38 protein-coding genes and 1 riboswitch are annotated in these 51,371 nt (G+C 34.2%); of the genes, 15 read left to right on the top strand and 23 right to left on the bottom strand.

What is annotated here, in order from left to right:
• Nucleotides 1–35 precede the first annotated feature (35 nt).
• The 3 genes from B371_RS0119500 to B371_RS0119490 form a co-directional block, all read right to left on the bottom strand.
• Complete coding sequence (locus tag B371_RS0119500) at nt 36–833, bottom strand: hypothetical protein (RefSeq protein ID WP_019416009.1); 798 nt, start codon at nt 831–833, stop codon at nt 36–38.
• A 466-nt stretch (nt 834–1,299) separates the two neighbouring features.
• A complete protein-coding gene (locus B371_RS0119495; RefSeq protein WP_019416008.1) occupies nt 1,300–5,058 on the bottom strand; it encodes an AAA domain-containing protein in 3,759 nt (1,252 codons plus the stop codon).
• Between the two features lie 250 nt (nt 5,059–5,308).
• Complete coding sequence (locus B371_RS0119490; protein WP_019416007.1) at nt 5,309–6,028, bottom strand: hypothetical protein; 720 nt, start codon at nt 6,026–6,028, stop codon at nt 5,309–5,311.
• Between the two features lie 1,029 nt (nt 6,029–7,057).
• Between B371_RS0119490 and B371_RS23845 the strand changes: the two genes are divergently transcribed.
• Nucleotides 7,058–7,261: a hypothetical protein gene (locus B371_RS23845; protein ID WP_192811917.1), complete on the top strand. Its 204-nt coding sequence runs from the start codon at nt 7,058–7,060 to the stop codon at nt 7,259–7,261.
• Nucleotides 7,206–7,508, top strand: a complete 303-nt coding sequence (locus B371_RS0119485) for a hypothetical protein (RefSeq protein ID WP_019416006.1) — start codon at nt 7,206–7,208, stop codon at nt 7,506–7,508. Before B371_RS23845 ends, B371_RS0119485 begins: the two co-directional genes overlap by 56 nt.
• Nucleotides 7,509–8,145: 637 nt before the next feature.
• Here the strand turns inward: B371_RS0119485 and B371_RS0119480 are convergent.
• The 10 genes from B371_RS0119480 to B371_RS0119435 form a co-directional block, all read right to left on the bottom strand.
• On the bottom strand, nt 8,146–8,373 hold the full coding sequence (locus B371_RS0119480) for a YdbC family protein (RefSeq protein ID WP_019416005.1): 228 nt from the start codon (nt 8,371–8,373) through the stop codon (nt 8,146–8,148).
• A 133-nt stretch (nt 8,374–8,506) separates the two neighbouring features.
• Nucleotides 8,507–10,732 (bottom strand): Z1 domain-containing protein, encoded by a 2,226-nt coding sequence (locus B371_RS0119475; protein WP_026023143.1) that lies wholly within the window; start codon nt 10,730–10,732, stop codon nt 8,507–8,509.
• A gap of 66 nt (nt 10,733–10,798) precedes the next feature.
• Nucleotides 10,799–13,990 carry a DEAD/DEAH box helicase gene (locus B371_RS0119470; protein WP_019416003.1) on the bottom strand — a complete coding sequence of 1,064 codons (3,192 nt, stop codon included), beginning with the start codon at nt 13,988–13,990 and terminating at the stop codon, nt 10,799–10,801.
• Nucleotides 13,991–14,015: 25 nt separating this feature from the next.
• Nucleotides 14,016–14,744 carry a hypothetical protein gene (locus B371_RS0119465; RefSeq protein WP_019416002.1) on the bottom strand — a complete coding sequence of 243 codons (729 nt, stop codon included), beginning with the start codon at nt 14,742–14,744 and terminating at the stop codon, nt 14,016–14,018.
• Nucleotides 14,745–14,761: 17 nt separating this feature from the next.
• Nucleotides 14,762–16,669, bottom strand: coding sequence for a BREX-3 system phosphatase PglZ (gene pglZ / locus B371_RS0119460; RefSeq protein ID WP_019416001.1), 1,908 nt, complete (start codon nt 16,667–16,669; stop codon nt 14,762–14,764).
• A gap of 19 nt (nt 16,670–16,688) precedes the next feature.
• Nucleotides 16,689–19,427, bottom strand: a complete 2,739-nt coding sequence (locus B371_RS0119455) for a DNA methyltransferase (RefSeq protein WP_019416000.1) — start codon at nt 19,425–19,427, stop codon at nt 16,689–16,691.
• Nucleotides 19,428–19,442: 15 nt separating this feature from the next.
• Nucleotides 19,443–23,144: a DUF6079 family protein gene (locus B371_RS0119450; protein ID WP_019415999.1), complete on the bottom strand. Its 3,702-nt coding sequence runs from the start codon at nt 23,142–23,144 to the stop codon at nt 19,443–19,445.
• A 15-nt stretch (nt 23,145–23,159) separates the two neighbouring features.
• Nucleotides 23,160–23,612, bottom strand: a complete 453-nt coding sequence (gene brxF, locus B371_RS0119445) for a BREX-3 system P-loop-containing protein BrxF (protein WP_019415998.1) — start codon at nt 23,610–23,612, stop codon at nt 23,160–23,162.
• Nucleotides 23,613–23,654: 42 nt separating this feature from the next.
• Nucleotides 23,655–23,930: a toxin-antitoxin system HicB family antitoxin gene (locus B371_RS0119440; RefSeq protein ID WP_019415997.1), complete on the bottom strand. Its 276-nt coding sequence runs from the start codon at nt 23,928–23,930 to the stop codon at nt 23,655–23,657.
• A 350-nt stretch (nt 23,931–24,280) separates the two neighbouring features.
• On the bottom strand, nt 24,281–25,186 hold the full coding sequence (locus B371_RS0119435) for a tyrosine-type recombinase/integrase (protein WP_369751128.1): 906 nt from the start codon (nt 25,184–25,186) through the stop codon (nt 24,281–24,283).
• 228 nt (nt 25,187–25,414) lie between these two features.
• On the opposite strand from B371_RS0119435, the gene B371_RS0119430 reads away from it, so the two are divergent.
• The 3 genes from B371_RS0119430 to B371_RS0119420 all read left to right on the top strand — a co-directional run bounded on the left by B371_RS0119430 (nt 25,415) and on the right by B371_RS0119420 (nt 29,240).
• On the top strand, nt 25,415–25,741 hold the full coding sequence (locus B371_RS0119430; protein WP_019415995.1) for a nucleoside triphosphate pyrophosphohydrolase: 327 nt from the start codon (nt 25,415–25,417) through the stop codon (nt 25,739–25,741).
• Nucleotides 25,734–28,160 carry a DEAD/DEAH box helicase family protein gene (locus B371_RS0119425; protein WP_026023142.1) on the top strand — a complete coding sequence of 809 codons (2,427 nt, stop codon included), beginning with the start codon at nt 25,734–25,736 and terminating at the stop codon, nt 28,158–28,160. The genes B371_RS0119430 and B371_RS0119425 overlap by 8 nt, the downstream gene beginning before the upstream one ends.
• 267 nt (nt 28,161–28,427) lie before the next feature.
• Complete coding sequence (locus tag B371_RS0119420) at nt 28,428–29,240, top strand: hypothetical protein (RefSeq protein WP_019415993.1); 813 nt, start codon at nt 28,428–28,430, stop codon at nt 29,238–29,240.
• Between the two features lie 136 nt (nt 29,241–29,376).
• On the opposite strand, the gene B371_RS0119415 is transcribed toward B371_RS0119420, so the two are convergent.
• The 4 genes from B371_RS0119415 to B371_RS0119400 all read right to left on the bottom strand — a co-directional run bounded on the left by B371_RS0119415 (nt 29,377) and on the right by B371_RS0119400 (nt 33,005).
• Nucleotides 29,377–30,378 carry a tetratricopeptide repeat protein gene (locus tag B371_RS0119415; RefSeq protein ID WP_019415992.1) on the bottom strand — a complete coding sequence of 334 codons (1,002 nt, stop codon included), beginning with the start codon at nt 30,376–30,378 and terminating at the stop codon, nt 29,377–29,379.
• Nucleotides 30,379–30,428: 50 nt separating this feature from the next.
• Nucleotides 30,429–30,566 (bottom strand): hypothetical protein, encoded by a 138-nt coding sequence (locus tag B371_RS23650; RefSeq protein WP_019415991.1) that lies wholly within the window; start codon nt 30,564–30,566, stop codon nt 30,429–30,431.
• Complete coding sequence (locus tag B371_RS22575) at nt 30,566–30,931, bottom strand: type II toxin-antitoxin system RelE/ParE family toxin (protein WP_019415990.1); 366 nt, start codon at nt 30,929–30,931, stop codon at nt 30,566–30,568. The genes B371_RS23650 and B371_RS22575 overlap by 1 nt, the downstream gene beginning before the upstream one ends.
• A 121-nt stretch (nt 30,932–31,052) precedes the next feature.
• A complete protein-coding gene (locus B371_RS0119400; protein WP_019415989.1) occupies nt 31,053–33,005 on the bottom strand; it encodes a hypothetical protein in 1,953 nt (650 codons plus the stop codon).
• A gap of 402 nt (nt 33,006–33,407) precedes the next feature.
• Here B371_RS0119400 and B371_RS22570 point away from each other — a divergent pair, with 402 nt between their 5' ends.
• The 4 genes from B371_RS22570 to B371_RS23645 all read left to right on the top strand — a co-directional run bounded on the left by B371_RS22570 (nt 33,408) and on the right by B371_RS23645 (nt 37,706).
• Nucleotides 33,408–34,304, top strand: a complete 897-nt coding sequence (locus B371_RS22570) for an HNH endonuclease (RefSeq protein WP_019415988.1) — start codon at nt 33,408–33,410, stop codon at nt 34,302–34,304.
• Between the two features lie 299 nt (nt 34,305–34,603).
• On the top strand, nt 34,604–35,719 hold the full coding sequence (gene ytvI, locus B371_RS0119390; protein ID WP_019415987.1) for a sporulation integral membrane protein YtvI: 1,116 nt from the start codon (nt 34,604–34,606) through the stop codon (nt 35,717–35,719).
• A gap of 118 nt (nt 35,720–35,837) precedes the next feature.
• Entirely contained in the window at nt 35,838–37,487 is a 1,650-nt protein-coding gene (locus tag B371_RS22175) for an RNA-binding domain-containing protein (protein ID WP_019415986.1), read from the top strand.
• Nucleotides 37,488–37,544: 57 nt separating this feature from the next.
• The gene (locus tag B371_RS23645) at nt 37,545–37,706 is read left to right on the top strand and encodes a hypothetical protein (RefSeq protein ID WP_019415985.1); all 162 of its coding nucleotides are present in this window, start codon (nt 37,545–37,547) and stop codon (nt 37,704–37,706) included.
• A 110-nt stretch (nt 37,707–37,816) separates the two neighbouring features.
• On the opposite strand, the gene B371_RS0119375 is transcribed toward B371_RS23645, so the two are convergent.
• Nucleotides 37,817–39,166 (bottom strand): M20/M25/M40 family metallo-hydrolase, encoded by a 1,350-nt coding sequence (locus B371_RS0119375; RefSeq protein ID WP_019415984.1) that lies wholly within the window; start codon nt 39,164–39,166, stop codon nt 37,817–37,819.
• A 142-nt stretch (nt 39,167–39,308) separates the two neighbouring features.
• Nucleotides 39,309–40,313, bottom strand: a complete 1,005-nt coding sequence (locus tag B371_RS0119370; protein WP_019415983.1) for a tetratricopeptide repeat protein — start codon at nt 40,311–40,313, stop codon at nt 39,309–39,311.
• 502 nt (nt 40,314–40,815) lie between these two features.
• On the opposite strand from B371_RS0119370, the gene B371_RS0119365 reads away from it, so the two are divergent.
• Nucleotides 40,816–41,727: an acetamidase/formamidase family protein gene (locus B371_RS0119365; protein WP_019415982.1), complete on the top strand. Its 912-nt coding sequence runs from the start codon at nt 40,816–40,818 to the stop codon at nt 41,725–41,727.
• Nucleotides 41,728–41,751: 24 nt separating this feature from the next.
• Nucleotides 41,752–43,089, top strand: a complete 1,338-nt coding sequence (locus tag B371_RS0119360; RefSeq protein ID WP_019415981.1) for an APC family permease — start codon at nt 41,752–41,754, stop codon at nt 43,087–43,089.
• Between the two features lie 1,794 nt (nt 43,090–44,883).
• Here the strand turns inward: B371_RS0119360 and B371_RS0119355 are convergent.
• A complete protein-coding gene (locus tag B371_RS0119355) occupies nt 44,884–45,204 on the bottom strand; it encodes a hypothetical protein (RefSeq protein ID WP_019415980.1) in 321 nt (106 codons plus the stop codon).
• A gap of 214 nt (nt 45,205–45,418) precedes the next feature.
• Between B371_RS0119355 and B371_RS0119350 the strand changes: the two genes are divergently transcribed.
• On the top strand, nt 45,419–45,709 hold the full coding sequence (locus B371_RS0119350) for an iron-containing alcohol dehydrogenase (protein ID WP_019415979.1): 291 nt from the start codon (nt 45,419–45,421) through the stop codon (nt 45,707–45,709).
• Nucleotides 45,710–46,143: 434 nt separating this feature from the next.
• Nucleotides 46,144–47,178 carry an acyltransferase gene (locus B371_RS0119345; protein ID WP_019415978.1) on the top strand — a complete coding sequence of 345 codons (1,035 nt, stop codon included), beginning with the start codon at nt 46,144–46,146 and terminating at the stop codon, nt 47,176–47,178.
• A gap of 314 nt (nt 47,179–47,492) precedes the next feature.
• On the opposite strand, the gene B371_RS0119340 is transcribed toward B371_RS0119345, so the two are convergent.
• From B371_RS0119340 to sfnG, 3 genes are all read right to left on the bottom strand, one after another.
• Entirely contained in the window at nt 47,493–47,945 is a 453-nt protein-coding gene (locus B371_RS0119340; protein WP_019415977.1) for an OsmC family protein, read from the bottom strand.
• Nucleotides 47,946–48,169: 224 nt separating this feature from the next.
• On the bottom strand, nt 48,170–48,754 hold the full coding sequence (locus tag B371_RS0119335) for an NADPH-dependent FMN reductase (RefSeq protein WP_019415976.1): 585 nt from the start codon (nt 48,752–48,754) through the stop codon (nt 48,170–48,172).
• A complete protein-coding gene (sfnG, locus tag B371_RS0119330; protein WP_019415975.1) occupies nt 48,751–49,839 on the bottom strand; it encodes a dimethylsulfone monooxygenase SfnG in 1,089 nt (362 codons plus the stop codon). Before sfnG ends, B371_RS0119335 begins: the two co-directional genes overlap by 4 nt.
• Before the next feature lie 303 nt (nt 49,840–50,142).
• Nucleotides 50,143–50,252, bottom strand: a riboswitch (SAM riboswitch).
• A 338-nt stretch (nt 50,253–50,590) separates the two neighbouring features.
• On the opposite strand from sfnG, the gene B371_RS0119325 reads away from it, so the two are divergent.
• Entirely contained in the window at nt 50,591–50,785 is a 195-nt protein-coding gene (locus tag B371_RS0119325; protein ID WP_019415974.1) for a hypothetical protein, read from the top strand.
• A 9-nt stretch (nt 50,786–50,794) separates the two neighbouring features.
• Nucleotides 50,795–51,277, top strand: coding sequence for a DUF5694 domain-containing protein (locus B371_RS0119320; RefSeq protein ID WP_019415973.1), 483 nt, complete (start codon nt 50,795–50,797; stop codon nt 51,275–51,277).
• Nucleotides 51,278–51,371: the final 94 nt, after the last annotated feature.

Raw genomic sequence — 51,371 nt, 5'->3', positions numbered from 1 at the left:
GGCTTTTTGAACACGCTCTTAAACTTCATTTTCACTCAAATATTTATTTCAATCCTTCTACTCAAATTATTATCTTTTTCTATAACTATTTCAGTAATATTTATAAGATCAACTACCAAGGTAATAACGTCCTCTTCCTCAAACCAAATTGCCAAAGATTGAGCATGTGCTAAATCATCTCTAAATTTCTTTATCTTAGAGAAAAATTGATCCGCTTTTGTTTTACTCATTTTATTGAAATCGTATAATAGTCCCTTATCCTTCAAGATAATATCTGTCTTATCACTAAATTGCGTACAATTGATTAAGTTAATCTCTTGATTTTTCTTAATTAACTCACTGTATGTATTCATCGCTTTTTCTATTCTATTATTTGTCAAATGTTGCTTCCACTCATCATTTGGATACATTTCATGAATAAGATTTCCAATCTTACTTTCAAAAAATGTTACTGCTCCAAAAAATAACATTCGAACGGCCGGTTTTTGTATATCAGAAATAGTAACAATTGATTCTATTTGAGATTTATTAATTACAAACAAATGATTTTTTGTTTTAAGAAGTCTTAAACAATCCATTAAATTGGTGTTTTTAGTTATTAAATCCGATATATCAAATTTAGTCATTGATGCTGCAGGATTTGTGAAATCTACCATATTAACATCAAGGAATCCGAAAACTCTACCGTTTTCTTTAAATCCAATTACATCATAATGATTTTTATTAAAATACTCCTTCATTTTTTCAATTTCATTACTAGTAACTGATACGAGTGGTTCCGCAATATCTTCTGCCGTAAATAAATGTTTTAACGAAGTTTCTCTTCCTATCATTGAAAAGCCACCTTTCCTTATGGGCAATCTGTATTTTTACTTGATTCTTTGAATTCGCTTCACCTAATTGCTAAATAATCTTCTACAGCGCTCCTCTGGACATTTTTTTGTCCTTTTCCACTTCTTTCCCTTTCATAAAGAGCAGCTGAAATTCCTAATTTCTATCATATTCCCGTTACTGTCAATGGTAACATATTACATATGGTATATGTTTTACTTTTCAGATTATATAAAGAGGGAGTAATTCATGAATTATCAAACTTTGTAAAAATAACCACTATCCCTATGACAGAAACAAACGTGAATGTTTAAACTTTCATAATTTTTTTTGGCCCAGGGTATATATAACAATGGGCACTTTGGATGAGAAAAATAGGACGTCTTCCGTGAAATCAATTTATATGATTTCACGTTAGACGTCCTCTAAGGTCTGTATAACATTTATTTTAATTGAACTGTACTACATCTATATTTGCTTCTCTAAAATTTCAACGTTCAACTTCCGTTTTACCTCATCTTGTTTCATAATTTTCTTAATGGCTTGATCGATTTTTTCTATTTCTACTGTTGGGTTCTTCCACCAATTACGACTCCAAATCCGTTCAATGGTCCATCCCCTGCTCTCTAAGAATTTCTGACGATAAATGTCCCGCTCTTTAGCATTCTTTGAGCTATGATACATTGCACCGTCACATTCAATACCCAAGATGAATTGGGATGAATCAGTTGGATGAACAATTGCCAAGTCAATTCTATAGCCTGACATACCTACTTGCGTTTGTACTTTATAACCGAGGGCTTTGAGTTTTTCATAAACTTCAACTTCAAAAGAAGAATCGAAGTGTAAGGGTTCTTGTAACACTTTTTTATTTGCTAATTCATTCACTTCTAAAATAACTTCTTGCACTGTTTCTATTTGGCCATTAGAAACAGCCCTTGCATATTTGAGATAGTTTTTAAACAGTCGAGGCCCGTTACTACTTGAATTTGCTACGTCAAGTTCTTCTGGCTCAATACTACTTACAACAATAGTTTCTTCTTTCGCTCGTGTAACTGCTACATTTAAGCGGTTTTCTCCACCTTCTTGATTTAGTGAACCAAAACGATTATACACTCTACCTTCTTCATTTTTTCCATAACCAACTGAAAATAGAATAATATCCCTTTCATCACCTTGAACATTTTCAATATTTTTCACAAAGATTCGCTCATCCATATCATTGCTCATCACTTTCCCATAAATCGCACCAAATTCAAGGTCTTTTAATGTTTCCTCTTCAATAACATCTTGGATTTTTGTTTGTTGAGTACTATTAAAAGTAATAATCCCAATAGACTTGTCTTGTTTCTTCATTAGGAGGTCTTTTAATATGCCAACCACTTCTTTAGCCTCTACCTCGTTGTTTCGATTAATCCAGCGTCCATTGTTTACTTTCACCCATTGCATAGCAGGTGGGTTTTTATAAGGTTGGACATTCGGAGAAATTTGAACAGTTCCATTGTAAAATGCATGATTCGAAAAGTTTATTAACTCTTCGTATTTAGATCTATAGTGCCACTGGAGCGTTTTCTCATCAAATCTTCTTTTTGCAAGGTTCAGCAAACTGGGAGAATCATTTGATGAAAAATCTTCTTGCTCCTCGTCTCCATCTATAGTTGATTCAAACATATTCGATGGAGGAAGTTGCATTTCATCCCCTGCAACAATCACTTGTTTCGCACGGTAAATAGATGGCAGCCCATTACCGACTGTACATTGTGATGCTTCATCAAAAATCACTAAATCAAACAGTCCATCTGTTAACGGAAAAATGGATGAAACTATTTCTGGTGACGCTAACCAAACTGGCGATACGTCCATCAAACCTGTATCAGCAAATTGGTTCACAAGTTTTCGCACTGGCCAAACCTGCCTCTTTTTCCCTGTTTGATGTTTCAAATCTTTTAAAGGTGTTTTCGACTCTTCTTGAGTGTTATATAAAGAATACTTCAGCTCATTAATTAAATGCAATCGGGCAAGCTCTTTCTTGTTTATTACCAGCTCTTCAAACAATGCACGAATTCTGTTGTACTCCGAAGTCGACACTTTTTTTACAGCAGGAAACTTCTTCTCCGCTGTATCGATCCAATATAAATACACTGACTCACGAACAATTTCTGTCCACTTATCTGGTAAGTTTACAAAGTCGATTTGGTTTGATTTTTTAATCAAAGTCTTTATTACTTTTTTAACATCATCACTGCATTCTTCCCCAAATTGATCCATATCCTGAAGATCCTCAAAATCAGAGTAAATATGCTCAAGAATTTGTTCTAATTCTATTAGTGGAAGCGCACCTTCAGCCACCATTTCTTTCAATTTCTCTACCTTTGACGGTTGAATAAACCGTCTCAAAATATCTAACTCAACATTCATTTCAGTTGTTATTTTGGCTAGATCATTCATAATCAAAAGACTTTTTTTAATTTTAATCCACTCACGGGATTTTACACCCGAAAATTTAACACCCTTATTTAAATCTTCCACGATTTGTTTACCAGTAAAGGAAGTCCAGAACCATAGACGAAGATCTTGAAGTGTTCGAGTATGCTCATCACCAAGATCAGATTGTATTTTTATTAGTTTTTCTTGAATCAACCAAGTATATGCAGGAGTGATTTCTTTATCATCTAAGCGTGACAGATACTCTTCAGCTATCTTTGTTTGTTGGATTAAGTAATTCATCTTGCTAATAAGATCAGCCTTGTCTTTCATTCCTAATTTCGAAAATGAAAGTCGCTCTTTTAAAGGATAGATTTCTCTACCAAAACGTTCATACCATTCACCATATGTATAGATTCGTGAGAGCAACTCTTGTAGCCCTTCCACATTAATAGTATCTGCAAAAAATTCCACATCAATATAGATGAAAGAGTCTTGAGTACTCTTTGCTTTGCTATATAATTCGAACAATGTCATTCCAAACTGATGTTTCGTATGAATTCCTTGAGCTATACTATTTAACATATGCTCTTGTTCTTCCAACTTTTTAGACGCGGCCATGAGTGTTTCATTTGCATCCTGTAAAACAGCCGAAGACCAAGCCAAGGTATCATGAATTTTTGCATACAGAGCCTTGCGATCATGATTTTCATCATGAACAAGGGCAGTAAATCTCTCTAAATTAAGACTTTGTAACCTTTGATAAACTACATCTAAAGCTGCGCGCTTTTGACAAACAACAAGCACTCGTTTTCCTTGATTAAGTGCATCAGTAATTAAATTAACGATTACTTGAGACTTTCCTGTTCCTGGCGGACCATGTATAGCCATCCCTTTTTTATATCTCGCCTCTTTTAAAATCTCTTCTTGGGAACCATCTGTGTCTAGTAAATATAAGCGATCAAATTCTTGAATTTCTTTTTGTTCAGTATCTTGTTTATCCCAATCGCTCTCCCCAACTTCTCTATCTTGTGGATTCAACATATCCCCTACAAGAGATAAATTACTTACTTCACTTAATTCAATTAGTTGATCATAATCTCTTACTAGGGAGGAACTTCCTTGTGGAAAATGGCCAATGACTGCATTTGGCACCAGTGATAGTGAAGAGATTGGTGGGATTTCTTCTTTTTTAAATTCCTTAAGAGACGTATAGTCACTGTGTGAAGGGTTAACTCGTATACCCATTTCCGACAAGTAAGTAATGATTTCATCTTCACCTAGTAAAGCTATTTCAGATGCCCGTTCCATCCAGTCTTCAGTAACTTGTATTTGGTTAATTTTCTTAAACGCCAAAAAAAGAGTTCGATTGAGGATAGGCTCCCCTTCGTCTTTTTGCAATACCCACTGTTGGCGATTGACTTTCCCTTTTTCCAGACGAACTGGATAAAGAAACAAGGGTGCTTGAAAAAATGTTCCATCAGAAAATGTTCCAGATATAAATGGTGTCCCTAAATAAAAATCATAAATTCCTGTCTCATCTTCAATGGCTTTCATATTGCGATATAGGGTGGTTAGTTTTCTGCTAATTGAAGCATTTTTATCATCGTCATTTTTTTTCAATAGTGAGAACGATTTTGTTGATTTCTTTTTCATTTCTAAAACAACTGTTTCGACTATTTCATTTGAAGTTTCAGTCAAATCATAACTCCACTTGTCATATAGCTTTAATAATCTAATTGAACGGTTCCGTTTACTTATATTATTTAATTTATCACGCATTTGTACTAATTCTTGTTTCATTTTGTCACCTCATAATTACTATCCAATACGATTTATTTACATATTTAATATTACCTTACATTGTTAATATAAGACAGGGATTATGGAATGGTGTAGAAATATAGCAGATGATTGTCTTCTCATCTGGCTCTTCTCTAGAAATCTCTCCAACTATTATCGGAAGTTCTGTGATTGGTACTTCCTATAACCTGAAAACAATGATTTTTTCTTTTTCCTTCTATCTATTTAACATAATAGGTCCCTTTTAATTTCATAACTCAAAATTATTTTCAATCCAATTCATTACACGTAAAACTTGGCTTGAATCTATAGAATACCCACTATTAACAAAACTATATAATGTTGTTTTTTCATCAGTAACTACTTCCGACTCCTCATCATAAACATGCTCATTATCACTATACATACCTGTATCAGTTAATTGGTGAAGACTCCATAAATCGCTGCTTGAATCATACATTTTCCACGCTTGAACATATTTATCTTCTCTGACATAGAAGAAAAATAGGACATTCATTATATCATTTCCTACTTCATCTCTTATTGCTTTTAGGAAGTTTCTTCTCATCTTATTACTTTCCTGATATAAACAATCAATTAACCCTTCTTTTAATTCATTTTCAAATATTATCCCATCACAAAATATTTCCTCGAAATTAGAAATAGTCAGACTATCAAATTTCTCTTCTTCTAGATATTCCTTAATCATTTCTAAAGAAACCTTTAAATTATATGTACGAGCTATTTGAATCCAATGTTCTTTTTCAAACCATTGGTCATTTAGTGCCGTCATCAAATCAATATCACAAATTTCATCACAAGCTATTTCACAGAATTCTAAAAAAATCATGTTTAATGTTGCTTTCCATAAGGGTTCGTGCTCATCATTCCAATAACCATGATTGATAAGAATATCTTGTGCTTTTTCGTACCAATCAAATTCCGATTCTCCATCAAAAACATAATACATTTTTCTCCCCCCAGGATCATCTATTAAGATAATTCACCTTCAATACTTAAATTCATTAAGATTTGACAACTAGTATACATAAGAATCAATGTTCAATATCCCTAGAATCAACATCAGGATCATTTGTATGTTGAACAATGAATCCAACTGACACTTCATTTGGAAATAATATTGGTTAAACGTTCTACCAGGAGTACCTGGAAGTGACGGTGGGTGACAAAGAATGCATATATGTATTCGATCAATACTAATAGGTAAGGGTCTGAATTTATCGCTCCCTTTTTCCCTCGTTCATACCGTACGTGCGACTTTCACAATATATTCCCGTTATATTGTATGAATTCCATAGCTAATTAATGTTAATAATTATATGATTGAATTGATTTCATAATACGTACTCTTTAAAAGTCATAGAAGAACAGGATCTTGGATAATGGCCGGTTAGTTAGCATTAAGCTCAAGCTGCTACAGTTGGGAGATAAGTAAGTCAATCAATTGTTAGTTTGGAAGCATTGTAAGAAATATGAACCAAATCAACATGGAATTTGACTTTCTTACCCGTATGAGATTCTCTTGTTAATCCGAAGGTTAAAAACCTTCAATAAACAAATGTTCTCTTGTGAGTAAAGCGCGATGGAGCGAATTACCGAATTGACCTAGTAATACAAGGAGAAAAGTCAAAAACTTGCTGTAGAATGCGATGGAGATCGTTGGCATACATCTGTTGAAGATAAAGAACGTGATTTTCTATGTGAACGTGTATTACAAAGAGTTGGGTAAACATTCTAGCGTGTTCTCGGAAGTACTTATTACAATAATCCCCAAAAAGCACTGTATATATTATTGGGAAAAATAAAATAAATAAGCATTCATCCGAACTTGAGTGGGCAAACCTGGACTCTAGTTCTCCTGAGGCTATTAGTATATCTAATCCAGAAGAATTATCTAATGAATATCTAGCGTCTTTTAATAGTAGAAGATGTCATACCAGAAGAACCAGAAGATTATTTATTTTAAGAGCAAACGGATTTGGAAAATTTAGATTTGAAAGGACTGTCAACAATTTCTCGTGCAGGATTTAACTGCCCAACTGTAAAAGCAATGAATACTCACGAATATATTTCAGACCACAATGTTTCAGCTCAACAGATGAAAGTGGAGTTAGAGGATTTCTCTAATGCACTATCTGATATCCAAACAAATCCTTTCACGAATCTACAATATTCAATATGAACGTTATAAACAAATTCTAAGAAAAGAAGGATTTGAGGCACTTCAAGATCAACCGCATTCTGAAACGCAATATGTAGTAGGAACTGAACATTTAAGACAAAAATTGGAATATATCGCTCCAATGAATAACTTTTTTACTTTCCATAAAAACGGAACCAGCTTTTCCAACGGGGAACCAGTGTCGGCAATTTCGTTTGATACAATATCCCATGCTGTTTCTAGCCCTTCACTGAAAAAAGAAGAATAAAGCATAACAACGGAGTCTTCAACTATTAAACAAATTTAGTAACTAAACTTAGTTCCTATAAAACACATCACTTAGTGTTCAGCTTTATGGAAAAAGGAAATAAAACCACTAAATTCAGCGGCATGGTTTGCAAAAACTAAGTAGGAAAAGAGCAGTGATATGCTGCTCTTTTCTTACCCATTATTCTCTCATACTATTTGACCGGAACAAGGATGAATTTTGCATGAGTTGAAATTCATTAACGGCTGTAGACTCAATCTCAGCCAATAAAAAAAAGCAACCTGTTTGTTACTGGTCCTGTTACTTATGTGAATGCTTTTTTACCTATTAATAAGAGTCTCTATAATTAACTTTTTCAGCTCGCTTGAATCAAGAACAAATTTAATCATTGCTTGTAAGTATCATTCTTTATCAAATTTTTCGTATAAACATTCAAACCCATTAGATTTTGCGAACTCATTTAAAAAGATACTAATTGTTCGTCGTTACCTTCTCGTAAAAGGATGTAGCATATTTATTTCAGCTTTATAATAAACCAATTGTTCAGAAACATGTGATAAATTTCTAAATCAACCAGCTTGGATTGCTAAAACAAAAAGATAACAGGAGCTACCTTTATGCGTAGCCCCTGTTTTTCTTATTCTAGTTCATGCAATTCATTCAATGCATCTTTCAATGCCTGTAGTTCCTTAAGGGTAAAAGTAATGCCTTTCCCCATTTTTCCTTGATCCTCTGACCAATCTCTAATATCATATTTTGGATCTCGATCATTCCAACTTATTAAATTCAACTGCCTTTTCCATCCCTTGTTACTTTCAGATAAGACAGCCATCGTTTCTATGATTTCAAATTTTATTTCAGCCAATATAATACTCTCCTTTAAATTCTTTTGGTCATTTGGGAATACAAATTAAGCCTAGCAATAAAAATTCCTGTAGAAATCCATTGACAGTATAAGTTATAGAATTAAACATTGTTATATGGAAAGTCATTTAATACTACTTAATATGTTTATTTGCAAAAACAGTTGGAATTGTATTTGCGGGAGCAACTAAGATTGGCCAATAAAATGGTGTATTATGTTTCCACCCAAATTCACCGGTAGTTTCTCCTAATTGGCGCGTCAGAATAATAGCCGGACAAAATACAGCAACTTTTTTAGCTATTTTATATTCATTTAACTTGCTGCTAGAAGTATCTGGCGCATCCTCAAATCTTCTTGAGGATTTACGGATCCTTGCAATATTTCGATTGTGACGAAGAATCAACCATACTTTTTCATGATTTTCACTTTCATATTCTTTTGCCAGATAGTTCAGCAAAGTATTGTAAGCTTCTAAATCCCATTCATACCCTTCTTCCATTACAAGGGTTTCATGGATCATTTCTACCAGTATTAAAGCGTCATTAAGCTTGATTAAATAACATTGTTTATCTTCAGGGCTAATCTCAAGCGCAGTATCAATAAGTTGTTCAATATAATTATCTATTTTTTTTATTTTAGGAATCATTTTGGATTTTGGTAATGTATCAAATCCAATAGGTAAGAAACGTTTGGATGGCTTAATCATATTGATACTTGAAAGCATAATCTTATTAGGACTACATGGTAATATTTGATTTTGCAAATCGCGTTGAATAAAAACTACTTCCCCATTATTTGCACCAGATTCAAATGCTTTTCTGAGTTCCGAGTCAAATTCATGCATTCTTTCCATTACATCATATATTTTTTGTGTAGTGTAAAATCTTGTAACAGCTATATCCTCCATTGGACGTGCTCCATACATACGAGAATGTTGTAAAACTGTATCTTGTTGGAACTTTTTAGGGTTACGACCATAGTAAAATCCTATTAGGTTTCCTATTGTAATTCCGCGATCTAAAATCTGACCACCGATAAAGATATTTAATGGAGTTCTAAGTTTTAATTGTCCTGATTTATCTAATAATTGATTTACATCTTTTTCAGAGTTGACAATGGAGATAAGTAGTTCTTGATTCACAAGTGATTCGCACACTTTACTATATACATCCTTGAAGGTTGGAAAATAGCAGTTCTCTATTTTAGATCTAGCCAAGTCATGGTATGCTTCCTTAATTAATTCATTAAAAATTGGTTCGGATGTTTTATATGACTCTACTAATTTTTCTTCAATTTCCAGGACTAAATCTTCCTGCCATTGATGGGCAATTTTAGACGTCATAGTATGGATTATAAATGCAAACTTACTAGGTTTTTCTCCATTAATTTTATTTTGTAAATTACGAATACTTCCTCCGACAATAAAGTTTACTAATGCATTCCTAATTCCACTAAATTTTGAATTTGTAAGTAATGTATCCGATTTAACACGTCTCCGATCACTTTTTTTCAATATTCCAAGTTCATTTTCATCGATTTCGTGATATAAATAGCTACCTATATCCCCTTCTATCTTAGAACGTTCGAAGTACATCTCTCCGCCAATATATTTATCATGTACAGGAACCAGTTCGGTGAAAGCTGGACGTTTTGGTTGATATACTTTATGTTCGTTTACAGTCATATCTTCAGGTTGTAAATACAATGAATAAGGGGTAGCCGTTACTTGTAAATAAGATGTTTCTTGCAGGTTCGATCTTAACTTATCTATTTGTCCTGCAATTACCTTTAATTCGATTATGTTTCGTTCTTTATTATTTTCATACGCTACAGATGCAAAATCTGCCTCATCATCAATAAACAATATTCTTCGCTCACTTAAAGACGGATATGTTTCAAATAAAGCCTTTTGGAGACGCTCCATATTTTTCTTTTCTTTCTTTAGTACTATAGCCATTTTCTTTTTCAATTCGTAATTCCTTAAGTTTTCTGGCATCGACATGATATCAAAAACTGCCATCTCATCTTCTTGAATTAAATTCTCAAACTCGTTCTCTAGTCTTTCAAATGTTTGCTTAGTTAACGCATTAGAATTCTTTGTTAGTATAATTACTAAATCATATCCATTATCATATGCAAGTCCCATAATTCCTATAAATGTTCTTGTTTTACCAGATTGAATCTTTCCTAATAACATTCCTGGTTTGTTTGAACTTGTTGAAACTTCCTTTAGATTACGTACAGTTTGTTCAATAACTTTTTGACTTGCAAAATCATAATTATTTTTATTTTTAAGCGTACAAAAAAAATTTCCAGAAGATATTAAAGATTCTAAAAGATTAATATTCAAATTTTTCATTCCTCTATAAGATTTATTTTTATTACACCCTTTACTTCTAGCTATGCGCATAGAAATTAGCCATGTTTAAAATTTAATGCTAGATTTCAATCTTATTTCTGTTACTTCTTTATCTTTTATTATATAAATATATACCTTATCTGAAATTTTATTCAAATCCTCGATATGCGCTTCACTCAACATGAAATCGGGTTTATTTGTAAGAATAATAAATCGTTCTTCTCCATTAAATCGTTCGCTATAAAAATCGACTAATCCAAGATTGTCATACATGTTTACAAGTTTTCGCCCGTTTACTTTTTCATAGGCTGCAACCATCTCATAGTAATCTGATGCAATCATGCGATATGAGCTACCGTTTGGGATGAGTTCAAATTGCGCAATTTTTTTTGGTGGTTGTAGTGTGATCGTACGCTGTTTGTTGATTGTATCAAGACGTTTTTTCTTTTGTTCTTCGATATCGATTAGTTGCGCGTTCATTAGGTTAATCAAAGCTGAGTTTTTGTTGTCCTCATTTTCAGTTTGATACTGTATTAATCTTTCATATACTTCGTTGTATTGCATACTGAATGTATCAATTAAATAATCATGCATCCGATTTAAATGGCTAGTACGTTTTTGTTCAATATGACTCTTTTCAGTAATGGCTAGTTTTAAAATATGTTTTTGTAATGTAGGCTGTTCTACTAATAGAAGTTCTGATATTGCCTCTGAAAAGTGCCCAATAGAAAGCCAATATGGATTCAATTCAATTAGTGATTGGTCTGCACGTTTCGCTATAAAAATCAGTTTGTTTTTAAGTTCTTTGCCGATACCATCTTTTAATACAATACGGTACATATCAACTTCCAAATGTTCTGGTACATCGTAAGTGAATAAATAGCGCTTAAATGCAACTTGGTCACTTGTTCTTGCCAAAAGTGTTTTCGACAACTGATAGATAGGGTGTGTTTTTGTAACGTATTGGACGTCTGAATTACTATGTTCGATAAATCCAGTAAAGCGATAGGAATCATCGAGCTTTGTCATTTTCGAAAATTGATCACGAATGAGTTTAGGGAAGCGCTCAATTCGTTTCACTTTCCCTTCTTGACTATCAATCACTTTGACTTTAGATTCTTTTAATGCATAATCAATTAGCTCTACGTACACGCGATTTGGGGTTTTATTAATTTCTACATCATATTGTGATTTTTTCATCGCTTGTATATCAAGTGCTTCTGTATCAAATTGCATTTTCTCCATTGTTTGCAATAGCAATTTGTGTTCTTCACTTAAGATCTTATCCATTTGAGCAACCACATCATCTAAGTTTTCGCGTGATAAAATGGCTTCTTTCATTAAATCGGCTAAATTAATATCATCTTCTAGCAATTCCCCCATGAAGTTGTATACTAGGTCATTTCCTAAATCATCTTTCATTATTTCCAGCTTAGCGAATAATCTTGCCATAACATAACCTTCACGCGTATTTTGAGCAACAAGATTAAAAATAAACACTTCATTTTTTTGTCCGATTCGATGGATTCGCCCCATTCTTTGCTCCAATTTATTTGGGTTCCATGGAATATCATAGTTAATCATTTGATTACAGAATTGCAAGTTAATCGATTCCCCACCTGCATCTGTTGCCAGCATGACTTGAGCAGTTTCTCGGAATAACTCAACTTGTTTTCTACGTTCATCCATTGAAAAGCTACCCATAATTTTTGCTATTTGAGTGACTCGATCTGACAGCCGTTCTGCTAAGTATTTAAGTGTATCTACTGACTCAGTGAAAATTAAAACTTTCTCACCTGTATAAATTAGACCATCGACACCGAATAGCATTTCTTCGAGCTCTAGATACTTTCTCTCTGAACCATACTTTCTTAGAGAAGTTGTTTTAATGAGCAACTTCTTTAATTCTGCAATTTCTTCTCGAAGTGCATTTATGTCGATGTTATCCACTGCCAGCTCTAACTTTTTCTCTAGAACATCTTGTGTATCTGTAACTTCTTCTTCCAGATCATTATTATATAATTTTTCTAACTGTTGCGAAAACTTCTTTCGCTCAGCATCTGTCTTATCCAATAAAGCTGACATTTTTTTATAACGACGTAAAAGTGAACGATGGATTGCTTCAATAGACGAGCTCAGACGGCGCTGCAAAAGCATCATCGCAAATGCTGTACTATTATTACCGGTATTCATTGCGCGATTAAAATGTGTTTTTACGTACTCTGTTACGGCATCATATAATTCTAGTTCTGGTTCAGTAAGCTCATATAGAATCGTTTTTGTTGTTCGTTTCGGGAAAATCGGTGTACTGTCGAAATTTACCATAGATTCTTTTAGTCGACGGATAACGAAAGGATTACTTTTTTCACGCAAACTTTCACTCGCAGATACATGATTAAATAAATCCGGTTCAATAAGTTTCATTAACAAACGGTAGTTTTCAGCGTCACCTTTATGTGGTGTTGCTGTTAATAGTAAGCAATGCTCTGTCTTTGCTAATAATTTTTCTCCTAAACGATATAGCCTGGTTTTAGTCGTCGTCTTTTTAATTTTCCCGTAAGAATAAGCAGCCATTTTATGTGCCTCATCGACAATGACTAAGTCAAACTGTGCCTCTAAAATTAACTCTTTGATTTCATCACGTGTAGACCAATAAATTGATGCTATACAACAATCATTTTCAATGAATGGATTTTTACTACCATACTCATTTAACACAGACCGATTAATGATTTTAAAAGACTCTTGAAACTTTTGATCCATTTCTTCTTGCCATTGGCGTAATACTAATGGAGGCACCAACACTAAAATTCGTTCAATACTTTCACGTGCTTTCAGCTCTTTAATAAGCATGCCTGCCATAATTGTTTTACCCGCACCTGGATCATCAGCTAGTAAAAATCGCACATTTGACGATTGGAGCATTCGACTATAAACAGCTTCTATTTGATGTGGCATTGGAATGACTTGTTGGTTTCCTAATGCGCGTGTTTTAGAATACTTGTCCTCGATTTCTAACGTTAAATGGAATAGCCTTTGCTGAATATCTTGCCCAGTGAATGCCATTTTAGTTTCAGTAGATGTACTTAGAATCGTAATTTGATCTAAATCATTTTTTGCTAATAATAGTTCGTGGTACTGATTTGTTTGGCGTCCAATTCCTTCGAGTAAATAATACTCTTCCCCAAATGCTTCTATTCGTTTTATTTCAATGACTTCCGGAAAAAATGGACCACTTATAATATCTCCAATATTCATATAGTTACCTCCATAATAAAATCCCTTACTCAAATGAATAAGGGATTTTAGGGTTTCTTTCAATGATTGTATCTCGTATATTTTTAATAATAGTAAAGCGCTTTTCATTTAAATCCCCTGTACTTATATGGTAATCGAATGGGAAAAATATTGCACTATTATTTACCATCTCAAGTATGACACTATTTGTATCTAAATGGTCCATTAAAACTTCAACCATCAGGTTTTTCAGTTCTGATGAATTAATTTCTATACGTTTTTCCGGCATTTGATAAACACCTGGAGAAGTCATTTTAACTATGTTCCAGTTTTTAATTGTAGAAAACACAGCACTTGTTGCTACTTCCACGCGTCGACGATCTCCGTATAAATTTTTCATCTCTGCTAGCACAACACGACTACGAACCTCATCGGCCATACGTAAATGCTTTCCTAAATAATTAACTTGCTCTTTAAAAAATGGATAAGCTAAGCAAGTCATGCACCAATGTAATAATTGATTTTCAGTTTTCGTCAATATTGGATATATATGATGTGCATGGTCACGTATAAATCGATGATTTCCTTCGACAGACCACCATATTTTCATAATAATTGCATGTGCGCAGCGTCTCGTCCCGGTGCCTTTAATATCACTCATTAAATATTCATCAAGTAAGCTATGCATATTTTTTATAGGAATTTCATTTAATTTCTGTGTTGCAAAATCTAGGTGATGTAGCAGAATTTTTTGATCGAAACCTACTACCTTCATAATTATTTACCTGCTTTCTAACGATTAATTTTTACAAATGGGACAATTATTTCTTCTATATGAACGCCACCATGAGATACAATTTTATCATTTTTCGGCACAAATGCTCTATTATTTTTTGCTAATAGTACATGATAATTACTAGGCAGACTAATATCTTCCCATGGAATCGTTTCTTTGTTTTCACTTGCAGTTTGGTTTCGAATATTCAATGAACTGTAAATCCTTACACGTTCGCCTTTAGACTCAACTGTCACACCTTCTTGAAGTCTTCCCATCCCGTAGCATTCTACATTGCCATGATCTGAAGTTAAATACACTTCAAAGTCTTCTTCTACTAAATCAGTTAGCATTTTGTGTAAGTAATTCGAATTAAGCCATGTAGTAAGCTCTGAAAACACAGTTTGGCTACCTTGTACGGCACCGTGCATAAACTGATCAATTACATCTATTACAGCTCCATAAACACGAATTGAAGGGGAGTGTCGATAAGCAAGTGTTTCTTTGTTATAGGTTTTTAACCCTAATGATTTTTCATAAGCCACATTTCGTTCAGATAATCCTTCGTTCTTCCAAAACGATGACCATAATGTTTTTTCTTTTCGGGTTGTACCAATGGTATCTGCAAAGTCACGTGGTTCTAAACCTGAAAAGATAGCCTGGCGAGAAACCGATGTTAAACTAGGCACCCAAGTAAAAACTGCGTCCTCTTCAAATGACCATGACTGTTTTAAAAGTGTTTCTTTAATAATATTCCACTGTGTAAAACTCATACCATCTAGTACAATTAGTGCTAGTTTCTTATCCGTTTTTTTAGATAAATAATGTGGAATTTGATGGACCATCTTTGGCTTAGGTACAACTGGTAACGTCCGCAATTGTTGATATTTTGAAAGCATCCACTGTTCGAATGCTTCATTAGCTATAGAAATTTGTGATTTAAAGTCATTGTCTAATAAACCTTTTTTCAGTAATTCACTTTGAATAAACCCTAGTTCACTCGCAAACTTTACCCAGTCAGTTCTGCCACAAGAAGAGTAATCTTGCTGAAATAAGTCATTTTTATTTACATCGAAATGCTCATTTTTCACTTCTTTCACAACAATCCCTGGTTGCATCCATTTTTCATAATCTACTGTTGATGGAACTTCAATTGCTAGAATAAAATCCCTCATATATCTGCGAATAAACGGATCCTCAAAGTAAATATTTCCATAATAGTCCTTCTTCTCAGCCACTTGCTCATTTGAATAGATTAAATAACCTTCTAAATAGTTTTTCCATTGTTTATTTAAATAGCTATATAACTCCTCTTCAGATGCGAAACATTCAAAAACATATGTAGAGAAGAGAACACGTTTTTTTATCATATTTTGCTTTAAACGCTCGATAAGAACATTGGGCAATGCTATTTTAAAACGTTTAAAATAATGTAAAGCAGCTTTTACTACACTAACATTATCTAAAAGTAGGGCAGGGTTCAGTATACATACCTCACGTAAAATGAAGTCTGCCGTATCATTTATAGAAAGATGTGTTAAACAATGAGTATGTGCTTCGAATAAAGCTTGAAACATTTCAATAGGACATTGTGCAACAATTGAACGATCAAAATTTGGAAAGAGCGTTTCAAACGATAAGGTTAAGCGATTTGCATTTATATATACATCATAAGGAATATGATTGAACTGGTGGTCTTTAATCACAATTAGTAAAGTAGGGCGTTGCTCTTTTTCAATGTGCCGGAAAGTTGTTTCATATACATATCGAAATACAACTGGATCATCATAAAAATGCACAGTACTATTTTGTACTTGTAGCATTTCTTGAACGGGTTTTTCTCTTAATAATTCATGTTCATCCGATACGATATAAAGCGAGCCTTTACTTGTAAAATACTTTGTGATTCTCTCCTGCCAATTCAACCAAATCTCCTTCTTTCTTCTACATATCTAATCGCACTTGTGCATTATCATAGTACATTAGCAATTTGTCGTCTACTAGAATAACTGTTTCTGGTAAACGATCACCCACTGTGACAATTTTTCCATAATTTTTCTCGCTCCATGCTTTTTTGAATCCAGCACGAATAGCTTCTGTTCGAAACAATCGCAATTTCTTTTTATGTGAACCAAGCTCAGCTACGTAATTTTCAAATTCACGTAAAAGTGATTTTTCACGTAACTTCTCTAAGTCAGCTTGTTTATTAGGATTTGGAACATACCAACGATTCATTGCTTTTCCTATTAATTTATCACTGACATTCGTTAATCCACGCATGTCTTTATAGTTACGATGTAAATAACTTACAATTTGATTTGGCGCATCCTCATCGCCTTCAAAACGCAAGAAGTTTTGTGCCAGTAAATCATCTAATTCAGGTAATTGTTCGTGCTTCGCAATATGCAGGATTTCTTTCATAAATTGCGGATGCAAATCTTGACGTGTTTGTGGCTTTCTCATTAGTTGCTGACGAATCCACTCAATTGCACTATTTTCATCTGAAACGAATAAACTCATTTGAGAAAACTCTTTTACAAGAGTACGTTTTTTATCATACTCAGCCACTTGAGACTCTAAGAACGCCATACCATCACGCATAGGGAAACGCTGTACGACACCTTCTTGGAATTCTGCGGATGAAATCGGTACTGGTAAACCATTTTGTACATGAAAAGCAACCATACGGTCAAACAAAATACGTGGTGTACGTTCTGCAACAACAGATGCTTCCCCTTTTGAACCTAGGAATACTGGTAATTTTTCAAGATGCTGATTTACAAATGTCCAAGCTGACTCAGGAGTATTTGTTTGCTCAAGCATTTTGTTTATATTTTCTGAAGAGGGTTTATAAGCGGAAATTACTAAATCTTGCTTAACGGCTGTTGTTGATGTAACGGCTTTATGACTACCAATTTGTTTATCCAATGCAGAAACATTTGCGATTATAAATCCTGCTTTCTGTATAGATTCTTGAATTGAATTCCAAATTGATGCCTGAGAGTTACTGAATTCTATAGTAATCCATCTATTAGGTTTTAAAACTCTGTAATATTCTTTAAAACATCCTAATAAAGAGTTTTTATAAAAATTCAACGTTTTCTTTAAAACACTATTCACTATCGCTTCAGATTTATTATTGGTTTTTACTTTTACCCATGATTCTAATAAAAAATTTAATTCTGAATACATTAAGTTTGAACCAAATGGGGGATCAATAAAAATATAGTCAATTGAATTATCTGGTAATTCGAATGATCCAGCAGACTGAGTTCCTACATAGTTTTTAATGCCCGATAAATCTTCAAAAACTTTACTTTGTTTTTCTAATTTTGTTTGATAAAAGTAAAACGGATTATTTTCTCGTGAATTTGATGGAATGTATAAAGTTCCCGACAAGGTGCTCATGGGGAATGACCAATCCCCGTGTTTAACGCGCTTACTAATTCCGTGGTCTATAGAGTTCAACCAAAATAATAATTTAGGGATATCAAATTTCTCCACTAGCTCTCTAAGTCTTGATACTATTAACAAATTCCTCTTTGTGTAAAACAAGTGCACATACTTAAATCCATGACTGTTTTTAGGTTGGTTCGTATTGAAACCTTCAGGAAGTTCTTCTAAAGGACTCCATGAGTTAATTGTTAAATCTTCAATTTTCTTAAGTAAATCTAAATCAAATGAGTCTGGTTCTTTATCATAACGCTTTTTTTCAAATGTATAGTTTATTTTAACTGGTATTTGCTTGACAGTTTCAATAGTATCGTTTAATTTGAGATCAAATATAGTTTTCCAAACTTTTACAAGTTTGCGTTTTGATACCGATGCATCACAGTGATAGCAATTAAACTCACCACGAATATTATTACTTTTCTCTTCAAACTCTTTCCCAAATACTATTTCTTCTCCACAGGATGGACATGTATGAACATCACTCCAGACAACATAATTAATCCTTGCTTTTTGATCATAATGAAGGGTTTCATACATCCAGCCATATTCAGCTTCAACTTGTTTTAAAATTGATAGACCTTGCTCTAGGAAACCGTTCTTAAATCTATCAGAATTATAATTTGATGCGATGAACGAAGCAATAGGAGAGAGATCACTCAATATAGCTTGCCTTTTTCCAACAGTTGTTACAGCATTGCCGTTTTCATCAATTACATTATTATCTTCAATTGTATAACCTATTTCTTTTATTTTATTTTTATCACCACAAAAATTTGCAGCGACTCCAGTCATACCTGTACCTGAAAAACCATCTAATATAACATCCCCCGGACTAGTATAATGCATAATATAATGCATAATTGCTTTATAAGGAACTTTAGTATGATAGGTATGAGCATTATATATCGCATCACTTTTAGATTCACTTACATCTAATACAAAGGGCTCTCTTTTATAACTATCAATTTCTAAATTAACAATTTCTGCAAACCAAGGATTCGGACAAGCAGTGAAATATGGTGGATCAGATAGAGCTATAATATCTTCGTCTTCACCTATAGGGAAGCCTTCGATTTTCTTTAATTCTGGAAGTTTCTTTCGTAATTCATCACGAAAGTATTCTCTTCTTACTTCTTCATTTTCAAAAGTCATGCCTAAGCATATAACTGATGTATTGTCTGATTCAGTCTGTGAATTTAATAATGAGAGCTGTTCTGAGTTGCTTGTCATTTGAAATCACTCCTTTTATTTTTTCAGCATAATGCGTACAAGGTTGGATGGTGCATTGCCAACTGTTTTATGAATCATTTCTTCAAATCGCTTTCGGAGCTCTTCAATTGTTAGTGGACTACCGTTTGCCATCATCTCTTCAATTTCTGTTAATGATACTTCCACTTTATCGATCCCTTTTAGTAAATCATTAATCGCTTGTATTAGCCGAACATCAATAGGTAACGCAAACTCTTTTTTAGAGATAAGCTCCTTTACGAGCGTTTGTTGTTCAGGTTTTAGTAGCTCGATGTTTTCTTTAACTGTTGCATCATTTAAGTTTGTTAATAATGTTTCATTCCAGTTCTCAAACATACGTGGTAGCTCTTGTTCTAGCGTTTTAAGCATTGCTTTTTCGTTTGTGGTCACTTCTGTTGGACGGAACTTACACGCCGAGCACATTGGTACATGTTGTAAATTGTCTTCTGAAACTTGATAGCATGTTTTTAGACTTGTCAGCGCTCTCTCCCAGTTGACAAGTTGTTCTTTTGGCAAAATAGAGATGTGTGCTGCTAATTCTCTTAAAGCTTTTAATTTTGGATCTGTAATTAACGTGTTTTTTAACATGTTTTCAGTAGCATTGAGTCGTGATTTATCATGTGCTTCTATATAAAGTTTAATGTACTGCTGTTTTAACGTATCTAGTGTAGCTAGTTCTTTTGATGTATCTTGGTGATGTTTTAAAGCATCTTGTAATTCATCTAGTGTTTCATCAACATTTTGTGACCATTCAGATTGGCTACCTATATTTGGTTGTGCGATTTGCAGATAACTTACACGTTGCTGTATTTCCTTGATTTGTTGTTCAAGTTTAGTAAAAGAAGTTAGTTTTTCAATTGCGACTTTTTGCTTTTCAATTGTCGCTAAATCATATTTCAAGTTACGCATTTTTGCTGGTGTGTTGTAACGTTTTAAGCCTTCACAAAATTCCTTGAATGCTTCTAGGACTAATACATTTTCTTGTATTTCTGCTTGGTTTAATAGCTGTCCATCCCATGTAGGGAAACCTTTCTTCACAACCTGAATAGCGCTTAGTGATTCATTAATGGCATCATTGGCCTTTTCAGTAACTGTCACAATAGCTTTTGAGAGCATTTCTTCTTCATAGTTCGGGATGGATACCCCAAATAAATCGGAAACTGCATTCAATTCCTCAATTGGCAGACCACTAGGCTTTTTCACATGACTAAATTGTGATAGCTTTGATACTTGTAATTGAATAAACTCATTTAAACTTAATGCATTGTAAGTGGTTCCTCCAACTGTTACTTCAACTGCCCCAGTCCTTACCATTGCAGCTAGTAGAACGACTAATAATTCTGGTTCTAAATGAAATTGCTTTGTATACTGTAGGTCTTCAACACCACGAATAAATACGGTTTCAATCAATTCGCTATGGTTTATTACTTGTCCATGCCCTTTAGAATCTAGTAAATCGATAATCCATTTAGCATAAGCAGATTGTTTTGTTGATACTCTGTTCACAGAATCTAATAAGATAAGACCGTTTAAAATGGCAGCTCCTTGCTTCGTTTCTTTTCCAACTAAGTATTGGAGTGCGTCTTTAACATATGTTTCAAGGTTTTTTCTTGATAAGTATCCACCTTGAATCTGTCCAAATGAAGGATACTCTTCATACTTTTGTTCGAACCAGTTTGTCAGCATTCCTTCTGAAACGGTGTTGATAATTTCTTGTACTGTTGCATTTTGTGGAAGAAACATGCCAAACTCAAGTATAGTCCCTTTTATTCCTTTATAAGTTATTTCGAAAGCATGAACGAAGTTCTCATTTAACCATTTATTTAGTTCTCTATAATAGCTCTCGATTTTTTTAGTATATAAACTTTTAGTTACTGATGTTGCATCTATTTTCAAATCGTGTGCAGCAGTGTAAAGTTTTAAAAGCTGGTTGAATCTATCATCTGTATGTTTGAATTCGAAGAATAGTTCATCAGCCTTTTGTTCATCTTTAAAAATTGTTTTCATGTATGGTCGCAATAAATAAATATAAAAGTCACGCTCTGGTTGTGCTGTTGAACGTTCATTTGGTGCACCAAAAAATAAGTATCCTTGGCGTTTTACACGTTTCCTATCCCAAGGTAAGTCATGTCGCCAAATTTTATATCCAGTTACATAAGTATTATCATCTAATGTAATTGCTTGTTTTAATAAATCATAATAATAATAATCCAACTTATCATCTTCAATTGTTTCAGCTTTTTGTTTAATTAGACTATCGATATCAATGTCTTTTTTTAAGTCTAAGTAATATTGACCGTTAGATTCATTTGTTGATAAGTACTGATAACTTACTGTTTTTTGAATTTCTTTTAATGCAACTTCAACGCTTGTTTTTAAAAAACCAGATGGATCATCATCTTCCAATAAGAAATCCATTCCTACTGTCGGATGCAGGAATAAATCATCCCTTAGTTCCTCTGCTGTTAAGCCCACTTTGTCGTAAATATCAGAAGTAGACAAGCGATTTAGAGAAAGTGCATTTACAATGCGTTGCGCCATTGGCTTATACATTTTCTTTTCAAGTGCATTATGAACTCTATCTTTTAATAATTTTGATTTGTCGAGTACTTCCTTCACATCAGGATTACTTTTGAATGAAGAATCTTCTTCAATAAAACGCCAGTAGCTGTCGTAAGAAACAAGACCTGGTGAACCCTCAGGAACATCCTTATTAATAATTGCTCCCATTTCTAAACTAATTGTTTTTAAAGCCACTCTTTTTTCAATACCGTTTACTTTTTCAAATGCACTTAGATAACTTGGGTGAATTGGAAATAAGTTGACGAATGTTTCCATGTCTTCATTTAAACGATTATAAAGCGTCGTAAATTTAGATAAGTGTTCACGAATAAGTGATTTTTGCTCTGCTGTCTTTTTTAATAGTCGTTGTGCAACAACATGAGCGATATCTTCGCGCACAATACGAACTTGATCAAATCGTTCTTTTACACGTCGAAGAGGTTCTGCCACGTAGTTAAAACGAGGATTATCAAATAACATTTCTTGAATACCTGCGATAAAACGGAAACGTGTTTTACTACAAATTTCACCTACTTCACGTAAGAAACCTAAATCGAGTGTAAGTTCTTGTTCTTTTCGTCCACGAAGATAATCAAGTAACTCATCCACCACAACGAGTAAACCATATTCAGGATACTTTTCATTAAATAACCCCATCATTTCTTCTAAAGCGTCCTTATTGTTCGTAATTTTATCAAATGCAGGGAATGAAAAATCGATTCCTAAATTTTCTAAGCCATCTTCAATGGCATTACATAATATATCTCGTAGTGAAGTACCAACACTTCCAATTTCTAAACGGATTACTTTAAACTTTCCTTCGATTTCTTTTGATTTTTCTTTGACTTCTTCATTCGTAATATGCTCACTTGCACCTTCACGTTCAGCAATCGTCGAAATGACACTCATTAAATGTGACTTACCTGTTCCGTAGTTTCCGACAATCATTAATCCTTTATTGTCAGCCGAATAGTTGAATTGTAGCTGGTTAATAATAAGTTCATTTAATTGTTCTGCCATTCGGTCAGAAATGACATATGTATCTAGCAGATGGAAAGCACGTTTTTTATCATTTGCATCTTTTAATTGGATAACTGATTCGATAGGTTCGAATTGTAATAGATCTCTATATTGCATTATCCTCGCTCCTTCTTATTTGATGATAATGGCATCTTTTGTGGAGTACTTGATGTACTCTGGGTGCCCAGGTTCAGCGTAAATAAAATAGTTATCTTTAATAATACCCCGCCAAGTAATAATCAATGTTTTACTTTTACTTAAATTGGTGAAAAGATCAAATGGATTAACCCTTAAGGATGGGTCAAATAACATTTCATAGTAATCTATGCATATAGTTTCGGACTCTGCAGCATTAATAAATTCATATAAAAGTTCTGCTATTTTATAAGGTCTTCTATTCTGCGGTAATTCTTTAATCTTTTCGGATAATAGTAAATTTACATTCAGTAAAGAAAAGTGATTTTCTTTACTGAAATATGCTACGTTATTACCTAGTTCATATTCACATACATAGATTTGTTTATAATAACGTTGTGAAATATTTTGACAGCTAACTCTAAGACGATTTAATACAGATATATTCAATTTAATAAGACCTCCTAAAAGGTTCTTTATAATGAAGTACAATTAACTTTTTAAATAATTTTCCAACGCTTTTTCCACAATCTGCACCATCGTCATTTCTTGTTCTGCAGCAGCTGTTTTCAGACGTTTATGCAACTCAACTGGCAACTCAAATGTTGCTTTTTTCGTTAATTTTTTTTCAGGAATTTGAGCTTCAATTACTAGTGATTCTCTTTCAATTTTATGAGAAACACCGCCAATGCTTCCTTTATGAGGAGTTGTGGTTTTTGAAACATGTACTACTTTTGAGGTGTTATTGTATTTATTTTTGACGGGCACAATTTAACATCTCCTTTATATAGTTTGCGTTGTTTAGTCTAAGCATCGGTATTTTCCAAAAGAATCCTTATTTGGAAGGTTGGTTATTTCAAGTATAACTTGAAAGTTATTTAATGTAAAACTGTATTTCTGTAAAAATGTACTGCTCTATAATTGAATAAACCCGGTGAAGCGACGTGGGAACTTAACACTTCTCCTATTGCTTCTTTTTCAACTCAATTCCGAGAAACTAACGAAAATTCAAAGAGCTTCTTGATCTTTTATATTTCAAGAAAATCACTCTAAAATCACCAGCATAGAGTACTACTCTCAGCATGAAAAGAACTATGAACGACTCTCATTTTTGTTAATCATAAATATTTATCAACAGTCGAATCCGAAACTGTCAAATAATGCTCCACCAACGTTTCCAGCGACTTATGCCCCGTCTGCTTAGCAATCGTTGATAAATCCGCACCAGCTGTGTGCATGGCAACAACTTGACTCTTACGAAAATTGTATCCGGATAGTCCAGTCCAACGCTGCAATGATTTCCAGTATCCCGTCACACTCATTTCCACGCTTTCATATCGACCACCCTTATACACTCTTCCTACAAAATAGTCTTCATATCTTAGTTGATATTCCCGAATATAGACCATTACCATATTAACTGCTTCTTGCGTTAAGCGTTTAGTGTGCCACTTTTTTTGCTTCATTAAATAAACATCGACTGTTTGATTCTTTAAATTGAAGTCTTTCACTTTCATTCGGACCATTTCATTCGGTCTATTTGCTGTAATCAGATTCACAAGACAAATCGCTTTTTCTCTCGAAGGTAATTTGCAAATCATATTTAGCAAAACAGTTTTATTTACTGAGGACTTCCCTTGAATCCTGATCAAATCAGCATTGCCTTCCTCACCGTAAATCCTTCTCATCGCCGACAGCTCACTTGTTACTTCTGCTTCTCTTTTGAAGTCGATTCTTTGTGTTACCGCTAAATGCTTTTTAATTGCTGCAAGACGACGCTCCCACGTCGTTTTTTTAACTTTTTGTTCCATAAGCGAACCGTATAAGTAATCGAGCATCGCTTCCGTCCCATCAGACTGGTCTGTCTTTAAACAATAGTCAAGATACTGCCGAATATCTCCTGCATACCGTTCAGAAATTTCGTCGTTCTTTTGATCCACATGTAATTTTCGATTATAATGCCGTACTCTATTTTTTACTGTTTCTTTACGCATGATATCATCACTACTAGACAATAACCCCACTCCTTTTTCTCACAATTATCGTCAAGAAAAAGAAGAATTAGTACTTAAAAAAAGATTACATCAGTGGTTTAGTCAAGACAATCCCCTATCGTCCTAACCTATCTATCATTTCAATCCCTAAACCCAAAAACTATTCCTATCCTGTAAATTATTTCAATTATACCATTCATCCCTCCTCTTAAATGATATAATTCATAATAATCAAAGAACTACCATAGGAGGTACATCATGCCCATATACAACAAACTAGTACGAGACGGAATTCCTGAGATTATTAAGGCTTCTAATAAGAAATACTCTATGAAAGTGCTGGAACCTTCTGACCATGAGGTGGAGATCAAACGAAAACTAGTAGAGGAATTGAAAGAGTATCAAGAGACGTCTACTAATGAAGATGCTATTGAAGAATTGGCGGATTTACTTGAGCTTATATATGCCGCTTTACCGCTTCATGGATCTACGATGGAGGAGTTAGAAGAAGTTCGAGTGAAAAAACGCGCGAAACGAGGAGGCTTCGAAAAGGGGTATTACTTGATTGAGGTTGAAGATGACTGAGGTTCGATTAATCACTCATCATTTGGTGGATGATTTAAAACGGTTGAGTGAAACGGCAACGAGTATTTATTGGATGACTGCATTTGTGATGACTTCCGGTGTAAATCTTGTGTTGCCTCATTTAAAGACGGCTATTGCTAATGGCTGCGAAGTTAAATTATTGGTTGGGGATTATCTTTACATAACACAACCAGATGCGATTGACATGCTTTATCGAGAGTTGCCAGGCATTGAATTGCGTTTGTTCCAAAGCTCAGGCCAGTCTTTCCATCCAAAAGCGTACTTATTTCGAGGCGAAAATAGTAATCATGTCATCGTGGGATCATCGAATCTTTCTAAATCTGCATTGACTGCAGGCATTGAGTGGAGTTTACATGTTCCGACACCTTTGGAGGATGACTTGTTCAATATTGCTGCTGAAGAATTCATGAGACAGTTCTATGAAGAGCGAACCATTTCATTGAATGCTGAGACTCTCGCAATTTACCGTGACAAACACATACTACATAATCAAGTGACCCCATTTAGTAGCCTTTGGTCAGAGCAGGAAGAACAAGAAGTGATGTATGGGTCACCTACAGAACAAAGCATTGTGGCGGACCCCCCTTCTCCTTATAAAGTAGAGACTTCTTTAACGCCACGCCCTGCTCAAGTTCTTGCGTTAAATGCGTTGCTTGAATCGATGCACGAAGACTATGACAAAGCACTCGCGGTGATGGCAACGGGACTCGGTAAAACGTATCTAGCAGCATTTTTCGCAGAGCATTTTAAAAAGGTGTTGTTTATTGCTCACAGAGAAGAAATATTAATTCAGGCAAAGGATTCATTTAGCCATGTACATCCTTCTACGTCTGCAGGGTTTTATCATGCGAAAGAAAGGTCTTTGACTACGGATTTTCTATTCGCTTCAGTTCAAACTCTTACGCAAAAACATCATTTAGATCAATTTTATCCAGAAGCATTTGACTTAATTGTCGTAGATGAGTTTCACCATGCTACTGCTCCAAGCTATATGCGAATCATTGAGCATTTTAAGCCTAAATTCCTTCTCGGGATCACGGCGACACCCCATCGCTTAGACAATAAAGATGTTTTTGCTATATGTGATGGCAATGTTGCGATTAGTATCCAATTCCTCGATGCTATTCAAAAACAGTGGCTTGCACCATTTAAATACCATGGCGTGTATGATGATACGGATTATTCTCAGCTCAGGTGGTTGGGTTCACATTATGATGAAGAACAACTGGCTCGCGTACAATTGCGTACAGAGATGGCCGAGAAGATTTTACGGGAATGGCAAGATAAGAAACAGTCCCGTACCATTGCCTTTTGTTCTTCCATTCGCCAATCTAATTTTCTGAATGAACATTTTCAAGCAGCTGGTTACCGATCAATTTCACTAAATGGTGGAACTCGTAATGATGAACGTCTATTGGCCCGTGAAAGATTAAACCGTGGCGAACTAGACATCATCTTTACTGTTGACTTGTTCAATGAAGGTGTCGACATCCCAAATGTAGATACACTTTTATTCGTACGACCCACCGAGTCTTTAGCTGTTTTCACCCAGCAAATCGGACGTGGACTTCGCATAGCAGAAGGAAAAGATCACTGCGTTATCATCGATTTAATTGGAAACTATAAAAATGCAGATGTAAAATGGGCCGTTTTCAGTCCTGAATTTATTGGCCAGACCAATCCGCGTGACATTGAAAAAGCATTGCCGGCTGGTTGTGATTTCAATATAGATACGGAAGTCATAGATTTATGGGGGTTTATGGCTAAGAAAAACATGCGAAGAAAAGAGTTTCTCATTCATCAATACCATGAACTCAAAAAGGAACTTGGACATCGCCCTAGTTATTTAGAATTCCATCTTCAATCCGGTGCAGAATCTGCGATGGTCAAAAGAGAGTTTGAGACCTATTTTAATCTATTAAAAGACTCTGGTGAGTTAGATGAAAATGAAACGAAGGCACTAGAAGATTATCAAAATTGGTTTTTAGAAGTAGAGCGAACCGGGATGACAAAGAGTTATAAGATGGTGTTGCTACGTTGGATGCTGACTCGTGGTGTCGATGAATGGTTCTTGCCCGTTCAGGCAAAAGATGCCGCAAAGAGTTTCCATCATTACTTAACAGACAAAACCTATCGTAAAAAGATTGATTTTAGTGATAAGCAAGGGAAAGAGTTAGAAGAATTCAATGAGAGAAAGATAGCTAGTTTAATCCAAACAATGCCTATGACCAAATGGAGTAGTTCTTCTAATGGCTTGGTCATCTATGCAGACAAGTTATTTAAACTGAATTTCGATATCGCTGAAGAACACCGTGCGATTGTTTATGAATGGACTAGACAGATTTGCGAATATCGTTTGCACACTTACTTTGAAAAGAAATCAGCACCTCGATTCTAAGTGAGGTACTGAAAAACTTTTGATAGTTTAAGAATGTACGCTTTTGGCAGTGGTTTTATTGAAGACCAGGGAGTAGAGGAACCCAAATGATTTCCCAATCGGAATACAATTCTTCCGTTTTCTCCATAATTCTTCTGGATGCAAAGCCGAAGCTAATGCCTTTGACGGTGAACAGCATATGATGTTGGCCAAGGGATTGAACATATATATAGACACCTAAGAACGATGATATTCTGATTGAAGAAGAGAGAAAAGAGGTTATAAATAATGATGCAGAAAAGGAATGCCTTGAAATATGTTAAAAAAACAAGGAGCGATTATGGAGGTAGAGAAATATTTTTTAGAGAAAAAGAGATGTTAGTGAAGCGATATGTTCAAGAAGCTTATGATACTAATGATTTAAATGATATATATTACTTTTTAGGTATTGCTCATGGATTAGACTTAGAAACTCAATTAGATATAAGAAGAGAAAAGCAAATCAGTTTTATTAAAAGACTCGAGAAAGAATCTGACTTATCGTTGTTGAATTATGAAATTAGACGTGCATATGGTATTTTAAAAGGTCTCGAAATTCAATTGGATTTATTAAATAGTTTGGAAAGAAAAAAAACACCTTCCTTGGTGGTTTGTCTCTTCGAAGATAAAGGTGTTTTAGAAAAAATAAAACAACTATCAATTGAGAGTGATTTTTTCCAATACACATTTCATGATATTAATTTACAGGAAAACACTGGTGCGTTATTTAGGAGCTCCATTCAAGAGTTTGAAGAAATAATTAATGTCATAGACTATAGTAAGTATGAGGTGTCAATAAATGTTATCGGATACCACAGTGAAGAGCTGTACCTGAATTTTCCTGATTACCATGAACTAATAAGTAAGCTATTTATGAAAAGAGAAAAAAATGTTGCATCATTGAACTTTTTTCACTTCAAAAATAAAGATGTTGTAAATTTGAAGAAGCTTTTTACAAAGTTCGCGTTTACCGGAAGATTTCCATTAGATAGACGTGATATTAAAAATAATGAAGATGATGAATTTGAACTAAATTTTAATGAATATATAATTATTGATTAGAAATCACTATGCCCTTTGTATTAGGTGGAAAATAATTCATTAATATTAATTAGGAGGATAAGCTTCATTTGTAATATCCACCGTTACATTTTTGTAACGGTGGAAGATAACGGGGTTTTTCTTTTACCTAGGGTTTCTAATCTTTTTTATAAAAGTCTTTATGCTGATCGAAATAGTCTTCTTCAGATTCATCCATATGATGATTATTAAATTCATCATCTTGATAGGTACTTTTGAAGGGCTCGTATCCTAGTTCTATTTCTATCATTGCACGTTCTTGTCTCTCAGCATCTTCATAATGAGATTCCTCATCATCTCCGTCATCATTTATTGAGAATGGTGGTTCCGAATACTCATGTAACGCAGGGTATTTACTTAAATCTAAAGCATCTACTTCTCGGTTATCCAAATGATTTTCTACTATTTCGATTAATTCATCTTCTGGAATATTATTATGCTTAACTTTACTTAGAACATTTTTTAATTCTATCTTTAATGCCTCTTTAAAAATGTCATGTGAGAGTCCTTTTCTATTTTGTTTACTTAATGTTGTTGCTAATCCTTTAAGAGAAGCACTTCCCCCAGGATAACGATAAAATGATTCAATAAACATTTCGAGTGACAATGGTAAATTTCCATTTATACGAAGTAATTTAGCATATCTAGTTAGAAGATAATTATTAGGATTCTCATCATTTTCTTCCTCTACAATTTTCATTGCATTTTCATGCTGATCGAAAATTTCATATATTTTAGAAAGGTGATTAACTAATTTACTACGATTTTCAATACTAATTGAACTATTTTTTTTCTTTGATTCTAATAAAAGTCTGTTTAGATAAAAATCGACTGGTTCTTCATACTGTTGTTGAGAAATTAATTTAAGTTCAATTAATATCTCATTATCTTCATTTACTAATCTTATACTTTCAGAAGCTGCTTCGTCTCTCAGTAGTTTAGGGATTGTATCATTCCAATCTAATTCAAAACTATTGATTTCTTCATAAAGATTTTCAATAGAAGCTGAATAAGGTGTGTTCTCAATAAATGTGATAGGTACATTAACAATTACTTCATAATCATTAGGTTGAATCCCTTTTAGATTTTTTATTTTATATTTATAAAGTATTTTTTTCATATAGTCTCCTTTTTTTATCCGTTTTTTTAATTATATATGAAGTCCCTTTTTCATTCTTTCTTATTTTTCTTTATTTTTTCTCTAATCTTCTTTTGTTCCACCGCTCTATCCCACTCACTTTCTTTCCAAATTCTATTAAATTCTGCGTTCTTCATCTTAATCTTTAAATATTTTTTATAAAAACTCATTATCTAATCTTCCTAACTATTTGAACTTTACTATTAATCCATTCATTCCTCATGCAGACTGCTAAATTCAATTCTTTTTGTGGTGTTTTATTTGATTTTTTAATAAACCCATTTAAAAGAATCATATGTCCCTCATCAACAATGAAGAAAACTCTAAGGTTATTTACTCTTAGCTCCCAAAGTTTATGGTTATTAAAATATTTAGCTAAATTCCGACCAACACTAAGTCCTAATTCTTCAATTATGTGTAATTTAGACAATAATCTTACCACGGAAGTGTTTTCTAGAGAATCCAAAAATTCCCTAATTGGAATTTTTCCGTTTGGTTTTATATACTCCTGAGTAAATAATTTTTTATAGTGCATATTAACATCTCCTTTCATCACAAAAGGGAATGAATAATATAAAAACTAATTTTATATAGGGGTTTTGTGTCACTTTTTAACATAAAAATACACAATTCCAAAAAAGAAATTGTGTATTTGGTCAATTATCTCTATTAAGAAAATCAATAACTTTAAAAGAATTTTGCGAATCTTCATCAATTCTAAAATTGTATTGATGAAATATCGTCTTTATCAATTCTCTAGTATCATCATTTTTCCAGTGTCTATTTAGATAGGTCTTGTCAGTATGGCCTATTATCCTTCCCATACTTAATGGTAGAGTACAATGATTTTGTTCAATAGCTTTTGAAATATTACTAACAATTTCATCAAATCTTCTTTCTACTTTATTGGTATTTTTTAATCTTTGTGTATGATGATTTACTTTTGGTAAAGTATCATATACTAGTTTCATGAATTCTAGATGATTATTTGACATATAAATATTCACAGGTTTCGTTGATTCTAATTCTCTAATATTTATTCTATGAATAACTTGGTATATTTCAGAAAGCAACATATTTTCATACAAGTCATTTAGTTGTTGATTTTGAAACCACCTTTTTGAGTCACTTATGCTATTTGGAACCAAACTACTTCTTCTATTATTTTCTACTGTGTTCAACTCACGTCCCTCTTTTGTTTCAATAGGAATTTCTATCTGTTCCTTAATAATATCCAAACTAGGATCATTATACTTTTTAGATAAATCAAAATTAGATGTGTCATCAAATACGCTTAAAGCAAGCATTCTATAATAATTTATATGCTTAATTGGAAGTGATACAATATAACATGCAGTTTTTTCTCTTAAAGTATTCTTCCCTGTTAAATTGAATAAATTTAGTGGCAACTCAATATTATCTTCAGCGTTAAGATATAATTTTTCATCCTCTTTTCCAAGTAAGTTCCTCTGTAATAATGGCTTAATTAACTTTTTCTTAACAATCGGAAAAATGTATTCTTTTTTTTGAATCTTTTCTATGTCATTCCAAATAGCTTCTAAATTTTTATTGAATTGAGTATTATCTTTTGAACTAAAACCTTCACTCGTACTTATAACCCTATGATGAATAGTTACTCTTCTGTAATTATGATAATTTAACGGATCACTAATTTCATAGTGCTGGCCGTATATTGCACGATGGAACTTTGCTGTAGCATCTAAGATGAGAATAGAATTTTCTAAATTATGATATTTTATTTTTTCTACGCAAAAAAGAGTAGGTATGTCCATAGGATTAGAGCTACTAAGTTTGATACCGATATTATCTTCGTAGAACATTTTTTTAAACGCTTTGTACGATTTTATTTCTTGAGATTTTGGGTAAATTTCTATTTTTTCATCAATTAATTTAAAAAAATTCTCCATTTCGTTTAACCAATCGGTATTCCTTATGCGTTTGGATAATTTTTTTGTTTTAGACTTTTTAATTGATAGTGCTTCATTCATTAATAATATTGAAGTAATATTCTTCACCATGTGAAGCTTTACTTTATCTACTTCATGCTTCCCCCGCGCTTCGAGATTTAATTCTCTAATTAATTTTGGAACCCAATTTGATTCATCTCCATTCATTTCAAAAAAGACACCATCGAATGTTTGTGGAAGTTCATCAATAATAATAGTTCTTTTTATCTCAGCATTATTTAACGACTTATGGTAAAGGTAATTTTTATTGCGTTCATGTTTTGTTTCCATACTTTGAACAATATCTTGGAACCTTTTATGTGTAATCAACAAAACCCTTTTTTGAGAAGCTATCTGAATTCTATTACTTGTATTCTTTGCGTCTAAATAAATAATATTCTCAAGCCCTTTAGACTTTATTATTTTTTCAACCTCTTCTAACATACTTACTTCTCTTAACACAATCAGATATGCTGAATTAGAATCTTTGTTTTGAAGCTCATTAGCTAAAAAATCATTTAGTGTTTGAGATTTACCATGGCCTGGCGCTATATCTAAAACTCTTTTTACTGTATCTCCATTCTTAATTCGTGTAGCAAAATCATTAAATTCGTTCATTATTTTTGATTTAATATGAGACATTGAAATTTCCCCTTACTTGAATTTACAATCCTATTCCAATAGCTGCATTATTCTCAAATGCACTCTGGATCTCACATTGTAAGAGATTGTATTGCTTATGCTGGTCTGGCTAAATTTATCAAAGCTATTTTTGTCAGTACAAACTGCCATAAGTCCTTCTCAGTACGCTTGTTTTAATGTGATTCATTCTCTTATTCCCCATGTTTATTATTATAAAATACTTGTAATTCAATATAAATATCAAGGCGATATTTTCTAGAATGTTAGCGTTCCTTAATTTTTAACAATAAAGAGACTCTTTAATGAACATCAACTTGTTTATAAAAGGGGGATTAAGCCTATTTTAATTCTAAAATATGGTATAAGATGGTTATAATTATACTTCAAAATAGAGGTGATGACATGGGCGTTTTTCGTTTCACTGGAAAAGTAGCAACTGTAACACTTGGCAGCGTTGCAAAAGGTGGCGTTTACTTGATTAGCAAAGCTATAGCTACTAAAAATGAAAATGTGGGACGTTATGTAGGTGAGGTAGGGGAAGTTGTAATTAATTCTTCTGAACAAGCTGTTGATTCAGTAGCTCAATTTTCGGATGGAACAGTCCAAAGCTTATATGGGCTATTAAAGAAAGAAAGTTATCACAAAAAGCAGGGATGGTTAGATATTAAGGATTCTACGGGACGAACTGTAAGAGGATTAAGCAAGAGTATTAATTATACAGTGAGCAGTACTCGAATTACTCTTACCGGTATTCGGAACAAAAATCGACAACAAATTCTTCAAGGTATTGGAAATCTTGGTAAGGTCGTGGTGGTTACAACAGTTGCTGTAGGTGTACTAGATATAGTAGATGGTTCGGATATGGGACACGCAGATCCTATTGAAACAAGAAATGATTCTTTAGATGGATTAGAACATAGTGAAACGGGTGTTCTATTTTTAGAAAGGACTATTGAACTTCCTAACGGAGATATCAATATAGGTACATTTCCAATATTTGATTCAAATTTTAGTGTCATCTTAACTGAAGACTTGTATTTAGCCACTGACAACGTTCATTTTCAAATAGCAAATGAAACGCTTTCAGAATCAATACAACAATCACCTAATATCACCAATGACATTGGCATATCTGAATATGATGTGCAAAATTTGGCTACAGGAATTACTCCGGAAGGTTACGATTGGCACCACAGCGAACAACCAGGCGTCCTTCAGCTAGTGAATGAAGAAATCCATCAGAATACCGGCCATACGGGTGGACGTGAAATTTGGGGCGGGGGAAGTGAATATCGTTAAGATTCTTAGGTTACCAAACCTGATTGGGAACATGAGAATATAGATATAATGTGATGTTATGTATTAATTGAAATCAAAATAGAGGAATTAAAAAAAGTGGAAAGCGCTCGCCTTTTTCTGTATTGCTACGCTAGTTTCGAAACATGAAAGTGCACTGCAACAGAAAGCACCTGTACTAGGCCAAATTGACTTTTTCAGTGGCATTGATTCTAAGTGGGGTACTTTCATGTTGGGGAAATTGGAAATAGATATTTTCTAATAAGTTCCAATAACAAGACCAAATAAATAGGGGTGTTTTTATGTTTTTAACATTTTATAAAAACCATTACAAAAAAATCATTAACATATTATTACTGATCGCAACCTTTTATTTCATATTATTAGGTTCAGAGTTTTTACTCAAAATTGCAGCACCAATATTCATCGGTTTAATCATTTATTCAATCACTGAACCTTTCGCTATGTTCCTTAACAGAAAGGGCTTAAAGAAAGGATTCGCAACTACACTATCCTTCACTCTATTTGTAATCGTTATACTTGGTATCTTAACAACCATTGGAGCTATTTTCTTTACACAAATGCAACAATTATCACAGTCCATTCCTAAATACGCTGCATCATTTGAGAATTTTATTGTCTACCAAACAGATTTTATTCAAGGGAATATTAATAATATCCCTCCAGAGGCTTTAGAAAAAACAAAAGAATACACAACCACTGCAATAGCAAAAATCTCGACACTCCTTTCAGGATTCTTACTAGGGCTTTTAGCAACACTTTCTTCTAGTATTACAATCATAGCCAACTTAACGCTAGGGTTCTTTTTCGCTTTCTTTTTAAGTTTAGATATTAAAATTTGGAAAAAATTCTACAACACCTATGCTCCTCAAGGTGTAAAAACTTCTTTTTCATTTTTAAAAGAAAATGTGTTAAAAGGCATTTCAGGATACATGAAAGCTCAGTTGAAACTAATCGGAGTTACCTTTATCGTTGTCTTAATCGTACTTCTCATCCTTCGAGTAGAGAATGCACTAACGATTGCCATATTAGCCGGTATTTTTGATGTCCTACCACTATTGGGTGTCTCCACTCTATTCATCCCTTGGATTATATATTTATTCATTACTGAAAATATCTTCCTAGCTGTATGGTTAATTGCATTACTCGTAGTTGTATTAGGAACCAGACAAGTACTAGAACCAAAAATAATAGGAGACTCTTTAGGTGTCTCAGCTTCTGTTATGCTAGCTGCACTAATTATAAGTATCAATATCTTGGGGTTTGTAGGTCTATTAATATCCCCAATTATTATCATTTTGATTAAAGCTTTAGCGGAACAGGGTTATCTAAAAGCATGGTTGGACTTAAAGCCAGGTGAGAAAGAAGTTCATACTTCGAAAAAAATTCAGGAATAGTGCTATGGTTTAATAACCAACGACCCTTAGCCAGAAAAAATTGCACTTTGTTACGCATAATTATCTCCTTTTATAAGTTATAATAAATGTTAATAGTTACTAAAATGGGGGGATATCTGTGTCGATTAAGGAATTAATTGCAAATGGAGAAACTATGTTTGTTGAATTTAAAAGTTGGATTAATGTCCCTAATAAAAGAGATTTGTTTGAAATTTTAGCAACAGAAACAGTTGGATTTTCAAATGCTAATGGAGGAATAATTCTAGTTGGAGTAGAAGATGATGGTGAGATAACGGGTTGCCAAAAGTATGATACACAGAACGTTATAGAAAGTATTTACGATCGCACCGTTCCGAAAGTCTTCACAGATATAGAAATTATAAAGATAGATGAAAAAGATATTTTGAAAATCACAGTGTCAAAATCTGTGGATACTATAGCGACATCTCGTGGGACTGTATATAAAAGATTAGGTAAAAATACTAAACCTTTATACCCCTCTGAATATCAATTGAATACTATAGAGCGTATTAAGGGGGATTTTTCTGCTAAGATTTTAGCACATACCACAGATGCAGATATAGATTATGCTGAAGTAGAAAATTTAAAGCAAAAAATTCATTCAAGGGATAAGGATTCTACGTTGCATTTAGGTGATAATGTTTCTCTTTTAAGGGACTTGCATTTAATTGCGGTTGATGAAGAAAATATAAAATTAACTGTTGCCGGATTATTATTAGTAGGAAAACAAGAATCAATAATTCGCCATCTCCCACAAGCAGAGATTATGATATTGACTTATGATCAAGAAGGCCAGACAGAATATAACAAGAGAATAGAATTACGTACATCCTTAATTAAGTCAATTACAAGAATTCAAGAGATATTTGAAGATAGGAATTCAATTAAAAATATTCAAATGGGATTATTTAAATTAGAGGTTCATGACTACCCTTCAAATGTTTTTCAAGAAGCATTATTGAATGCGATTGCACATAGAAGCTATGAAAGCTCGTCTTCCATTATTATTAAACTTTACCCAAGTAAGATTATTATTGAAAACCCTGGTTCTTTTCCTGATGGAATTTATAGTAACAATATTATTACTCACCCATCAACGCCAAGAAATAAACTAATTGCTGAAACTTTTCAGAAACTAAAATATGTTCAACGTTCGGGTCAAGGAATAGATATTATTTTTAAGGACATGTTATCTTTAGGAAAATCAGCTCCTGAATATAAAATATATGAAGATGCAGTTAGTTTGACTTTAAGAAGTAGTGTAGAAGATGTTGAATTTCTCAAATTTATTAATAGGGAGCAAGAAACAAATGGAGACTTTTCTGTTTCAGAAATCTGTATATTGAAGTATGTAAAGTCTTTTAAAACTATTGGTCTGAGTAAAGCTGCTGAAGTAGCACAAATAAGTACTTCAGAGGCTACTAATGTGCTCAATTTACTCTGTAACAATAAGAATATCCTACAACGAGAAACAAGAAATAAGTATATGTTTACACACAGAATATATGACAGTTTTGATAATAACATTGAATATACAAAAGATAAAGAATTTGATGAAATTCAGGCTAGAACTATGATAATTGATTATTTATCTAAGAATGGCTTTATGACTCGTTTGGATGTGGAACGCCTTTGTGGCTTTTCCTCTACTAGTAGTAAGAGGATACTGAAAAAATTAAGAGAAGAAGGAACCTTAATATTGGAAGGAAAATCAAAGGCCAGCATATACAAATTGCATAAAGAGTAAATTTGTGTATCAAATATAGTACAAGTGGACCGTAAGTGGACCGCAAGTGGACCGCAAGTGGACCGCAAGTGGACCGCAAGTGGATCACAAGTGGATCACAAGTGGGTCACAAGTGGATCACAAGTGGATCACAAGTGGACTGCAAGTGGACAAACAATCAGTCTAGATGGTGCAACATATAAAATAAATGGAAATCTAAAACTTCATTTAGATGCTTAGATGCACTACGGTAAACCAATAAATAAATGCACGAAATGGCTTAAACATTTTGCGTGAAATTTGTAATGAATTAAAACGTATCAATTCTAGTTATGTTAACTAAATTGTTTTCAAACCACACGTTGACGTACTCCTCTCTGAATTAGCCTGCTAGCATTTCTAATCAAAGCCATTAAAAACTCATATGTTTCATAATTTGCTTCCACGTCTAATTGTTCCATGTCCGTATGTTCATTGTCATAGCCTGCAGATAAATTAACACTTTGGATCCCGTGAGATGCCCAGATAGCAGTGTCACTTGATCCTCCAGGAGTTGTTTTCCATTGACCGAATTCCTCTAACCTCGCAACTCGTTCAACGGCTCGAGCAAACTCAATGGAACAAAATCGTGTAGTATCTCCTCTTGAAATGACAATGTCCGATGTATTGCGGCGATCAACTACGAAAGCCATATCAACGTCCCATAAAAATGATTCATGAAGTGCTCTTGCACCGCGGAGACCGATTTCTTCTTCTACAGTAAAGATGTATTTGATGGTGCCATTGAATTGTTTCTTTGTTAATGTTTTCGCAATACTCAACAACACATTAATGCCAGCACGGTCATCTGCTCCTAAAATTCCTTCGCTGCTGGTCCAGATTTGATCGCATTTAAGAATAGAACGATTTGGATTAATTTCTTCCACTGTATCTAGATGGGCATTTAATAGAACGGTTGGTCCTGGACCATATTTTCTTATTGCCAGCAAATTCCCGGCATCATCGACACTAATTCTGTCCACGTATGGAGTGAGATGCTCGCGGACTATTTTGCGAATATCCCCTTCATTTCTACTTGCTCCTGGAATGTTCAGCAACGTTTCAAGCTGGGAATAGTACTCTTCTTTTGGCATGAATGGAGAGTCTAATTGAATCATTTTTTGCGCTTCCTCCTTTGTGATGTTGAATAGTTTCTCGGCAAATGCAGGCAATGTCTCTCTAGTTACTTGAAATGTGAGCCCTGTTCCCCAGTTTAGAATGGCAGGAAGATGAATGTTCTCACACACTTTATGAGCATTTCTTGCTTGCATTTTTGATGTGAAATCGATGATAGGGTTGCTACTTGAATGACCGTCACAGGAATACTTAGTGGCAAATCCAAGTTCATTAAATTGTGTTACCAACCCGGCAATATAAATATCCAATTGTGAAATTGGCAGCACATCATACTGACGCAGCAATTCCGTGCGACCATCTGTAAGTTGTTCCTGCACTTGTACCCATTCCCCTACTGTCACCGGACTTGAAAAGATTTGAAGCTCTGTTCTATTAATCATGAATGATGCGTTCAATTGTTTAAGGATTGTTTCGAGCAATTTAATATTTTCCTTATTCATCGCTCCTACGTTAAAGTGCATTTCTTCCTCCTTGACGTTGAATCCAAATCCAGTAAATAATGATTGCCATTTTGTATTTTTCATGTGTTCATCTCTCCTCTTGTTTTGTTATTCACATTGTATTAAAGTTGCTGTGACACACCTGTCACAACTACTGTCCGTGAGGTTTTAGAGCAAAGAAAAAATGCTTACCCACTGGAAATCCCAGTAGAAAAGCATTCGTTTATTATAGATATTGGTCCTCTCGTGCTACGATGTAAAAATCATTTATATTTATACGATATCGTTGTAAGCCAGCATCCGCTACAATCAAATTGCCAACGAAGCCACTTTCCTCTAAACGTCTTTTCAAACGCTTAACTCGCTGTCTATAATTAGCCCAGGTGACATCATTTATTGTTCCAGTTTCCTCTACGAAGCCATTCAATTCGACCAGTGATAGTGCTTTTTTATTTACACTTTTCATCAATAATTTCTTTAAAAGAACACTTTCACTTGCACTCAGTGGATTTCCGGCATCGTTGCCTAATTGTATGAATGGACGATCTTCTACATAACTCAGTAGGAGCTGTTCTTTACCCAAGGAATCCCTAAGTTCTACATATCTTTGACGGGAAATTCCTTCCTTCCCTATTGGTGTTATCATTGTTAACTCTGTTTTTTCTAATTCTTGTTTCAATTGAAGGATACTAATTCCTTCATAATCCAAATCAAATACACTTGGATCCAATTCCTTAGCCACTTGGTGAGCTTCTTTGGAGATCTGACTGGCACAATAGCCAATGAACAATCTTGATTTAATCAGCTGATCTTGTGCCAATGGAAAGTTGGAATTAGTTTTTCTATTTATGTCTAATGCACGTTGGAAATAAATAATTGCGATCAACCATCGACTATCAGCATAATGAAGAAACGCATATCGATAGTGAGCTTCAGGGTTATAGCGATCAAGCTTTAGAATATTTTCGTATTCATATTTCGCTACATTAGAATCCCTATATTCGCCAGTCTTTGCGTATAGAGCATATTCCATTAATTCACCAATATAGTCCTCTTTTTCATCTTCACTCAACATATTTAATTTGAATTTCAAGTTCATCAATTCATCTTGTATGTTCTTTACCTGTAGATCAGTGAAACGGTTTGATGTTTCACCTACTTCTTTTAATTTAGTTTCCAATTCATTCACTCTTTCCAAACTAACTTTGGAAGAGTTTTTTTGGTTTATCATTATCTCACCTCGTACTTTTTAAGAATATGAAAGGATTAACATCTTCTTTCATTATATGAATATCTCATTTAAGTTAGCAACACTGGAAAAAGTATTTTTGGAGTTGGAATAATTATTAATTGTCTGTGCCAATTATTTATTAAGTTCTCCTTAGGGGTTTCTGTCCAAAGAGTGTGATGTTTTCGAAGTTTAGTGTTATGAAATTATTACTCTTATTAAATATATAGGATTTACATTATTGATATTTATTTATTTTATTCTCAAATCAAGGAAAGCTCTAGTATCCGTTATGACAATAGATTTAGCCATTTTGGTTTTATTTCTACGTTGGCATTCGAGAATTCCAAACCTATACTTCTTCAAAGTTATAACATTATGTTTTTTTCTTCTTTAGAATAAGATTTTAATACTAATACCTTAGTTTTTAATCATCTTAACTTCTATTTCCATAACCTAAGACATAAATTATGATATCAAATATTCTTAGAGAGGAGTTTTAACTATGGAAGTTATTCCAAAAGAAAAAATGATTTTGGCAATGTCAAAATCTAATAATCCCGTTAAAAAGGTCGATAGTGGTAGTACAGTAGTTTTTGATACTTTTGATTGTTTTAGTAATCAAATTAGAACAGAAAATGATCCTTTCAGTTCTGTTGGATGGGACAAGATCAATCCCGCTACAGGTCCGCTTTATGTGAATAACGCAGAAATAGGGGATGTCCTGAAAGTTGAAATTTTGGACATTAAGATTGCTTCAAAAGGAGTTATGACCACTGCAACAAAGTTAGGCGTTTTAGGTGATATAGTCACTGGCGAAACTACTAAAATCATAGAGATAATAGACAACTTTGCAGTTTTTAATGAGAGGATTAAAATTCCTGTTAATCCGATGATTGGTGTCATAGGAACTGCTCCTTATGGGGATTCCATACCAACTGGAACACCTGGATCCCATGGAGGAAACATGGATTGCAAGAGAATTGTTAAAGATTCAGTGTTGTATCTTCCTGTAAATACGGATGGGGCACTTTTATCCATGGGCGATTTACACGCCGTGATGGCCGATGGTGAAATAGTTATTTGTGGGTTAGAAATTCCTGGTGAAGTTACAGTGAAAGTTACTGTGTTGAAAAATGAAATACCTCACAACTTGCTTCCCATTTTAGTGGAAGGAAATCATGTCATGACAATTGCATCTGCAAAGACATTAGATGAAGCCGCTAAGAATGCGACTATTAACATGCATTCTTTCTTGCTAGATAAGTTGAATTTAGGAATTGATGAAACAGGAATGTTATTATCTTTAGTTGGAGATTTAAGAATTTGTCAGATAGTAGATCCACTAATGACAGCACGAATGGAATTTCCATTATCCATTCTTAACCAATACGAGAGTGAAATAAGCAAAAAATAAATAATTTTAAAAGGAGGGCTTTGAATGCTAAATAGAGTTCTTGGAAAATGGTTACTGATGTTCACGGGTTATGCTACAGTCGTCGCGTCAGGATTTATGATCGGCGTTGGTGGTGCAGCATTTGAGGCTGGCCCGCTAGCTTTAGTTTCATATTGGGTATTTGGTGGATTAGCTACATTTGCTACTGCTTTTGTTTTCTCAGAATTAGCCACAATGTTTCCAAAATGTGGTGGCGTGTGGGAGTATACAAAACAAGCCTTTGGAAATGATCATCCTGTTTCATTTATGGTTGGGTGGATATACTGGTTCGCATTATTATTCGGACTAAATGTAGAGCTAGTATCGGTGGGTATTTATGTTCATGAATTGGTTCCATCCGTCCCCCAGTGGGCAGGAGCACTTGCTACAGCTCTAATATTTGTAGCTTTGAATTTTATAGGTGTCAAATTGTCTACTATTATTGAAGCTGGATTTGGCGTTATATTAATTTTGTCATCTGCAACTTTTATATTATTAGGTTTAGGACATTTAGATTTTGGTCTTTACTCAGATTTCGCACCAAATGGAACAGTAATGCCTTTGTTAAAAACACTACCATTTGTTGTTATCGCGTTTTGTGGTTTTGAAGTTATTGCTACCTTGGCAGAGGAATCCAAAAACCCTAAAAAAGATATTCCAAAGGCTCTTATAGGAGCTGCTACTTTTTTAACGGTATTATTTGGGGGATTCGCAACAGTACTATTCGGATTAGTACCTGCATCGGAACTTGCAACAGAGGCACCACTTTTAAAAGCAGGTGCAATGATTTTTGGTGGTATTGGATTGGCTTGGTTAGCACTTCAAAGTTTATCCGGATCAATGAGTACAGTTAATGGTGGTGTTATGGGTCAGACTCGAGTCATGTTTGCCATGGCAAGAGAAGGATGGTTTAATAAACGATTCGCTAAGATTGATAAAAAGTCTAATATTCCTAAAGGAGCACTATACTTCACTGCAGTCTCAATGGTATTAGTTTCTTTACTTCCTTTAATCACTGAGAGAGCGTGGGTGTGGGCTGGTTTTCTAGGAGTTTTTGGTTATGCTTTATCTTATATCATGGCATGTTTTCTAGTTATTTATTTTAGAACTAAATTGCCTGACCACGAAAGACCTTTTAAAGTCCCATTCTATCCAATTACGCCGATTGTTGGTATCATTTTATATATCCTAGCAATCGTATATTCTGGGATAGATATCATTATTGTAGGGGTAACATGGTGTTTAGTTGGTGTTGGCTATTTCTATGTATTCGGTCGCAAATCAAGAAATAAGTTTTTGTCTGACTTAATATCAAAAGATGGTAACTTAAACAATGTTAAATAATTTCTTTAAGGATTATTGTTATATTTTTCACTCTTATAAGGTGTTAATGTAAAAAAGGCATTAACGACTTTCTATGCACTAGTTATAATCGTGCTTATGTTTGTTTACCTCTCTGGATCATTGCGACTTTATGGCTTGTCTGCTTTTTATAAATTAAATTAGTTTGCTTCCCTGGGTGAAAAATTTATTTTACAATGAAGAAGATATATAAATACCCTCAATGCAATATTAAATGTTACCGGATAGTGAAAAACCAAGTAAACCGCTATTATGATGCTAATAAGAATGAACTAAGCATGGTACTAGAGTAGCTGACTCGCAACTTTACGTGGAGAGGCGGGTATGATAGTCTTGGCAGGCAAAAGTCAGTTTATTTACTTGGGTTTCTTGGTTTAGGAGTCATACCAGCAGAGGCTCCTTGTCAAGTTGCTAAACAACACATGTTGTCCTTTCACAAACCAATTTGGATAGGTCGCCCTGGAAACATTCTTCAGGCGTAGAGCGATGCACGCATATCCACCACAGGATTATTTGTACGAAAGAGAGACGAGCGAAGCCCACGCTCGTCTCTCTTCATTTCTCTAGGTTATGTGCAGGGGGGTGTCGTATAAAGAACATATTGTTTTTCCGCAAAGAGTTTCCATCATTACTCTAACAGACAAGACATATCGCAAATTGTAAAATACTTCACTATAAACTTACAGTGTATCAAAACAGAAAAAATATCCGTCAAAAACGAGCCTTCTACCTTTATTTAAAACAAACGCTACATTCTCTCCAACTATCCGGTTTACTAAGTCCATCAACTTTCGCTTTTAAATCATTTATATTTTCCGAGCAGTATTTTGGATAACGTGTTGTATAAGTGCCTTTGCGTGAAGGCACGTTTAAATGCCTACAACCGACCTTATGTAGAACGTTACCCGTCGGTCCACCCGCCCTATTAAACACATAACCGGTTTTGTACGTTGCACACTAATCTTCGTATTTTTGTTCATTATTTTTAAATTCTATAACCATTAATATCACCTCGACTATTCGTTCTCTATCCTAAATTCGTTAATATATAGCCACGGTCTTTTACGGTAACCGTTTGACATACAAGGACTATGTCCTCTACTTTTGGTTTCTTCATTTCAGCTATTTCGGAAATGGGTTTGTATAATGACCTTCTGTCAAATAGTTTACCATACCCTCTTTCTCGCTATTACGTTGCCCTGACTAAAGTGTTGCTTTTATTTCATAGTGTCCCTAGGTAAGCCCAAATTGAAAATCATTGGTGCCTCGGAGAGTATGGTACAGTATGTGAAAACTTTCTTACTCTTACTTTAAAGAAAGTAAACAGCTACCGAAATTGTATCTTCGGTAGCTTCATCCCTTGCAATTAGTATCCATTCTTTCATCCACCAAAACACTATGCAACCATGGGTTGTAGGATAGGGCGGATACATAGCCACTTGTTAAAAAAGAAAGGCGAGCGTTGTCATCGCTCGTCTCTCTTCATTCATTAGGTCATGGTGTCGGGGGTTGCCGTCCAAAGCGACCTGGAGACCCTAGTTGATATAAATAGTTTATCAAGTGTCTAAATGCTAGTTAGGTGGCACGGCTAGCCAATTTGCCACTTTCCTGTTCGTGACACTTTCGGAGGCTCGATTCAAGGAAGTAGTTTGCGTCCCTGGGTCAAGCCACAAATTGAAAAACATTGGTGTCTGACCCAGGGACGGTACAATCATGAAACATGAATATACCCCTTCACACTTACCATGAAGGGGTATTCTACTTTAATATTGTTTTTTACATTGTGTCCTGTGACCCTTCTATACCCAGCCTCTCTAATCGTTTCAATAAAATCTCCTCAAATAAATCAAACTTCACCGTCCGTAACAGATCTACATCCACTTCACGTCCAAACCAGACTATTTGATTGTTCGAAACAATTTCAAACCCGCTATGATCAAATTTCACTTTTAAATCACTTTCCTGTTCTCTGTTGACTCTACTGACAAAGAACTCAACATAACTGTTTGCATCTGCATTTCTCAGAAACATGGACGAAGTCATATTATAGCCACCTGATGAACGTTGTGCTTTTAACCAATCCATTGTTGTATTCATGCCTATTCCTCTCTTTTTGCTGATTTTCTTAGCTTTTTAAACATATTTTTTTAAGTTCTCATCTTCTTGACCAGTCATGTATTCTTCGAGTGTAATACGATTTCAAACCACGTGTTGACGTACGCTTCTCTGATTTAGCCTGCTAGCATTTCTTATCAAAGCCATACCGAATTCTTCTACCCTTGCAACTCGTTCAATATTTCGAGCAAATTCAATGGAACAAAGTCGTGCTAGTGACGGATATATATTTGTTTCCATCCCTGGGTCGCAAATTATCATCCAAGATGGTGCAAAAGTTTTAAATGATTTTGAGCCAGACTGGATAATCGGTATTGGTGGGGGTTCCGTGATGGATTGGGCAAAAGCTATGTGGTTATTCCATGAGCATCCGGAATTAACATTTGAAGAGGCGGCTAAACCTTTCACATTGCCTAAACTTCGCACAAAAGCCAAGTTTGCTGCTATTCCAACAACAAGTGGTAGTGGTGTGGAAGTATCAAATTAGTTGTTTCCATCCTGGGACGCGAATGACTAATTTCATCCACTTTATAATTTCATAATTCTCCCCATATATGTTCACATACAAAACCTTCGCTCGAGTGCTGTCCCTGGATCAGACTCAAATGCTCCTCAATTTGTGGCTGCCCCCCAGGGACACGCCGACAAGAAAAAGTGCAGGCATATCTAGAATTGTAGTAAATTATCAGAATTCTGTATCATTGTTTCCATCCCTGGGTCGTTAAGTAAGTTAACGAAATGAATAATAGTTTTGAAGTTGAAATGATAATATTACAAGTTAAAAATTTACCACGAACAATTTATAAATATACTCTATGCGAATAGAATTAAAAATTGTGAGATAATTCATAAATTAAATCTTATATGCTATTCTTACACTATATAAGTGTTATTAAAAACCTATTTATAGGAGTGTAAAGAATGAAAAGATTTTATTATCTAGACTACTTACGAATTTATGCGACTATTGCTGTAATCACTATTCATGTCTCAGCTTCTGCGGTCAGAGCTAATCCTTTTGAAACAGGTTTGTCAGGTTGGCTTAGCGGTAACTTTTTTGAATCATTAGCACGTGCATCAGTTCCAATTTTTATCATGATCAGTGGAGCTCTTCTTTTAAATGACAGTCGTTCTCTTCCCTATAGTCAATTTTTGAAAAAGCGAATAAGTAAAATAGCGATACCCTTACTATCATGGAGTATTATCTATTATTTAGCAGGTTCTTACAGTCATGAATACGACTATTCAACCAAAAATTTTATTTATAAATTACTGACAGATAATATCATCTATCATTTATGGTTTATGTATACAATTATTGGGTTGTATTTAATTACACCATTAGTAAAAATTCTAATGCAACATTCAGCCAAAAGAGATGTCGAGTATTTTTTAGGGTTATGGATATTTGCATCGGTTTTATTAAAATTCATGGTGTATCTTGTTGATTTTAGTATAAAAATCGAGTTATTTTTTGTTACAAACTTTGTGGGATATTTTGTGTTAGGTTATTATTTATTAAAATACCAATTTTCCAAGAAAAATATTTTGTATTCCCAAATTTTACTAATCCTTGGATTATTGGGAACATTCTTTTTAACTTATTATGGAACGATTAAAAACCAAGGAGCACTAGAACAGTATTGGTATGAGTATCACTCTATATCCGTCTTGCTTACTTCAGTGGGATTATTTATTTTATTTAAAGATATTTTGTTTAAATCAAAACAAGATATCAATGCCTTCCTAAATTGGTTTAGTCAAGCAAGCTTTGGAATTTTCTTAGTTCATGTTTTGGTTCTCAACTATCTTTTAGCCGCTGTATTCGATAAAATAAATATTCAATTTCATCCCATTATTGCGATACCCTTGAATGTTATAATAATCCTAATTGTCAGTTCAATGATTACATATATCATTCGAAAGATACCTGTTTTAAGGAAAATGGTTCCTTAGTTCATTTGCCAAGGGATATGAGAAAAACAAACACACTTTAGGCTGAATTACTCCCAATTCTTTTCGAGTCATTCAGCCTGATTTTGTTCACATATAAGAATAAGTGTTATTCAATCATTAAAAAAGGAGTATTCTTCCCTTATTGATTAACCCTCTTGTTGTTCATTGACAGGTTTACGACAATCAGGACGGCAGCGTGTAGTAAATATACAGTAGATTGATTGTCTGTTTGGTCGCAAATAAAAAGACTACAATGAATTATTGAAAAACCCATTGTAGTAACACATCCTACTAACATCATTTCTGAATCTATCCTATTTTTTAATCCAATTCGTTTCTATCTTAACTCCAGCATCTTTTAATAAATTATAAACCGGACATCTTTTTTCTACTTCATCTCTTAATTCCTCTACTCGAGAAAGATCTTCATTCGTACTTATAATCACATCAAAATTCACATTCTGAAAATGTGGTGAAATTCCTTCGACCCCCATTAACCCTTGTAAATCTAATGTTCCTTCATTTACAAAGTCTACGCCATGGTAAGAAAAAGACTTTTCTTTCGAAATGATCCCAATCATAACGGACGTACAGCTAGTCAATCCAGCTAATACATATTCAACAGGATTTGGTCCTTCATCAGTACCACCTAGACTTTTTGGTTCGTCAACGATTAATGGCGAAAAATTTCTAATCGATATTGACGTTTTTAAACCACTTTCCCATTTACCACTTGTGTTCACCTTTAATAATTGTTGCGTTGTCATCTAATCGCCCCTAATTCTTAGTTTTATTTTAATGCAACTAGTCAAATTGTAAATCTATTTATCGCGTTACTAATTACCCGTTTTATGATCTGTTCAGTTTACTGAGGGTGCTTTTTTACATCATCAAGACCGCAGCAACTGATAGGGTGTTAGTGAACACATGAGTTTATTTTGGAGGTAAAAGTATTCCCGTACTTTTACCTCTTTTTTTATGAGTACAATTACTAGACTAGTACTTTTCTTGGAATGGTAGGTTGATCGGCTCCCTCAAAACGTTTATCGATTAGACTTGTTAAGCTCACTACATCACTTGCCAATGCTTCAAGTCGCTCAAGAATTTCGTAACTGCTTAATTCTTTGTTAGTAAAATGTTCATTATGAATGTACACACTGCCTGGGACTACATGTGCTTTGAAGTAACCAGCAAGCGGTTTAAACTGATGTTCGAGCGCCAGGTAATGATGATAGGTTCCACCTGTTGCAATAAAACCGACTACCTTTCCTCGTAAAGCGTCATTTGGAATTAAATCGAATACATTTTTCAAAGCTCCTGTATAAGTCCCACGGTAAATGGGCGAACCAATAATATAGCCATCCGCACTCTTTAAATGATCAATCAAATACTTTGTATCACCTTCATAAAGCGAAGGGTCCCTCCCATCACAAAACCCTACTGATAGGTCTTTTAAATGGAGATGAATCGTTTCAATTTCAGGGTTATGTTTCTTGGCATAATCAAGGGCTTTGTCAACGGCAATAAACGTCTTAGACGAAGATGTTAAACTTCCAGTTAGACCAACAATTTTCATACGCTTACTACCTCCTTTTGTAATTGCGCTTCTTTTTGTTTCACAAGTGGAATGACTTTTTCACCGAAATCCTTAATATCTTTTTCATAATGTAGGAAACCTGTAAGGATGAGGTCAACCCCTAACTGCTTAAGTTCGATTATGCGATCTGCCACTTGTTCAGCTGTACCAATTAACCCAGTTTTAAATCCGTCATTATACTGAACTAAATCTTCAAAAGTAGAATTTGACCACATGCCTTCTCCTTCCTTTGAAGACGCTCCGGCTTGTTTCACAGCCTCTCCAAAGCCTTTCACAGCTTCAACATCAGCGTTTGACACAATATCACGTAAGACTGAAACTGCTTCTTCTTCCGTATCGCGTACAATAACAAATCCATTGACGGCATACTGAAGTGTTCGCCCTTCTATTTTAGCTAACTCTTTCACTTCTTCAATTTGCTTTTTAAAACCCTCCGTTGTATTACCATTCATGAAATACCAATCTGAAACTCGAGCAGCCATTTCTTTTGCTGCTCTCGAATTGCCTCCTTGGAAAATAGGTGGCGTTGGCTTTTGAACAGGCTTGGGTTTTAGTGGGGCCCCATTAATTCGATAAAAATCACCTTTAAAAGTGGCTTCTTCTTCTGTCCATAAGCCTCTAAGGACTCTTATGAATTCCTCTGAACGTCGATATCTCTCACCATGCTCAAGCCAAGGCTCACCATATCCCGTAAACTCTCCTTTGAACCAGCCACTAACGACATTTACTGCTGCACGTCCATTGCTGATATGATCTAACGTAGCCATCATTTTTGCATAAACTCCTGGATGCCAAAGCCCCGGGTGCACTGCTGAGATTAGGTTTATTTTTGTCGTTACGCTTGCAAGTGCCGCTGCTAATGTTGCTGCTTCGAGTTGATATTCTGCTCCATAACTTGCAAAAAAGCGTGTTTGTAAAAGGGCAAAGTCAAAGCCCGCTTCTTCTGCTGCTAGCACATATCTTTTATTTGCTTCAAATGACCAATCGGTTTCTTGTGGTAGTTTAGAGACAACTAGACCTCCACTTACATTCGGAACCCAATATGCATATTTTAATTCACTCATGTTTAACTTCCTCCTCAGGGATTTTCCTGACATGGACGTAAATACGCTAAAATGGTAAAGTATTAAAGCGATCTAAGCCTTCTCAGGGTTTATCGTGTGTTACAAGGGATGAAAGTACTGCAATACTTTCATCTCTTTTTTATTACCCATCACCTCCTCAAAGTACGTCCTTTTCATAAGTAGTAAAGTCTAGAAAACATGAAAAACCCCTCTTTCAAAAGAAAGAGAGGCACAAAAATGTATAAGGATCAAAATCCCTCTTAAAAATAAGAGAGATGCAGAATTCACTAAATACAAAGTCCTCTCTTATCTTTCAAAACATATACGTTTTGTAGGATTTGGCACCATCTTATTCGAAAATAAGTGGTTGCCGAGCTTCAACGGGCCAGTCCCTCAGCTACTCTGGATAAGAGATTTTAATTAAATTGTCAAATTTGATTTCATTAATATCAAACAATACTGCATTATCAGAATAATGTCAATACCTTTCTGGGAATATTTATGTGGAATTCAGAGGTTAGTAATAATCAAGAATTGTAGTCTATGACGAAGTCTAGTAATAGCTATGGATTCTTTTTACGAGTACCCGTACAAAACGCATATATCACCTAATAATCGCTATATAATAGGGAAATCAAATGTAAAGTTAGATATTTTAAACTCAAAATAGGTACTAAAAAAACCACTATTCCATCGGTGTTTGCGTAAACCCAATATCCCTTGCAGATTTTTATAAGAGGAGAGACTCTTTATGGCTGAAGTAACAGAAATAATTTTAGTAGGAACCTTCCATTTCGAACTTCAACAGGAAATACTTACAGATAAACAACTCGAAATCAAAGAGCTGGTGAATCACCTTGCCCGCTTTAAGCCAACAAAAATAGCGGTCGAATGGGAAAAGAACAAGCAAGAGGAATTAGCCGAAAACTATGCAAAACATAACTAGTTATATGCAATGGATGAAATTGAGCAAATAGGGTTTCGATTAGCTGAAGAATTAAACCATCAAGGGATATTTGCAATTAATTGGGCAGGACAGCTTACTGAAGAAGATATGTCTAAACTTAATCAATCAATTCAAAACGAATATCCAGAAGTCCTAAAAATGGTGAACACGTTTAGCGAACGAGATGTCGACATAGATCCTACTATCTCTCTACTTGATAGTTACAAGCAGCTTAATGACACAGAGTTGATTAAGGAACTGGAGAAAATGTATCTGTCTTTCGTTACCGTAGAAAATAATGGTGAAAGTGTTGGTGCTACCTTCTTGCATAAGTGGATAGAGCGAGAACTGATGATCGTTAAACACGTTACTGAAATCTTAGAGAATCCGAATGAACGGCTCTTATTACTTGTTGGTAGAGATCATCTATGGATGCTTCGAAAGTTATTTGAGGGAAAGGGTTGGACTGTTATAAATCCTTTCTCTGACTAAGAACGAGCCTTCTTTAAACTAGTAAATTAAAAACTATCAATTCAAATGCAAATTGATAGTTTTTTGTTTTGATTACTTAAGTTTCGCACCCCTA

The organism is Paenisporosarcina sp. TG20, assembly GCF_000286315.1.
In the GTDB taxonomy this organism is placed as follows: domain Bacteria; phylum Bacillota; class Bacilli; order Bacillales_A; family Planococcaceae; genus Paenisporosarcina.
This window is presented reverse-complemented; position numbering and strand designations above follow the sequence as displayed.

What these genes read in the sequence shown, in the direction of transcription:
- B371_RS0119500 (WP_019416009.1), bottom strand. Translation starts at nt 833, where the DNA reads ATGATAGGAAGAGAAACTTCGTTAAAACATTTATTTACGGCAGAAGAT.
- B371_RS0119495 (WP_019416008.1), bottom strand. Translation starts at nt 5,058, where the DNA reads ATGAAACAAGAATTAGTACAAATGCGTGATAAATTAAATAATATAAGT.
- B371_RS0119490 (WP_019416007.1), bottom strand. Translation starts at nt 6,028, where the DNA reads ATGTATTATGTTTTTGATGGAGAATCGGAATTTGATTGGTACGAAAAA.
- B371_RS0119485 (WP_019416006.1), top strand. Translation starts at nt 7,206, where the DNA reads ATGCACTATCTGATATCCAAACAAATCCTTTCACGAATCTACAATATT.
- B371_RS0119475 (WP_026023143.1), bottom strand. Translation starts at nt 10,732, where the DNA reads ATGAAAAATTTGAATATTAATCTTTTAGAATCTTTAATATCTTCTGGA.
- B371_RS0119470 (WP_019416003.1), bottom strand. Translation starts at nt 13,990, where the DNA reads ATGAATATTGGAGATATTATAAGTGGTCCATTTTTTCCGGAAGTCATT.
- B371_RS0119465 (WP_019416002.1), bottom strand. Translation starts at nt 14,744, where the DNA reads ATGAAGGTAGTAGGTTTCGATCAAAAAATTCTGCTACATCACCTAGAT.
- B371_RS0119455 (WP_019416000.1), bottom strand. Translation starts at nt 19,427, where the DNA reads ATGACAAGCAACTCAGAACAGCTCTCATTATTAAATTCACAGACTGAA.
- B371_RS0119450 (WP_019415999.1), bottom strand. Translation starts at nt 23,144, where the DNA reads ATGCAATATAGAGATCTATTACAATTCGAACCTATCGAATCAGTTATC.
- B371_RS0119430 (WP_019415995.1), top strand. Translation starts at nt 25,415, where the DNA reads ATGCCCATATACAACAAACTAGTACGAGACGGAATTCCTGAGATTATT.
- B371_RS0119425 (WP_026023142.1), top strand. Translation starts at nt 25,734, where the DNA reads ATGACTGAGGTTCGATTAATCACTCATCATTTGGTGGATGATTTAAAA.
- B371_RS0119420 (WP_019415993.1), top strand. Translation starts at nt 28,428, where the DNA reads ATGATGCAGAAAAGGAATGCCTTGAAATATGTTAAAAAAACAAGGAGC.
- B371_RS0119415 (WP_019415992.1), bottom strand. Translation starts at nt 30,378, where the DNA reads ATGAAAAAAATACTTTATAAATATAAAATAAAAAATCTAAAAGGGATT.
- B371_RS23650 (WP_019415991.1), bottom strand. Translation starts at nt 30,566, where the DNA reads ATGAGTTTTTATAAAAAATATTTAAAGATTAAGATGAAGAACGCAGAA.
- B371_RS22575 (WP_019415990.1), bottom strand. Translation starts at nt 30,931, where the DNA reads ATGCACTATAAAAAATTATTTACTCAGGAGTATATAAAACCAAACGGA.
- B371_RS0119400 (WP_019415989.1), bottom strand. Translation starts at nt 33,005, where the DNA reads ATGTCTCATATTAAATCAAAAATAATGAACGAATTTAATGATTTTGCT.
- B371_RS22570 (WP_019415988.1), top strand. Translation starts at nt 33,408, where the DNA reads ATGGGCGTTTTTCGTTTCACTGGAAAAGTAGCAACTGTAACACTTGGC.
- ytvI (WP_019415987.1), top strand. Translation starts at nt 34,604, where the DNA reads ATGTTTTTAACATTTTATAAAAACCATTACAAAAAAATCATTAACATA.
- B371_RS0119375 (WP_019415984.1), bottom strand. Translation starts at nt 39,166, where the DNA reads ATGAAAAATACAAAATGGCAATCATTATTTACTGGATTTGGATTCAAC.
- B371_RS0119370 (WP_019415983.1), bottom strand. Translation starts at nt 40,313, where the DNA reads ATGATAAACCAAAAAAACTCTTCCAAAGTTAGTTTGGAAAGAGTGAAT.
- B371_RS0119365 (WP_019415982.1), top strand. Translation starts at nt 40,816, where the DNA reads ATGGAAGTTATTCCAAAAGAAAAAATGATTTTGGCAATGTCAAAATCT.
- B371_RS0119360 (WP_019415981.1), top strand. Translation starts at nt 41,752, where the DNA reads ATGCTAAATAGAGTTCTTGGAAAATGGTTACTGATGTTCACGGGTTAT.
- B371_RS0119355 (WP_019415980.1), bottom strand. Translation starts at nt 45,204, where the DNA reads ATGAATACAACAATGGATTGGTTAAAAGCACAACGTTCATCAGGTGGC.
- B371_RS0119350 (WP_019415979.1), top strand. Translation starts at nt 45,419, where the DNA reads ATGGAACAAAGTCGTGCTAGTGACGGATATATATTTGTTTCCATCCCT.
- B371_RS0119345 (WP_019415978.1), top strand. Translation starts at nt 46,144, where the DNA reads ATGAAAAGATTTTATTATCTAGACTACTTACGAATTTATGCGACTATT.
- B371_RS0119340 (WP_019415977.1), bottom strand. Translation starts at nt 47,945, where the DNA reads ATGACAACGCAACAATTATTAAAGGTGAACACAAGTGGTAAATGGGAA.
- B371_RS0119335 (WP_019415976.1), bottom strand. Translation starts at nt 48,754, where the DNA reads ATGAAAATTGTTGGTCTAACTGGAAGTTTAACATCTTCGTCTAAGACG.
- sfnG (WP_019415975.1), bottom strand. Translation starts at nt 49,839, where the DNA reads ATGAGTGAATTAAAATATGCATATTGGGTTCCGAATGTAAGTGGAGGT.
- B371_RS0119325 (WP_019415974.1), top strand. Translation starts at nt 50,591, where the DNA reads ATGGCTGAAGTAACAGAAATAATTTTAGTAGGAACCTTCCATTTCGAA.
- B371_RS0119320 (WP_019415973.1), top strand. Translation starts at nt 50,795, where the DNA reads ATGGATGAAATTGAGCAAATAGGGTTTCGATTAGCTGAAGAATTAAAC.